The sequence below is a fragment of the Burkholderia sp. Ac-20345 genome (genome assembly GCF_017104825.1).
Classification (GTDB): Bacteria; Pseudomonadota; Gammaproteobacteria; order Burkholderiales; family Burkholderiaceae; genus Burkholderia; species Burkholderia lata_B.
This window is the reverse complement of record NZ_JAAGPO010000011.1, coordinates 53,203-107,031: the sequence shown is the minus strand read 5'-3', so window position 1 is coordinate 107,031 and position 53,829 is coordinate 53,203. Positions and strand designations below refer to the sequence as shown.

The 53,829-nt window shown below is 63.5% G+C and carries 67 protein-coding genes (2 of these 67 cut by a window edge); 13 read left to right on the top strand and 54 right to left on the bottom strand.

What is annotated here, in order from left to right; all coding sequences use genetic code 11:
- Positions 1-473 carry the beginning of an NADP(H)-dependent aldo-keto reductase gene (locus G3O06_RS07970; protein WP_205815663.1) on the bottom strand. Its footprint begins 580 nt before the window's first position, so 473 of the gene's 1,053 nt are visible here — the first part of the coding sequence; it begins with the start codon at positions 471-473; its stop codon lies beyond the left edge, outside the window.
- A gap of 147 nt (positions 474-620) precedes the next feature.
- Positions 621-1,058: a PaaI family thioesterase gene (locus G3O06_RS07965; RefSeq protein ID WP_039358790.1), complete on the bottom strand. Its 438-nt coding sequence runs from the start codon at positions 1,056-1,058 to the stop codon at positions 621-623.
- A gap of 169 nt (positions 1,059-1,227) precedes the next feature.
- On the opposite strand from G3O06_RS07965, the gene G3O06_RS07960 reads away from it, so the two are divergent.
- Both G3O06_RS07960 and G3O06_RS07955 read left to right on the top strand, forming a co-directional pair.
- Complete coding sequence (locus G3O06_RS07960) at positions 1,228-1,716, top strand: helix-turn-helix domain-containing protein (RefSeq protein ID WP_205815662.1); 489 nt, start codon at positions 1,228-1,230, stop codon at positions 1,714-1,716.
- A gap of 334 nt (positions 1,717-2,050) precedes the next feature.
- A complete protein-coding gene (locus G3O06_RS07955; protein WP_174997060.1) occupies positions 2,051-2,674 on the top strand; it encodes a phospholipase D family protein in 624 nt (207 codons plus the stop codon).
- Between the two features lie 115 nt (positions 2,675-2,789).
- Here G3O06_RS07955 and G3O06_RS07950 read toward each other — a convergent pair whose 3' ends face one another.
- Positions 2,790-3,017, bottom strand: a complete 228-nt coding sequence (locus G3O06_RS07950; RefSeq protein ID WP_205815670.1) for a hypothetical protein — start codon at positions 3,015-3,017, stop codon at positions 2,790-2,792.
- A gap of 264 nt (positions 3,018-3,281) precedes the next feature.
- Here G3O06_RS07950 and G3O06_RS07945 point away from each other — a divergent pair, with 264 nt between their 5' ends.
- Positions 3,282-4,253 carry a sensor domain-containing diguanylate cyclase gene (locus G3O06_RS07945; protein ID WP_174912423.1) on the top strand — a complete coding sequence of 324 codons (972 nt, stop codon included), beginning with the start codon at positions 3,282-3,284 and terminating at the stop codon, positions 4,251-4,253.
- A gap of 50 nt (positions 4,254-4,303) precedes the next feature.
- Here the strand turns inward: G3O06_RS07945 and G3O06_RS07940 are convergent, their stop codons facing one another.
- From G3O06_RS07940 to G3O06_RS07920, 5 genes are all read right to left on the bottom strand, one after another.
- Positions 4,304-4,777: a VOC family protein gene (locus tag G3O06_RS07940; protein WP_046545626.1), complete on the bottom strand. Its 474-nt coding sequence runs from the start codon at positions 4,775-4,777 to the stop codon at positions 4,304-4,306.
- Between the two features lie 156 nt (positions 4,778-4,933).
- Positions 4,934-5,476 carry an aspartyl-tRNA synthetase gene (locus G3O06_RS07935; RefSeq protein ID WP_205815669.1) on the bottom strand — a complete coding sequence of 181 codons (543 nt, stop codon included), beginning with the start codon at positions 5,474-5,476 and terminating at the stop codon, positions 4,934-4,936.
- Positions 5,477-5,654: 178 nt separating this feature from the next.
- Positions 5,655-5,897, bottom strand: a complete 243-nt coding sequence (locus G3O06_RS07930; RefSeq protein ID WP_174912429.1) for a hypothetical protein — start codon at positions 5,895-5,897, stop codon at positions 5,655-5,657.
- A 206-nt stretch (positions 5,898-6,103) separates the two neighbouring features.
- Complete coding sequence (locus G3O06_RS07925; protein ID WP_174912433.1) at positions 6,104-6,412, bottom strand: phosphatidylserine/phosphatidylglycerophosphate/cardiolipin synthase; 309 nt, start codon at positions 6,410-6,412, stop codon at positions 6,104-6,106.
- 45 nt (positions 6,413-6,457) lie between these two features.
- Complete coding sequence (locus G3O06_RS07920) at positions 6,458-6,841, bottom strand: VOC family protein (protein WP_205815661.1); 384 nt, start codon at positions 6,839-6,841, stop codon at positions 6,458-6,460.
- A gap of 86 nt (positions 6,842-6,927) precedes the next feature.
- Between G3O06_RS07920 and G3O06_RS07915 the strand changes: the two genes are divergently transcribed.
- Entirely contained in the window at positions 6,928-7,671 is a 744-nt protein-coding gene (locus G3O06_RS07915; RefSeq protein ID WP_174912439.1) for a DUF695 domain-containing protein, read from the top strand.
- 430 nt (positions 7,672-8,101) lie between these two features.
- Here the strand turns inward: G3O06_RS07915 and G3O06_RS07910 are convergent, their stop codons facing one another.
- Positions 8,102-8,659 (bottom strand): hypothetical protein, encoded by a 558-nt coding sequence (locus G3O06_RS07910; protein ID WP_241019583.1) that lies wholly within the window; start codon positions 8,657-8,659, stop codon positions 8,102-8,104.
- Between the two features lie 281 nt (positions 8,660-8,940).
- A complete protein-coding gene (locus G3O06_RS07905) occupies positions 8,941-9,201 on the bottom strand; it encodes a hypothetical protein (RefSeq protein ID WP_241019582.1) in 261 nt (86 codons plus the stop codon).
- A 461-nt stretch (positions 9,202-9,662) separates the two neighbouring features.
- Between G3O06_RS07905 and G3O06_RS07900 the strand changes: the two genes are divergently transcribed.
- Complete coding sequence (locus G3O06_RS07900; protein WP_174912447.1) at positions 9,663-10,127, top strand: hypothetical protein; 465 nt, start codon at positions 9,663-9,665, stop codon at positions 10,125-10,127.
- Positions 10,128-10,202: 75 nt separating this feature from the next.
- Here the strand turns inward: G3O06_RS07900 and G3O06_RS07895 are convergent, their stop codons facing one another.
- On the bottom strand, positions 10,203-10,718 hold the full coding sequence (locus G3O06_RS07895) for a GNAT family N-acetyltransferase (RefSeq protein WP_174969177.1): 516 nt from the start codon (positions 10,716-10,718) through the stop codon (positions 10,203-10,205).
- 6 nt (positions 10,719-10,724) lie between these two features.
- Positions 10,725-11,126 carry a hypothetical protein gene (locus G3O06_RS07890; RefSeq protein ID WP_205815659.1) on the bottom strand — a complete coding sequence of 134 codons (402 nt, stop codon included), beginning with the start codon at positions 11,124-11,126 and terminating at the stop codon, positions 10,725-10,727.
- 404 nt (positions 11,127-11,530) lie between these two features.
- Here G3O06_RS07890 and G3O06_RS07885 point away from each other — a divergent pair, with 404 nt between their 5' ends.
- Complete coding sequence (locus G3O06_RS07885) at positions 11,531-12,049, top strand: VUT family protein (protein WP_051889821.1); 519 nt, start codon at positions 11,531-11,533, stop codon at positions 12,047-12,049.
- A 454-nt stretch (positions 12,050-12,503) separates the two neighbouring features.
- On the opposite strand, the gene G3O06_RS07880 is transcribed toward G3O06_RS07885, so the two are convergent.
- The 3 genes from G3O06_RS07880 to G3O06_RS07870 all read right to left on the bottom strand — a co-directional run bounded on the left by G3O06_RS07880 (position 12,504) and on the right by G3O06_RS07870 (position 15,525).
- Positions 12,504-14,147 (bottom strand): DUF2334 domain-containing protein, encoded by a 1,644-nt coding sequence (locus tag G3O06_RS07880; protein ID WP_174969179.1) that lies wholly within the window; start codon positions 14,145-14,147, stop codon positions 12,504-12,506.
- A gap of 17 nt (positions 14,148-14,164) precedes the next feature.
- The gene (locus tag G3O06_RS07875; RefSeq protein WP_205815658.1) at positions 14,165-14,431 is read right to left on the bottom strand and encodes a hypothetical protein; all 267 of its coding nucleotides are present in this window, start codon (positions 14,429-14,431) and stop codon (positions 14,165-14,167) included.
- Between the two features lie 719 nt (positions 14,432-15,150).
- Positions 15,151-15,525 carry a DUF1073 domain-containing protein gene (locus G3O06_RS07870; protein WP_241019581.1) on the bottom strand — a complete coding sequence of 125 codons (375 nt, stop codon included), beginning with the start codon at positions 15,523-15,525 and terminating at the stop codon, positions 15,151-15,153.
- Positions 15,526-15,662: 137 nt separating this feature from the next.
- On the opposite strand from G3O06_RS07870, the gene G3O06_RS07865 reads away from it, so the two are divergent.
- The 6 genes from G3O06_RS07865 to G3O06_RS07840 all read left to right on the top strand — a co-directional run bounded on the left by G3O06_RS07865 (position 15,663) and on the right by G3O06_RS07840 (position 18,883).
- Positions 15,663-15,905, top strand: a complete 243-nt coding sequence (locus tag G3O06_RS07865) for a hypothetical protein (protein WP_205815657.1) — start codon at positions 15,663-15,665, stop codon at positions 15,903-15,905.
- Between the two features lie 170 nt (positions 15,906-16,075).
- The gene (locus G3O06_RS07860) at positions 16,076-16,255 is read left to right on the top strand and encodes a hypothetical protein (RefSeq protein WP_241019580.1); all 180 of its coding nucleotides are present in this window, start codon (positions 16,076-16,078) and stop codon (positions 16,253-16,255) included.
- Positions 16,256-16,663: 408 nt separating this feature from the next.
- Positions 16,664-17,200 carry a PAAR domain-containing protein gene (locus G3O06_RS07855; RefSeq protein WP_205815655.1) on the top strand — a complete coding sequence of 179 codons (537 nt, stop codon included), beginning with the start codon at positions 16,664-16,666 and terminating at the stop codon, positions 17,198-17,200.
- Positions 17,193-17,732: a PAAR domain-containing protein gene (locus G3O06_RS07850; RefSeq protein ID WP_205815654.1), complete on the top strand. Its 540-nt coding sequence runs from the start codon at positions 17,193-17,195 to the stop codon at positions 17,730-17,732. Before G3O06_RS07855 ends, G3O06_RS07850 begins: the two co-directional genes overlap by 8 nt.
- Positions 17,722-18,408, top strand: coding sequence for a M35 family metallo-endopeptidase (locus G3O06_RS07845; protein WP_205815653.1), 687 nt, complete (start codon positions 17,722-17,724; stop codon positions 18,406-18,408). Before G3O06_RS07850 ends, G3O06_RS07845 begins: the two co-directional genes overlap by 11 nt.
- Positions 18,409-18,412: 4 nt before the next feature.
- Entirely contained in the window at positions 18,413-18,883 is a 471-nt protein-coding gene (locus G3O06_RS07840) for a hypothetical protein (protein ID WP_205815652.1), read from the top strand.
- A 42-nt stretch (positions 18,884-18,925) separates the two neighbouring features.
- Here G3O06_RS07840 and G3O06_RS07835 read toward each other — a convergent pair whose 3' ends face one another.
- The 34 genes from G3O06_RS07835 to G3O06_RS48940 all read right to left on the bottom strand — a co-directional run bounded on the left by G3O06_RS07835 (position 18,926) and on the right by G3O06_RS48940 (position 51,674).
- Positions 18,926-19,552 carry a hypothetical protein gene (locus G3O06_RS07835; protein ID WP_205815651.1) on the bottom strand — a complete coding sequence of 209 codons (627 nt, stop codon included), beginning with the start codon at positions 19,550-19,552 and terminating at the stop codon, positions 18,926-18,928.
- Positions 19,549-19,836, bottom strand: coding sequence for a hypothetical protein (locus G3O06_RS07830; RefSeq protein WP_205815650.1), 288 nt, complete (start codon positions 19,834-19,836; stop codon positions 19,549-19,551). The genes G3O06_RS07835 and G3O06_RS07830 overlap by 4 nt, the downstream gene beginning before the upstream one ends.
- Positions 19,833-20,177 carry a hypothetical protein gene (locus G3O06_RS07825; RefSeq protein WP_205815649.1) on the bottom strand — a complete coding sequence of 115 codons (345 nt, stop codon included), beginning with the start codon at positions 20,175-20,177 and terminating at the stop codon, positions 19,833-19,835. Before G3O06_RS07825 ends, G3O06_RS07830 begins: the two co-directional genes overlap by 4 nt.
- Positions 20,178-20,192: 15 nt before the next feature.
- The gene (locus G3O06_RS07820; protein ID WP_241019578.1) at positions 20,193-20,753 is read right to left on the bottom strand and encodes a glycoside hydrolase family 19 protein; all 561 of its coding nucleotides are present in this window, start codon (positions 20,751-20,753) and stop codon (positions 20,193-20,195) included.
- A gap of 164 nt (positions 20,754-20,917) precedes the next feature.
- Positions 20,918-29,107: an LPD38 domain-containing protein gene (locus G3O06_RS07815; RefSeq protein WP_205815647.1), complete on the bottom strand. Its 8,190-nt coding sequence runs from the start codon at positions 29,105-29,107 to the stop codon at positions 20,918-20,920.
- A complete protein-coding gene (locus tag G3O06_RS07810) occupies positions 29,100-29,795 on the bottom strand; it encodes a glucosaminidase domain-containing protein (RefSeq protein ID WP_205815646.1) in 696 nt (231 codons plus the stop codon). The genes G3O06_RS07815 and G3O06_RS07810 overlap by 8 nt, the downstream gene beginning before the upstream one ends.
- A complete protein-coding gene (locus G3O06_RS07805) occupies positions 29,795-31,318 on the bottom strand; it encodes a hypothetical protein (RefSeq protein ID WP_205815645.1) in 1,524 nt (507 codons plus the stop codon). Before G3O06_RS07805 ends, G3O06_RS07810 begins: the two co-directional genes overlap by 1 nt.
- Before the next feature lie 12 nt (positions 31,319-31,330).
- Positions 31,331-32,380: a hypothetical protein gene (locus G3O06_RS07800; RefSeq protein WP_205815644.1), complete on the bottom strand. Its 1,050-nt coding sequence runs from the start codon at positions 32,378-32,380 to the stop codon at positions 31,331-31,333.
- A 14-nt stretch (positions 32,381-32,394) separates the two neighbouring features.
- Positions 32,395-32,856, bottom strand: coding sequence for a hypothetical protein (locus G3O06_RS07795; RefSeq protein WP_205815643.1), 462 nt, complete (start codon positions 32,854-32,856; stop codon positions 32,395-32,397).
- Between the two features lie 68 nt (positions 32,857-32,924).
- On the bottom strand, positions 32,925-33,635 hold the full coding sequence (locus tag G3O06_RS07790) for a hypothetical protein (protein ID WP_205815642.1): 711 nt from the start codon (positions 33,633-33,635) through the stop codon (positions 32,925-32,927).
- Between the two features lie 67 nt (positions 33,636-33,702).
- Positions 33,703-35,415, bottom strand: coding sequence for a hypothetical protein (locus G3O06_RS07785; RefSeq protein ID WP_205815641.1), 1,713 nt, complete (start codon positions 35,413-35,415; stop codon positions 33,703-33,705).
- Between the two features lies 1 nt (position 35,416).
- Complete coding sequence (locus G3O06_RS07780) at positions 35,417-36,040, bottom strand: hypothetical protein (RefSeq protein ID WP_205815640.1); 624 nt, start codon at positions 36,038-36,040, stop codon at positions 35,417-35,419.
- Complete coding sequence (locus G3O06_RS07775; protein WP_205815639.1) at positions 36,040-36,390, bottom strand: hypothetical protein; 351 nt, start codon at positions 36,388-36,390, stop codon at positions 36,040-36,042. The genes G3O06_RS07780 and G3O06_RS07775 overlap by 1 nt, the downstream gene beginning before the upstream one ends.
- Positions 36,391-36,493: 103 nt before the next feature.
- Entirely contained in the window at positions 36,494-37,093 is a 600-nt protein-coding gene (locus G3O06_RS07770; protein ID WP_205815638.1) for a hypothetical protein, read from the bottom strand.
- Positions 37,094-37,097: 4 nt separating this feature from the next.
- Positions 37,098-37,781, bottom strand: coding sequence for a DUF6682 family protein (locus G3O06_RS07765; protein WP_346779496.1), 684 nt, complete (start codon positions 37,779-37,781; stop codon positions 37,098-37,100).
- A 2-nt stretch (positions 37,782-37,783) separates the two neighbouring features.
- Positions 37,784-38,383, bottom strand: coding sequence for a hypothetical protein (locus G3O06_RS07760; protein ID WP_205815636.1), 600 nt, complete (start codon positions 38,381-38,383; stop codon positions 37,784-37,786).
- Between the two features lie 83 nt (positions 38,384-38,466).
- Positions 38,467-39,000, bottom strand: a complete 534-nt coding sequence (locus G3O06_RS07755; protein WP_205815635.1) for a hypothetical protein — start codon at positions 38,998-39,000, stop codon at positions 38,467-38,469.
- Between the two features lie 54 nt (positions 39,001-39,054).
- Positions 39,055-39,984: a hypothetical protein gene (locus G3O06_RS07750; protein ID WP_205815634.1), complete on the bottom strand. Its 930-nt coding sequence runs from the start codon at positions 39,982-39,984 to the stop codon at positions 39,055-39,057.
- Positions 39,985-39,993: 9 nt separating this feature from the next.
- Positions 39,994-41,175, bottom strand: coding sequence for a hypothetical protein (locus tag G3O06_RS07745; RefSeq protein WP_205815633.1), 1,182 nt, complete (start codon positions 41,173-41,175; stop codon positions 39,994-39,996).
- Between the two features lie 136 nt (positions 41,176-41,311).
- Positions 41,312-41,524 carry a hypothetical protein gene (locus G3O06_RS07740; RefSeq protein ID WP_205815632.1) on the bottom strand — a complete coding sequence of 71 codons (213 nt, stop codon included), beginning with the start codon at positions 41,522-41,524 and terminating at the stop codon, positions 41,312-41,314.
- Entirely contained in the window at positions 41,521-41,697 is a 177-nt protein-coding gene (locus G3O06_RS07735; protein WP_205815631.1) for a hypothetical protein, read from the bottom strand. The genes G3O06_RS07740 and G3O06_RS07735 overlap by 4 nt, the downstream gene beginning before the upstream one ends.
- A gap of 3 nt (positions 41,698-41,700) precedes the next feature.
- Complete coding sequence (locus G3O06_RS07730) at positions 41,701-42,378, bottom strand: hypothetical protein (protein WP_205815630.1); 678 nt, start codon at positions 42,376-42,378, stop codon at positions 41,701-41,703.
- A 3-nt stretch (positions 42,379-42,381) separates the two neighbouring features.
- Positions 42,382-43,761: a hypothetical protein gene (locus G3O06_RS07725; protein ID WP_205815629.1), complete on the bottom strand. Its 1,380-nt coding sequence runs from the start codon at positions 43,759-43,761 to the stop codon at positions 42,382-42,384.
- Positions 43,762-43,764: 3 nt separating this feature from the next.
- Complete coding sequence (locus G3O06_RS07720; RefSeq protein WP_205815628.1) at positions 43,765-44,181, bottom strand: hypothetical protein; 417 nt, start codon at positions 44,179-44,181, stop codon at positions 43,765-43,767.
- Position 44,182: 1 nt separating this feature from the next.
- Positions 44,183-44,464: a hypothetical protein gene (locus G3O06_RS07715; RefSeq protein ID WP_205815627.1), complete on the bottom strand. Its 282-nt coding sequence runs from the start codon at positions 44,462-44,464 to the stop codon at positions 44,183-44,185.
- Positions 44,465-44,491: 27 nt separating this feature from the next.
- Entirely contained in the window at positions 44,492-46,534 is a 2,043-nt protein-coding gene (locus G3O06_RS07710) for a hypothetical protein (RefSeq protein ID WP_205815626.1), read from the bottom strand.
- Entirely contained in the window at positions 46,531-47,991 is a 1,461-nt protein-coding gene (locus G3O06_RS07705) for a terminase family protein (RefSeq protein WP_205815625.1), read from the bottom strand. Before G3O06_RS07705 ends, G3O06_RS07710 begins: the two co-directional genes overlap by 4 nt.
- Positions 47,975-48,754, bottom strand: a complete 780-nt coding sequence (locus tag G3O06_RS07700; RefSeq protein WP_205815624.1) for a terminase small subunit — start codon at positions 48,752-48,754, stop codon at positions 47,975-47,977. The genes G3O06_RS07705 and G3O06_RS07700 overlap by 17 nt, the downstream gene beginning before the upstream one ends.
- Before the next feature lie 3 nt (positions 48,755-48,757).
- Positions 48,758-48,964: a hypothetical protein gene (locus tag G3O06_RS07695; protein ID WP_205815623.1), complete on the bottom strand. Its 207-nt coding sequence runs from the start codon at positions 48,962-48,964 to the stop codon at positions 48,758-48,760.
- Positions 48,965-49,019: 55 nt separating this feature from the next.
- Complete coding sequence (locus G3O06_RS07690) at positions 49,020-49,382, bottom strand: Gp49 family protein (protein ID WP_241019587.1); 363 nt, start codon at positions 49,380-49,382, stop codon at positions 49,020-49,022.
- A 2-nt stretch (positions 49,383-49,384) separates the two neighbouring features.
- Positions 49,385-49,915, bottom strand: coding sequence for a DUF2829 domain-containing protein (locus tag G3O06_RS07685; RefSeq protein ID WP_241019577.1), 531 nt, complete (start codon positions 49,913-49,915; stop codon positions 49,385-49,387).
- A gap of 151 nt (positions 49,916-50,066) precedes the next feature.
- Positions 50,067-50,282 (bottom strand): hypothetical protein, encoded by a 216-nt coding sequence (locus G3O06_RS07680; RefSeq protein ID WP_205815621.1) that lies wholly within the window; start codon positions 50,280-50,282, stop codon positions 50,067-50,069.
- Between the two features lie 92 nt (positions 50,283-50,374).
- Entirely contained in the window at positions 50,375-51,004 is a 630-nt protein-coding gene (locus G3O06_RS07675; RefSeq protein WP_205815620.1) for a DNA-binding protein, read from the bottom strand.
- Positions 51,005-51,047: 43 nt separating this feature from the next.
- A complete protein-coding gene (locus G3O06_RS48940; protein WP_241019576.1) occupies positions 51,048-51,674 on the bottom strand; it encodes an endonuclease domain-containing protein in 627 nt (208 codons plus the stop codon).
- Here G3O06_RS48940 and G3O06_RS07665 point away from each other — a divergent pair.
- The gene (locus G3O06_RS07665; protein WP_205815619.1) at positions 51,674-51,889 is read left to right on the top strand and encodes a hypothetical protein; all 216 of its coding nucleotides are present in this window, start codon (positions 51,674-51,676) and stop codon (positions 51,887-51,889) included. The two genes, G3O06_RS48940 and G3O06_RS07665, sit on opposite strands and share 1 nt — an antisense overlap.
- A gap of 11 nt (positions 51,890-51,900) precedes the next feature.
- Here G3O06_RS07665 and G3O06_RS07660 read toward each other — a convergent pair whose 3' ends face one another.
- The 5 genes in view from G3O06_RS07660 to G3O06_RS48935 are tightly spaced (each overlapping or abutting the next) and all read right to left on the bottom strand, a layout consistent with a single transcriptional unit that may run on beyond the window.
- Complete coding sequence (locus G3O06_RS07660; RefSeq protein WP_205815671.1) at positions 51,901-52,557, bottom strand: hypothetical protein; 657 nt, start codon at positions 52,555-52,557, stop codon at positions 51,901-51,903.
- Positions 52,557-52,754 (bottom strand): hypothetical protein, encoded by a 198-nt coding sequence (locus G3O06_RS07655; protein WP_205815618.1) that lies wholly within the window; start codon positions 52,752-52,754, stop codon positions 52,557-52,559. Before G3O06_RS07655 ends, G3O06_RS07660 begins: the two co-directional genes overlap by 1 nt.
- Complete coding sequence (locus G3O06_RS07650) at positions 52,751-53,074, bottom strand: hypothetical protein (RefSeq protein ID WP_205815617.1); 324 nt, start codon at positions 53,072-53,074, stop codon at positions 52,751-52,753. Before G3O06_RS07650 ends, G3O06_RS07655 begins: the two co-directional genes overlap by 4 nt.
- On the bottom strand, positions 53,071-53,271 hold the full coding sequence (locus tag G3O06_RS07645; RefSeq protein WP_205815616.1) for a hypothetical protein: 201 nt from the start codon (positions 53,269-53,271) through the stop codon (positions 53,071-53,073). Before G3O06_RS07645 ends, G3O06_RS07650 begins: the two co-directional genes overlap by 4 nt.
- Positions 53,268-53,829, bottom strand: partial view of a hypothetical protein gene (locus G3O06_RS48935; protein WP_241019575.1) — the 3' portion only. The gene runs 566 nt beyond the window's last position; 562 of the gene's 1,128 nt are visible here — the last part of the coding sequence; its start codon lies beyond the right edge, outside the window — the gene reads right to left on this strand; its stop codon occupies positions 53,268-53,270. Before G3O06_RS48935 ends, G3O06_RS07645 begins: the two co-directional genes overlap by 4 nt.

Genomic DNA, 53,829 nt, shown 5'->3' with positions numbered 1-53,829 from the left:
GTATAGGTGTCGTCGACCCACGGATAGGCCGGACGGCCGAACGTCGTCGTGCTGCGATCGGGCCAGTGCAGCTGATAGAGATCGACGTAGTCGGTCTGCAGGCGCTTGAGGCTGCCGTCGAGCGCTTCGGTCAGGTTCTTGCGGTCGAACTGGTTGCCTTCGCCGCGAATATGGCGCGGATTGTGCGGCTGCCGCGCCGGCCCCGCGATTTTCGTCGCGAGCACGATGCGCTCGCGCTGCGCGCGATGCTGCGCGAGCCAGGTACCGATGTACTGCTCGGTGCGCCCTTGCGTGTCAGGCTTCGGCGGCACCGGATACATCTCAGCGGCATCGATCAGCGTCACGCCCTGCCCGATCGCGTAGTCGATCTGATCGTGCGCATCGCGCTCCGAATTCTGCTCGCCCCACGTCATCGTGCCGAGGCCGATCAGGCTGACCTCGATGCCCGAATCGCCAAGTGTGCGGTATTCCATGCTGTTCCCGTCGCGTCGGTGGAAAGCAGGAACGCTATCACATTGAAGCGTCCGCTTCAGACGGGCGCCGTCTACGCTTACAGGCGGCCTTCGGCACCGGCAAGGAAGTTCACGCGCCGGCCTGGACGATGGCGATGCCGCCCGCCTTTACTGCGGCCGCTGGATGAAGCAGGTCGCCGACGCATGCGCGACGATCTTGTCGTCCGCCGTCTTCAGCGTGCCCTCGGCAACGCCCAGCGAACGCGACAGGTGGATCACGCGCCCTTCCGCAACCAGGTCGACGTCGCGCGGCACGGGCCGCAGCATCTTCACATGCAGATCGACCGTGCCGTAGCCCACGCCTGCATCAAGCATCGAATGCACCGCGCATCCCGTGACCGAATCGAGCACCGTCGCGGCGAACCCGCCGTGCACGCCGCCGAGCGGATTCAGGTGCCGGCCGTCCGCCCGCGCCGAAAACTTCACATAACCGAGCTCGACGTCGAGCGGACGCATCGGGATCGTCTCGGAAATCGACGCGAGCGGCGCATCGCCCGATACCGCTGCGCGCAGCAGATCGAGACCAGACAGGGAAAGCGGGTTCATCGGGTTGTCTCCGGGTTGAAAGCGCGTCGCCGCGCGAGTAAGTTCTAAATTGGAACTCATTATTGACAACGATGGCGGCCGTTGTCAACGTGGCCGGGCCCGTTACAACCGAAGACGGGTTCTATAATCGAGCCCGCTATTTCGCTGAACCGCCGCAAGAGACTCGACGATGAAATGGGATGACATCGGCACGCTGAACTGTTCGGTCGCGCGTACGCTCGCCGTGCTCGGCGACCGCTGGACCATGCTGATCCTTCGCAACGCGTTCCTCGGCTGCCGCCGCTTCGACGCGTTCCAGACCCAGCTTGGCCTCACGCGCCATGTGCTGGCCGAGCGGCTCGCGCGGCTCGTCGACGAAGGCGTGCTGGTCAAGCACGCGTATCAGGAGCGACCGCCGCGTTTCGAATACCGGCTGACGGACAAGGGCCTCGACCTCTACCCGACCCTGCTCGCGCTGACGGCGTGGGGAGACCGCTGGAAAAACGACGGCCAGGGGCCGCCGGTGCAGTTGCGCCACCGTACCTGCGGCCATCTGATGCATGCGGTCACGGTATGCTCGGCCTGCGGCGAGCCGCTCGACGCTCGCGACGTGCAGCCGGAACGTGGCCCCGGCTGGATCGCAGCCGAGGCAGCCGGAGCGCCCGCGGCCGAGGATTGAAGCATCGCGCGTACCTGAACGCGTGACGCACACGGATCGTTAGTCGCGCTTGCGCTGCAGTTGCGGGCCGCATCGTACCCGCCCGGCTGTACGCGCGCATGGCTTGCACGCCACTATCCCGCCACCACCGCACAAGCATTCGCGCGCTGCCAACGCCCGCATCCGCTGATCAACCCGATCGCGCACACGGATCCCACACTACGCAACTTTGCGTCACCACCGATGCCGCCGCCGGTCATCGCGACGACCCGTCCCATCTCACATGCACGTGACCGGGCCGCCACGTCTGCGTTACACTCACGGCCCGCTGTCTCGAAATTGTTCGCTGTCCAAGATGTTGTCGCGCAATCGCCTCGCCGCTGCCTGCCTCGCCGCTTCCCTGCTCGCCACACCGTTCGCCGCCTTCGGCAAGACGCAAAGTGAATCGCTGCTCCAGCAGGCGATTGACCTCGTGTCACGATGGCTGCCGGCTCCCACCCACGAAGCACCCGCGACGCAGGTCGTCGAATCGGCGTTTTCGCCGGACGGCGGGGCTGAAGCGCTCGTGCTGAAAGCGATCGGCGCCGCACGCAGCTCGATCCGCGTCGCCGCCTACTCGTTCACGTCGCCGCCCGTCACGCGCGCACTGCTCGCCGCCAAGCAACGCGGTGTGAATGTCGCGGTGGTCGTCGACGACAAGGGCAATCGCGCAAAGAGCAGCAAGCAGGCGTTGAACCTGCTCGTCAACGCAGGTATCCCGACGCGCACGATCGATGCCTATGCGATCCATCACGACAAGTACCTCGTGATCGACGCCGAGCACGTCGAAACGGGCTCGTTCAACTACAGCGCGTCGGCGGCCAGCCGCAATTCCGAGAACGTCGTCGTGGTGTGGAACAACCCGCAACTCGCGTCGCGCTATCTCACGCACTGGCAAAGCCGCTTCGACCAGGGCACGCCGTACCGCTCCAGCTACTGACGCACGCCGCGGGGCGGCGCTCGCCCCGGTGTTCGATCCGTCGTGTTGCAGATGATCGTCGAGCGTGGCGCGAAGCTCAATTCAGCCGAATGGCCAGTACGACGCGCCGCCGCGCTCAATGGATTTCGGGCGTCCGCCCGGTCGAGGCGCCGGTCTGCGTCGTCGGCGCACAACGATTCGCCTGTCCACCCACGCTGCTTGCCGAAGATGTCGACAAGCCACCGGCGCTGCCCGGCAGTGCGCTGCTCACACACCCCATGCCGAATACCAGCGTGTTCTGAACCATCGGATAAAGAAGATACAGCGCAAACGCGAGATAGCCCGCGTACAGAATTCGAACCATGATGCGATGGGAAGCGATGAACAATTGGACTCGCCCTGTTTACGGCACCGCGCCGGGCACCTTGAGGCATCGCGCGTCCGATTGCGCATCAGGGCGAAACGCGAGCCCATGACACCCGCTTCTCACTGCATCTGCATCGATTCGTGCCGAGCGTAAACTGCCCGTCGCCAGATTTGCAACGTGGCGATGCGGCGAACAATGCGCGATACTGTCCGACATACGATCCCATGACCGGCCTCGCAGCCGGGACAAAAGACAAGGCCCATGCAAATCGCACCGAAACCTGCCGACGAGGCGGCCCGGCTCGATACGCTTCATTCGCTCTCGATCCTCGATACGCCGCCCGAAGAGCGCTTCGATCGCCTGACGCGTCTTGCACGCAGGCTGTTCGACGTACCGATCGCACTCGTCAGCCTCGTCGACGACGATCGCCAGTGGTTCAAGAGCCATGCCGGGCTCGACGTCACGCAAACGTCGCGCGACGTGTCGTTCTGCTCACATGCATTGCTCGAGGGCAATACGATGGTGATCCAGGATGCGCTGAACGACAATCGCTTCCACGACAACCCGCTCGTCACCGGCGCGCCCGGCATCCGCTTCTACGCCGGCCGGCCGCTCGCCGCGCCGAACGGCGCGCCCATCGGCACGCTGTGCCTGATCGACACGCGGCCGCGCTCGCTCGAACCCGACGAACTCGCGCTGCTCGGCGATCTCGCCCACATGACCGAGCGCGAGATCGCCGCGCTGCATTTCGCGACCACCGACGAGCTCACCCAGCTGACGAACCGGCGCGGCTTCGAGATCCTGGCCCGCCACGTGCTGAGCCTGTGCGATCGCCTCGAACGTCACGCGGTGCTGCTGTTCTTCGACCTGAACGAATTCAAGTCGATCAACGACCGCTTCGGCCATGCCGAAGGCGACCACGCGCTCAAGGCATTCGCCGATACGCTGACGGGCGCGCTGCGCGACAGCGACGTGATCGCACGGCTTGGCGGCGACGAGTTCGTCGTGCTGCTGAGCGCCACCGATCCGGCCGACGTCGCCGAGCCGGTCGAGCGCGTGACGCAGGCGCTCGCGCAGCGCAACGCGGCCGACGCGCGCGGCTACGACATCCGGTTCAGCGTCGGGTACGTCGACTACGATCCCGCGCACCATCGCGACGTAGCCGACCTGCTCGCATCGGCCGATCAACGGATGTACGAGGACAAGCAACGCGGCAAGACGGCCGGCGCGTGAGCGCGCGGGCCGCCGCCCTGCCGTTCAACTGCGGTGATCGAGTGGCTGCGTCAGCTTCCGCACGGCGGCGCGCTGGCCATGGCCTCCGCGATCTGCTCGGGCGTCAGGTCGCGCTGGTGCGTCGCAAGCGACCAGCGATGCCCGAACGGATCCTCGACCTGTCCGTAGCGATCGCCCCAGAACATGTCGGCCGCCGGAATCGTGACCGTTGCGCCGGCCGCGACCGCCTTCGCGATCGCCGCGTCGGTGTCCGGCACGTACAGGTGCAGGCAGACCGGCGTGCCTTTCAGCGCCTTCGGCCCGAGCGCGCCGTGCTCGGGCATTTCATCCACCAGCATCAGTGTCGAATCGCCAATTACGAGGCACGCGTGCGCGAGCCGGCCGTCGGGCATCGCCAGGCGAAACTGCTCGCTCGCATTGAATGCGCGCTTGTAGAAGTCGATGGCTGCGGTTGCGCCGGCGCAGATCAGGTGCGGCGTCAGCGTGCGCATCCCTTCCGGGATCGGTTTGACGGACGTGGACATGGGTGTCGCTCCTTCGGTCGGTAGTCGTATCGGAATCGGGACGGACGCGCGATGCGCACGCCTCCGATGCTACGACGGACGACCCCGGCGGAAATCGACACGGCACCCGACATTTTTTCTCGCGTATCGGGGCGCGCGGGTTCCCCGCATCGTGCGTCATTCGCCCGTTCGGCCTGCCGCGTTGTCCGGCACACCGAACTGCCGGCGGCATGCCTCCAGCAATCCGGCCACCTCTTCGAGCGGAAGATCGGTAAACCGGGCGATCGGCAGCATCACGCCACCCGGCACCCTGGTGCGCGACGAATGCGCCGAGAACCGGTAGCCGATGTAACGATTTCCGGCGACGCTGATGACCCGGAATTCGGTGACGTCACGCCATGGCGTGACGGGTTGCTCGCGCACGGCCCCGATCAACCTGAAGCCTGTCTCGTCGACCTGCAGCGCCATCCTGCGCCGCGACGAGACGAAGAAGGCGGCACCCGCCAGCGCCAGCAATACGGCCAGCGCCGCCACCGGCCAGAGCGCCGGAACGGCCACGTAACCGCACAGGCTCGCCGCAGCCAGCACCGCACACACGATCGCCCTTCCTTTCAGGCTCCGGCTGTCGACCGCCAGCGTCACCGGCAACCGGCCGGCGATCGTTCCCGCGACGGGATCGACGTACCCGCCGGATTCGGTGGATTCGCGTTCTTCGTCCATCGCCCGATCGTTCACATCGACAGCAACCGGGTCATCGAGATCGGACACCATATCGGCGCGCCGAAACGAGCGGCTTGCCGACGGGAATGGGTCGTAATCGAGGAAGGGACGCATCGACGCGCGGCGACACGCTTTCGTCCGCGCGGAACGGGCAGCGCTCCGTCGCCATCGGTCATGTTCAGTTGCACACCTTGACGGTACCGTTGGTCGTGCATTGACCGGTGGCCCAGTGACTCTGCCCGGCCAGATGAGGCGCTAGGCCAATACCGTTGATCGGCGCGGCCGGCGACGATGCCGGAACGGCCGCGGCTGTCGACGCGGTGTCGGGCGACGGCAGCAGCGGCGGCTCGGACGAGGTCTGGCAAGCCGACAGCGCCAGACAAAGAGCGGATGCCAACGGGGCGATGAGCGGTCTGGACATGATCTCGTACGCGTTTGCGGTATTCGCTTCCGGTAACGGGCGCGCTGAAGATCACGTGACCCGTCAAACCGTTCGGCGCAACCGTCAACGCAGCGTGATGGTCGTCCAATACTACTCCTCGCGATCGACGTCGTGCGAGCGACCATTTGGCCGGACGCCGCCATCCGCGCGGCCGCACACGCTATCGCCGGCGCCTGCCGCGCCGGTCAGATTTGCGGCAGATCGCGCAACGTGCGCGACTCGTTCGTTGCATCGATGTCGAGCTCGATGCCTTCCGATGCATCGCGATACAGCACACGTTTCAGCCTGGGCCCGATCGCTGTGTCGTCCGATGCCGAGAAGATTGCACGGACATCGTTACCGGACGCGAGCGCGCGCGCCACGTCCGCCACCGGCGCCTCGCTCGGCGTCGCAGCCCACGACCGATCGGCCGGATTCACGGCCGCCCAGCGCACGTGCGTCACACGCGCGCTGAGCGGATCGATTCGCACACCATTCACCGCAAACATCGACATCGGCATCTCCTTCGAATTTTTTTGGCCCGCCGTACCGATGCGCGGTTACGGACGGTCCCAGATCTCGCAGACGTTTCCCGCCGGATCCGCCACGGAAATCGCGATCGTGCCGTCGCCGTAGTCCCACTCGTTCAGGATGCTGACACGGCACGATTCAAGTCGCGCGACGGCCTCCGAGACATGCGCCACTTCGACGGCCAGCGCGACGCCATGGCCGGCCTGACGAAACTCCGGATACGGAAACTTGCCACCGCTGCCCATATGAACGGTCAGCGTCACCCCGTCCACGACAAAGCGATGCCACGGATTCCCCGCAGACGACACGCCTTCGGAATGCACGGGCATCGCGAGCGCCGAACCGTAGAAATCCACCACCGCCCGAAAGCGATCGTCTTCGACCGGCACCAGGATGCCCGGGCTCGCGACCATGCGCACTTCTCCGGCCAACGCGATTTTCGATGATACATTGGGACGCTTTACAACCGTCAACAGACAATCGTGCACGGGAGAAACACATGACCGACGCCTGGGGAACCTTCCCTGCCAGAATGGGCGACCATCAGGCTTTCATCAGCTTCAACCACAGCTTTGCGGAAATCGCGGAAGGCGATCCGCGCACGTCGCTGCTCAGCGTGCGCGTCCCCTTTGCGCATCCGACACCGGAAGGCCTGCCGACCGGCGACGAATTCGCCGGTCTCACGCAGATCGAGGATCTGCTGGACGCCACGATCACCGCGAAAGGTGGCGTGCAGGTCGGCCGCATCACCGTCGACGGCCATCGGGATTTCCTTTTCTACGTGCCGTTCGACGAAGAGGCCGCGGCGGAGATCGTCGACACGCTGGCCGATCAGACGACCTACGCACTGCAGTACGCTCACCAGAGCGATCCGGACAAGGAAGCGTACTGGCAGACGCTTTACCCGACCGACGACGACTGGCAGATCATGCGCGACATGCGCGTACTGGATGAATTGCGGAAGAAAGGCGACGCCGGCGACGTAAGCCGACGCGTGATGCACTGGGCCTACTTCCCCGACCCGAGCGACGCGCATCAGTTTGCGGACTGGGCCGAAGCGAAAGGCTATCCGGTCGAGTCGGTTGCACCCACCGAGGACGGCAAGTCGGCCGTCCGGTTTTCGCACGAAGGCACCATGGCGCTGGCCGACATCACGCGCCATACGGTCACGATCAACCGCGAGGTACGTGCGCTCGGAGGGGAATACGACGGATGGGAAACCAGCGTCGAACAGGCTGGCTGAGCGGGTTGACCTGCCCGCGGCGCGACAGGTGATGCAACGCATTCGGCGCAAAAAATATCCCGGCGGCATACTTGCGCGCCGCCGGGACCAAGGCATCACCGGCCGAAACCGGCGATGGGCCTGAGGGTTCGCTCAGGCACGAGGAAAGCGATTCGTGCGAATCAGGCGAACGGATGCCGGGGCGCGCAACCGATGCGATTACGCCGCCCGCCGAACGCCTGTCCGGTTCCGCCGACGCAGCCTTCCGGCGTCGGACGGGCAAAAAGCCCCCGCTCCTGCGCGAGCGAGCGGGGAAACGGTTGACCGGGCCGGGGAAGAACGGTCAACCGGCCAAATTGTGAGCGCGGGCCGCGCAACGATCTGTGCGGCAACTCACCATTTGGTGACAATGCCGCGGCAACCGGTTCGCTCGTGCGCCGCTCGGATCGTGTCACGGTCCGAGCGCAACGCCCGCCACCGGCGCGAGCATCACCACGATGATGGGTGACAGCACCACGGCCCCGATCATCATCACGCCGTCGGCCGCAAGCGTGACGGGCGTCGCGAGCACGCGCGCGGCCTTGCCAGCCGTCGTGATGCGGTCGGTAACCTGGATCTTGTACGCATGCGCAAACGACGACCTCGTCTTGCCCTGCGCAAAACCATCGGCCAGATAGCGCGACCCGTCCAGCACACCCGTCATCTCCAGACCGCTGCTTCCGCGCTTCGTGAAGCCGTCCTCCAGCGCGCGGTTCCAGTCGTCGTCGGTCATACCGGTGCGACTGAGCTGGAGCGAGAAGTTGCCCGAGATCTTGCTGCCCTGCGCGACGAACCCATAGAGCGTCGCATTGATCGATTTGCGGTAAGGCGATGCCAGCACAGCGCCGAGATGCTCTGGCATATCGAAGATGTAGTGATATTTCTTGCCGAGCACGACGAATTTCCTGCCGTCCTCGCTGACGAGAAATCGGTCGACTGTCTCTTCGTATCTGCCGTCTTCGAACAGCATTGCAGTGCAGCCTGTCAGGCCGGCAGCGACAATGATCGCTGCCCTCCGTCAGCAGCGTTCTTCTTTTCACGTCTGGAATTTTATTTTGTTTTAATTCAAGCGGATTTTTTCAGGCCCGCGCGCAGTCTCCGGTAAGTCGCGGGTATTGTCAAAGCAGATTTATTCTATTTTCCCCAGGCAACATGACTCGGGCTTCATTTTTCTGCGCCGATTCTTTCGAAACCGTGCGTCGCGAACACAAGAACTTGCGTCATGACAACCCGGTTTCATCATCGTGACGGTCAATTGAAAAGCCAATCCGCAACCATCTCGATCCAGTCGAGATCGCTGGCGATGTCAATGACGGTTTCGCCGACGATTTCGGCAGTCGATGCGGTCGAAGCGCCCGTCGCCACCACCCCGACCGCAACCGCGTTCGCTTTCGCGATTTCGACCGACGCGCCCGTTTTCGGATCGGCCAGCCGCTCCAGCCAGTCGACGATATGGGCACGCGCATCCTCCTCATCGGCGAAATCATTCCGCTCGAGAAAGCGGTCGAACACGATCCACGCAAGCGTCTTGCTTCGCGAAGCCGATTCGAGATGCCAATCGACAACGCCGGTCCGACCGGACTCCCTGATTTCGAGCGTCGCGGTGAAACAGTAATCGAGGTACTCGATCTCAAGTTTCGACGACATGGTTTTCTCCGGTCAATCTGCCCTCTCTGTTCTTATGATGACCCGCGCACACCGGGCTTCGCGACACTGTGTGAATCTTCGATGAAATTCGCGCGGCGCACCATATCCGCTGGCAGTATCGCGATATTCTCGTGACCTGTCGATATCGATCGCCGACACATGACCGCCTTCGATTTACCCTCCATTCCTCTCTGCGCTTTCACTCGCGGCTCAGGTTCTGCCACGAATCGCTCCGCTTTCCCGTTCCAGGTATTGCCCCGCTTCGCCGAAGCAATCGCACTGCTAAACTCCAGTCAAGAAGACCGCTTGCAGCACCAGAGGAAACCATGGCACTCGCCCACGCACAACAGAATGGCGTAGAAGTCTGGATTGTCCAGCTTCCCGGGCACGCCCCCTATGCCTATACACATCTCAAGCGGGTATTCTCGTCCGACGATACGCGACACCGGGTCGTGACGATCGACGTGAAAAAACTGCTGGCATGTGCCGACCGGGACACGACGGACTACGTGTTGCCGTCCGTTCTGTACTGGGCCCCCGGAAAGGCCGCGGGTATTCGCGAATTCCTCGATCCTGAACAGGACAGGATTCCGGACATGCCGTACATCACGTTTCGCGAGACGAGAACGCGAACGTTGCTCGGCATCCCCGGCCTGTCGAAGGTCGGCGTGGCGTCGTTCCGCAACGGCCAGCATCGCGCGCGCTATCTCGCCTATGCAGGCGCAACGACCCTGCCCGTCGAGGTACACGAGACGGAAGCCGACCTGCTCGTGCGGTACTGCGGCGAGTAACGGCGGAGTACGTTCGGCTTTCGCCCGGCGATGGCCGCACATCGTGCGACCGTTCGCTCGAATGTCGCCAAGCTACTAGGCCCGTATCGCATAGATCCGATCGGTGACTTCCGTCTGGCCGATGCGGCTCGTTTCGATACCCGCCAGTTGCCAGCCGTTGTGCTCATAGAAGCCGATCGCGCGTTCGTTGCCCTCCAGCACTGTCAGGTGAACCTTGTCCACGCCGAGCATGCGCGCCCATGCGCGAACGGCTTCGATCATGCGCTTGCCCGTGCCGCTTCCGTGGTGCGAAGGATGGACGTGCAGGCAGTCGAGCAGCACGCCGAGCACTGGATCGACCGGGCGCTCGGCACTGACGAAGCCCACGGGTTCGCCATCCAACTCGGCGATCAGCACGAGGCCCCACTCCTTTTCATTGCGATCGAGATATTGCCGCCAACGGGTTGCGTGTTCCGCCGGCACCTCGTCGGACAAGTAGGCCGCCGGCAGGATGTGGCTGTAGGCGGTTTGCCAGCTCAGCGTGTGCAGGCGAGCGATATGGTTTGCGTCTTGCGCGGTCGCTGCACGCAGCGTGGCCCGGGTTTCCGGCATCGGTGGTCACTCCTTCTGCTTGTTCTCTCGATCGGGACGTCTCGTCGCAAAATATACCGCGCGTTGCGGCATGCAAAACTCAACGTCGCCACGCTCGAACGGTATTGTGTTGGCCTGCCCCGGGACGACGGAAAAACGGACCTTGGGGGAAATCAGACGATGCGACGCCTGTTGGAAACGATCGGATTTGCGATCGCGGGCGTTCGCATCCTTCACGTCTGACGCGATCAGCGTCGGCGCCTGCCCGTCAGGCACCGCTGCAACTCGTTGCCAGTGCAACGGGATGCAGGCAAAAAAAATCCCGACACCGTCATTGGTTATCGGGATGGAACGGCCCTGCAAAGCATGAGGGCACGAGGAAGTCGATACATTACACCAATGTAAGACTGTTGCGCGTTGTCGATTCATGCCAAATCCCTGTCTCATTCCGCCACTCAGGCGGTAAAAGGCGGCCATGAACGAAAAAAGCCTGCTCACGCGGAACGCGAGCAGGCAAGAAAACGGATCAGCATTCGAGGCACGAGGGCTGTCCAGGGAAGATAACGGCACGGAACGCACGAACCTTAGCCGGGAAAGGAAACTTCTCAACATCAGGTCGACCGGATACGGCCATACGATCTCGCGTCGAAGATGCTTTGATGGAAACCGGCGACACAGTGACAATGTCCGGTCGCTCCCAGCCTTGGCGTTCCACCAATCGTTCGCGGTACGCCCCGGCTTGCGAGTAGCGAAGCGTCAGGTCGTTTAGTCAGCCGTGTATGGCAAACTTCGGCTCCGAATCTACGCAGCACGCACTCATTAGCAGGGGAATCATGTACGTCTTGATCTATATCGCAGCAGTCGCTGTCGCGAACCTGATGGTCGCTCATTTCGGACCGGCTGCTACACCGATCATCGCGTTCCTTCTGATCGGACTCGACCTCGCGATTCGAGACCGACTCCACCTGGACTGGCGCGGCCGCGCACTTTGGTCACGGATGTTTGCGTTGATCGCGGCCGCCGGCGTCGTCAGTTACGCGCTCAATCCAGCCGCCAAGGAAATTGCCCTCGCATCTCTGGTGGCGTTCGGTTCGGCAGCCGTAGCAAGTGCAATCGTGTTTCAACTCGCACGCCGCTTTCCGATACTGGCGCGTGCAAATGGCGCGAACGTCGCGGGTGCGGCTGTCGACTCCATCATCTTTCCGCTTATTGCATTCGGGACTGTGTTTCCGACGATCGCGGCGTTGCAGTTCGTCGCCAAGGTAGCTGGCGGCGCTTTGTGGTCGTGGCTGGTTTTTCGAAACGCTCGAACGGTTCAGGCGGGGATCGCGAGCAACGTGGTCGATCGTTAAGAACGCGTTGAGTGTATGGCGACGTTGTTCGTTGCCGAGTTAGCCGGCGTTTCGTTTCGGTTCGCCGTGGCGTTTCCCGCTTCGACCAGGTCCATTCGGGAATGACAAAACAAAAACGGCACTGTCTTTTTGGACAGTGCCGTTTCCAACTACTTGTACCGCTTGGAATTCGGTGGGGTGGCTGATGGGACTCCAACCCACGACGACAGGAATCACGATCCTTGCGCAATTTTCGCGCATTTCAACGAGTCACGACGAGTCATTGAAATATGCAGCCCCGTCAGCGCCTTGCCTGTCATGGCGCCCTTCCGCCATCTTCCAGACAACCCTCCTCATCGCACGGCAACCTGGATTTCTCGACAACTGTCAGGGCAAGAACTGCCCCGACTCTGTTCGCTCAAGGTCTGCCGGACTTGACGGCTCGAGGTGGGTCCATTCCAGTTGGACATCAACACTACTTGGCGTCATACGCACCAACCCACTGGAAGCCGAGACCGGTTATCCCGTTCACGAGGCTCTGGAAATCCTGATAGCCGGGCGTGCCAAGGTCGGGCTCAAGCCAGAATGGATGGAAGAAGAAGGATGCAAAACCATCCCGGACCGTCAGCGCATACTGCGCATTCGTATAGAGATCCTGCCACGTGTATGACAGACACGAGTATGGATCGATGTTGCATATGTTGTATTCGACGTTCCCAAGGTTCTCAGGCAGAACCCGTTGCCCGTAATAGTCGGTATTGATGATATACGGGAAGAACTGGCCAACCGAAAAGTCGTGATTCGGCGCGGTCGAATTCAGGTTCGGCTGATCTGACGTGTAGTAGACGACCCGCTGGTAGGTCGTCTTGAACAGCGGCGGAACGGCCTTGATCGAAAGGGGCGAAGACTGGTAGTGCGGCGCCTCCCACGCGAAGGGAACATAGCCATTCGACGAAAATTCCAGCAGGCCCGCGCTCAGACGAGCCGATGCCCATTGTGTTGAATCTTCGTCCACGGGGCGGTTCTGCGTGGCAAGCCAGAACTCGTAGTCATTGCCGCTCACCGCGTTGTCGATATTCGGCGTCGAATTGTACTGATGCGTGTAGCCGTGCATCACGATCCTGGCGCCCCGCACCAGCGCGTAATTGAGTATCTGCTTCAGACCACTCGCCTGCGCGAGGTGTACGGTCAGCGGCACGCCGCCGTTATAGGCGCCGAGTGGGTCTTCGTACCGCGGAATGGTAGCAATGGAAAACGGAATGTGCTTTGCATACATGTAATCGGTCAGCGTCTTCATCGACGACGTGGTCGTGAACGCGTTGACGTCTTCAAGACGCACCATCGCGCGATGCAGCACCGGCTGGTTGGTTCCGAGAATGTCATGCAGCAGATCACAGATCACCAGGTACCGGTCGCGTGGCCCGATGTACGAGAACGGCATGTCGGCGAAGTACCAGAAATTGCCTGCGCGCATCACGTACGGCGCCTGCGCACCCGTCTGACTGTTCTTGATGGTGACAAGTACACTGGCCTTTGTCGCGTCGGACACCGCAGTGACGCCAATGTCGGGATCCGCACTAACCACGCCGGTGCTCGCGTTGAACGCATAGTACTTGACCATGCTCATGTTCTTGTAAAGCACCGTGTCGAAGAAGTTCGGATTCGGGTTGCTGCTCGTTGGCGTGTTGGCCAGTCCACTTAATCCGGTGAAGGTGAATCCATAGCGGGCCGTGAAGTTGTACGACGGATCCCATGCGACTTCCCACAGGTTGTCCTTGAACCAGACCACCGTCTTTGACGTCTTCACGACGTCCGCGAGAAATGCGGGCGGAATGGGGTTGTTGTAATAGTCCCCCAGATAGAAAGTCGCCTGATACGTTTCGATAGTTCCGGCCGTATAGCTGTCGATGGGCGCAAGCGTGACATTGGTGTTGAAATGGCCAAGCAGGTTGCGCAGCATGATCGCGTAAGCCAGACCGAGCTTCGAGTACGCGTCGTTCGGTGGCGCATCATAGAGCACCAGGACTTTCGCCGTGGTGGTCTGCGCGAGCACGGAGGACGGCATCTGGGCAAATGCGAACCCGAGAACCAACGCCCATGCGAGAATGAGCTTCTTCATTGTCATCTCCTTCGCGCCTAGTCGCGCCGAAAATTGCCGTTGCTCAGGCGATGCTTGCCTTCCTTGAAGTTCGGTCCCATACCGTGCTCGCGCTCGGCATGGCGTTTCCCCTCTTCCGACATCCCCGGCATAACCTCGGTCGCGACGGCCGTGCGCGGTGGAGGCGCGACGCGCGCGTGTGGGTCGGAAGCATTCGGGAGTCCGGCGCTCCAAACGGGGCCCATCAACGCAATCGCGGACGAAATCGCGGCGCACGCCGCAGCAACCTTGAGCGAGGCTTTCATTAAAAAACTCCTTTCACTGACCTCTGACTGAAAACTGGCGTGTGCGATTAGGGCGAACGCCTCGTGTGCGCCTTGAGTGTCCGGAAGACGCTGCCCGAAGAGGTATGCCTGCCTGATACAACCTCATACGAATTGCTCCACGGCATCGACGCTTGCCCGACGACGGAACCGTCCGTTGCGTCGGTCACGATCGCCCCGACGGTGAAGACCACCACCGCACCGGAAACAGCCGACAACAGATACGCATGTCGAAAGTGCAGTTGCGGCCTCGCCTGATCGCTACATCCACCACGCATGCATTAACAGTGCCAAGCGCCGTTCCACCAAAGCGGGCCGGTAATAGCCGAAACAGGAGAGCCTGGAAAGGCAAGAAAAACGTTACGTCGAAGAAACGCAGGGCGACGATGTGTCGTGGCACCGGCTCCGAGATTCATCGGTGCCTGTAGCGGAATGAGGCAATACGTTGCGACCTGGCGTTTGTTATCAGGCGGGCGAAGTGAAAAATGCTATGGATCACGAATTTTCATTTCTCGACCGAATGCCGGGACGTTTCGAACCTGAGACGGCAGGCTGCCGGACAACGACGGCCCATCCGGTCACTTCTTGCGGCTCTACCATCTATTGCGGGAAGAGATGCAGCGCGCCGGGGTAATGTAGTGCGCCTGGGAATTTCAGCGTCAGCGCGTGGACGCGGTCAACGCGCCATGGTCGCGCCCGCGCTACTGGCCGGCGACGCCACGTTCGTCAGCGATCTTTGCCAGTTCGCCCGCGCGGTCGTCAATGCTGCCGAGCACGTCGGCGAGCACACCGATGGGATCAAGCCCGGACATCTCAATGCACTTGTGGGTCATGTCCTCTGGAATCGCATCCACCGCAGCGCGCACGATCCTCGATCCGCGACAGGCAGCTTCCAGCCGGATCCTGTCGCGGCTCTGGTACGTCAGCGTGTACTGCGACGCCGACGGCTGGTTGTCGGCGCCCCACCAGCTGGCAAACGAGTCAACCGTGCGATGGGTGTGCGTTACCGCCGTCACGCGCAGCGGTCGCGCTTGTTGTTTCCGCTTCGAGATTCCGGGAAATCCTGTCGCGCTCAACCGGCAAGCCGCTCACCGACGGACAGGTCCTTCGCGCCTCCCGGCATGTCGTTGATCGCGTCGACCACGACCATGGACCTGTTCACGCGCGAGCCGTACACCGCGTTCCACGGCGCGGAGCCGCCGCAGGGTTGCACGTGACCGCGCTCAAGAAGCGATGGGTGCCGTCGATCCATATGCCGCGCCGGGCGTCGCGCATCTCGCTCGCGATCACCGGCGTGCGCGTCGAGCGCCTGCAGCACATGACGGCCGCCGACGCATATGCCGAGGGCGCAGCCGAATGGGTCGCCAAGTACGTGGCGTCGGCCGGCAACCGGAAGGTGGAGTTTCTCATCCGAGCTGGCCGCAGGTTGACCGCACGGCAGGTCGCATTCACGTGAATGCGGAAACTGCGCGGCGAAGTGATCGAGCAGATCGAGATCACGACGGCGCTGACGGAGCTGATCGCGCGCCTGCGCGCCGTGCGAAAGGACGATTGCTGTATGTGTTCTCGAACCGGTACGCGACGCACTATCCGCCGGCCGGGTTCAAGACTGAATGGTCGAAGCTGATGAGCAAGGCGCTCGAGCTGAAGAAGATCGCGCGACGCTTCACGTTCCGCGACCTGCGCGCGTATTACGCGACGCGGCATAAAACGGAACGCGGCGCACTTCCGGATTTACATGCGAATCCGGCGAAGACTGCGCGCGTCTACGATCAAACGAGGATCATAAAGCGAAAAGGCGTGTAATTCCCAATCCGGGAATTCCAAAACAAAAACGGCACTGTCTTTTGGGACAGTGCCGTTTCTAACTGCTTGAATTCTTTGGGGTGGCTGATGGGACTCGAACCCACGACGACAGGAATCACAATCCAAGGTTCTAACCGAGAAAATACCCATAAAATCATACGCCTATAAAAATTTCTTCGGAATAATTTCAGAATTCCGTGCACCGCCTGACAAGGGTTTGCGGCCGGTCGTTCCGAAAATCCTGTCTACGTCGGCGCCTGCTCCGCAATGTCGTCAGCCGGATAGCGCTGTAATCGATGCTCGCCGCCTCGACGTTCGAGGGCTTGTCAAGTTAATACTGACGATTGTTAACAGTCGGCTGATCGAGACCCAGATAGCATCGGTGCTTTGTTCACTGGGAGAGGCGTTGTGTCTCAAAGGGCATGGCTCAGAAAGGGAGATCAGTCGTCGTCAGGTGGTGTGGTGCTTGAGGGTATGGAATCCGTAAAGCATCATGGCATCCCGCGAACCTATATTGGCGCGGAAGTCTCGTGTCCCGCCTGCAACTCTATTGGTCATATCGAAGCGCAGGGACAACGCCTGTCGCAGCGCATGTCGGGCAAAGAACAAGCGCTAGAGGACGACATTTGCCGGTGCAAATGCAGCCCTCCGCCAGTCATGATCGCGTCGCAGCACACGGGGGGCCAGAGCTTCACCTCGGCAAACAGCGCAGTGATCGACACAGCCATTGCAGTCGCGCCAGCCACGGCGCCCGTCCGGTGTGACGAGCAATATTGCCTCCGTAATGCCGCCACCGGTCAGCCAATGGCGAACGCCAGATACCGAGTTCGTACCGAATCAGGACGGATCTTCAGCGGCGTTACGGATGCCACCGGGCATACGCAACGCATTGTGACGATCGGCGCCGAAGACCTTCAACTCCACATCCATCGCGATCATGTTTGAGCAACTGGTAGCTAAAGGCAGCCGCACGACGACCGGTGGTTATGTCGCCAGCGGTTCATCAGCGCACTACGACGAGCGCGGCAACACCATGGCCCGGGATGGCGACCAAGCGTCGTGCGGGAATTGCAAAGGACTATTTTCAATACGAGGCAGTGCGAACGCATGGCTGGATGATGGAAAGGCCATGGTCAAGGATTGGGATTGGGTGCTGTGCCCGTGCCGACAGAATCGCGTCCGGGCGTCGCCTGCCTCGCCTTACTACTACTCGACCGGTGGCGGTGGACAGGCGACAACGGGGACGGCAAAGCAATCGATTGTCGAAAGCGCACCGATCGCCGTGCATGACGAGCAGTACGTATTGCGTGACGCCCACAGTCGTCAGCCCCTAGCTAATGTCCAATATCGGATTCGGACTGCATCGGGGCAGGTCCTTGTCGGCATCACGGATGCCACGGGCCATACACAACGCGTTACGACGACCGATGCCGAATCGCTTCACCTTGAAATTGTGAGAGACGAAAATGCCGAATGACGATTACGAACTTGTTCACGATTCAGCCACGACGAACACGACGCCGGGCTCGAAGGTTTACGTCGACGTCAACACTACGCCCATTTGTCCGAACATGACAAACAAGGAATTTAAGGCGCTAATAATTCGCCTTCGGAATACGGCCTTGGCTTTGATCGGAGAGCGCATCGCGGACGTTGCAAGATGGGATAAGACCGCACAAGATCGAGCTCAATTCTGGTTTGGCCGAAAAGACTCAACCATACGCGAAATACTGAGCACCGGATTACCCAAACTCGCAGCCGCAATGCGAGAGCTGCAGCCCGAAAAAGTCGTCAAATGGGACGAACAGAAAGGAATGCAAATCACATGCGCGACCGCGCCGGACATAGGCATCAACGATGCAGCAGTATGTAAACCCGATTCGACGCGGCGAATCATCGCATTCTATCCGCATTTTTGCACCGTTGACGATGTCTTTGTATCAGGAAACTGCAAACTGAAGATTCTAATTCACGAATGCAGTCACTATGTTGACACGTTCAATTCCGAAGACGTCAGCTATGGTTTTGCACACGGCGTTGGCTATTGGGCGCAGACCAATCCCGATGGCGCAAGCAAAAATGCGGACAGCATCGCATGCTATATTGCTCATTTTGAGGATATGGACGAGTTCCGGCGAAAGAAAATTTGGTGAGACCGTGAAGAAAATCATACTAATCCTCGCGTTTCTTGCATGCCTCCTGAACCTTCAACATGCGAGCGCCTGCACCATCTCAGAAGATATCCTTGAGAGTGTCCCCCTGAACTATGCCGGCATTCCTAACGACTATCGGCTCAAGTTGGTAGACATGATGCTGAATGCACAACGATGGCCTGATGTCGAAATACAAGCGCAAATTATCGCGAGTGCATATGCTGGCGAAAAGAATGCGTCAGAACTCGCAAAATCAAGGGGGAAACAACTTAAGGATTTTCTCGTTCAGATTGGCATCAAGCCTCAATATATTTATACCGATACACACATTGTTCGCACGCCATATCCGCTCGATAGCACTGGGCATAGCGGATATTTGCAACTTGGCGTAAGCCTCATGCCGTTGTGTAAGGGAAGTTGTGCGTGGCTTTGCGATGATCCCCGCGTCAAGCCTACTTCGAGGGCGATCAAATAGTCGTAGAGGCCGACGACCAACCGCCGGCCTCGCTCGAGACTTCTACGCGTCAGGATCTGCGGTTACAGCACCAGGCGATACCGCGAACTTCGTGATCGTTCGTGTCTGCGCAGTCGCCTCGCTCGTCGCGCCGAACAGGAAGCTCGTGACCTTGTCGGACTCTTTGAGGAAGTACATCACGAGGCCCCCGGCCGTTGCCGCAATAACGGGGTCGCGTAGCGTACCGTCTGCAAAGCCGAGCAGCACAAGAAACACGACACCGATCGTCGCAAGTACGATCGCGCAGCCCAGCGTCGGGCGCATCCAGTCCGACGGTTGCTTCGCGGCCAGTCGGCGCGCGCTGTCCCGGTCGGCGGCAACTACCTGATACCGCGCCGTTATCTGAGCGTCCGCTGCCGTCTGCGCGACCAGTTCCGCCTGCCGCTGTTGGAGCGCGATCTGCGCGAGCGTCGCCTGATTGGTGAGCTCGGCTTCCCGTAGCTTTTCCAGCAGTGCCGGGTCAGCCTGAATCGCAGCGGCCGCAGCAGCAGGATCGTCGGCCGGTGTGCCAGTCACCGAAGAAATGATCGCACCGACAGCGCCACCGGCGATGGTGCCGAGCGGACCGAGTGCCGAGCCGAGCAGTGGCGCCGCCTTCGCGATGATGGGTGCAACGTCAGACCAGTTCATCGTGCACCTCCATTCACGACGGGCGGGCGATTGGTAACGAGCGGATGCTTGAGGAACATCAAGCCAAACACCGCAAGGCAGAATCCCCCGGTAATGACCGGCTCGCCGGGCCAGACGGTGTCGTAACCGAGCCAAATCAGTCCCGCAAGGTTCCACAGCGCACCAAATTGAATCAACGCAAGGATGACTCTCCATACGAGCGCCTGTGGCAGGGTCAGCAAATAACCGACCGCCGCGCAGAGCGCGAAGTGCTGTACCACGTAGATAAGAGCTAGCGCATTCATTCCTTCCCTCCTGTTTCGGTCGCTCCCGTTACGCGATCGACCAGCCCGTTCGCTATCCGGTCGCCCCGCCGCTGAATCACACGAATGACAATCTCGGCCACCATTGGCCCCACGAAGCCGATCGCAAAAGCAACGCCTCGTTGCGTCGCCATCCCGTCGCCGCTCAAGAAATGTTCGACGACAGCCGGTCCCGCAAACAACGCCATCAGCGCGCCGATGATGATGTGCGAAACCATCAGCCGCCGATTCTTCGGCGGCGCCACTACGATTCGCACGAGCGACCCGGCTGCGCCGCCGGCGAACACCGACAGCGGCCCCGTCAAGTATTGCGAGTAGTCCAAGCCTCCTCCCCATCATCAAGCCAGTCCGATTGCCGACTTCGCCACATCCCACCGCGCGACGCGCTTGTCCTGCCCCTCCATCGCCGGCCCGTTGATAATTCGCGTTGTGCCAGCGAAGTCGCCGGCGTCGGCCGGTCCATTACAGCCGTGCGCATTCCAGAACCAGCCCGCCGACCGAGCGGCGAGCGTGTCGTCCGTCGCGAGCAGATCCGGGTTTGCAACGAGGTCGACGCCAAGCGTCTTGCCGGCGGCTGCATAGTTGTCTCGAAACGTGACCTGCTTCAGCCCGCGCCCGCGATAACGCCAACCGTCGCCACTCGACGCATCACCGTTGCCGTAGCGGCCGCCGTAGGCCAAATTGGCGATCTGCCTCTGTCGATCGAGTGGCACGGTTTTCTCGCCCGACTGGCGCCCGAGCTGCGCACGCAACGACACCGGGACCCTCGAGAAAAGCGCCAGTGCGGCAGGGGCATAATTGAACGACTCGACCAGGCTCGAGAAGCCGCCGGACTCGTGGCCGATCTGCGCAAGGAATGCGGCCTGACGCGCGGGCGTGTTGATGCCGAACTCGATCATTGCCGCCGACACTGGCCCGTACCAGCGATCAGCGAGCGCCGAGCTCAAACCCATCGCGCGCTGGAATACGCTCTTGTCCATCTACAACCTCCCCAAAAAACAAACGGCCCGCGAGGGGCCGAAAAAAAACCGCCCGAAGGCGGCATCGCAATGCGAAGCGCCAATCAGCCGGCGTTCGCCATCACTTCTTTGTAGGCGCGGTTCGCGCGCATCTGGACGGCGCGGATGCGCCGGTTGACTTCGAGCGCACGCTGCTGACGCTGCGCCGGATCTTCATCGGCCAATGCCTCTTGGCGTTCCTTGTAGAGCGCCTTGATCTCCGCGTTCGCCGCCCTCATCAGATCGGCGCGGTGCTCCACGCCCGGGTTTGCTGCGTCGAACCCATCGAGCGTGCCCTGCTGCTCCGCATACTTCCGCTCGTTCGCAAGCCGGTCGATGTCCGTCGAGTTCTGGCGGAACTGCGTCATGTCCTGCGGCACCGGGCCAGAGCCGAACGACCGCACGAGCGGAAGGTCGCTCAGGTGTTTGTCGACGTCGGCCTTCTCTCCCATCGCGTCGATCGCTTTGATTGCGTCGAGCGCCCCGCCGCCTCCGTAGCTGCGCAGCAGGAATTGCAGCGTCTCGGGATACACGTCGACACCCGCGCTGTCGTAGAGCTGTTTCGCGAGCCCGCGGAACAGACCAGAGGTTTGCGGCCATGCCTGTTGGAAATGCAGCTTGTTCCCCGTCCACTCGTCCGGCTTGTGGATCGGATTGCCCTGCCCGGTCTGATTCAGCGCGAGCTGCAGCAGCGGTTTCGCGATGCTCGGGGCGAACTGCTGCATCGCCCATTGGGACAGGTCTTTCGACGGGTCGATGTCAGTCGGCTCGACCGGGCTGAAGTTGGAGAGCAACCCATCCTTCAGGACGTTGCTGAGAAACGTACCGGCGTCGTCGGCGCCGTCGGCATAGCGATGTGTCGCGGCTGCGAGCGTCAGTGCGATGCGCTGGAAGCCGAAGCCGACCGGGAACTTGTAGCCGCGCCCGTCCGGGTCGGACGGATCGATCATCGTCAGGAAGCGTCCGGACTGCGACAACGGCACCTTGTTCAGCCGGTCGACTCCGTCATCGTCCTGGCCGCCCATCGCTTTGAGCGCGCCGTACATGCCGTACATCAGCGCGAATTGCGCGAGCATCATTGCGGCACCGCGCGGGGTGCGCAACGCCTGAGACATCCGACGTGCATCGAACAGCGCCGGGCCCGCGAAGGTGTACAGCGCGCCGAGCTGCTGGCCGAGTTTGCCCTTCGTTTCGAAGTTCATCGTGTTCTTGGCGTACAGCGCTGCATCCCGCTCTGACACGCCAGACTCAACCAGCGCCTTGAACAGCGACACGCGCGACGTCATCTCCATGTGCTCGTTGACGCGGTCGACGAAGTCACCCACTTTCTGCGCCGCGGCTTTCGCCTTGTACTGCGCGTTCACGCCGGCCAGCTTTCCGAACTCGTTCTCGATGTTCTTCATGATGTCGTCGTTGAACAGGTCGGTGTACTGCGTCGCACCGCCCAGATCCTCGAACCGCTCGAGCCAATGGTGGTACTCGCTGCCCGGCTTCACACGCCACTGCGGCATGAAGGTCGCGTTGTTGGCGAACATCCGCCGCACAGCCCCCAACTTGTCGGCCGTCGGCGCGTCCGCCATCACGAGCGACGCCATCGACTGAACGTCGCGCAGCTTGTTCATCAGCGGGAACATCGGATTCCAGCTCGTATACACACGCGACAGCACGCGCGTTGCCTTCAACGGCAGCCCCATCAGACCGTCGATCTGCGCCCGGTTCGCGCCCTTCAACGCGTCCATCACCTTCTGATTCCCCACATGCACGATCGTCGTCCTGTCCCCCTCGCGCAGCACGACGGCGTCCGGCGACATCGTCGCGTTCGGCTTCACGCGCTGCTTGACGATCCCGTCCTTGTCGACATACTTCTCGAAGATCTCGAAGTTGGGTGCCTCGTTCACCTTCGCCGACATGAGCGCTTTCGCGCCGGGCGCGTCCTTCACGAAGCGCACGAAGTCTTTCTTGAACTGCTGCATGCCGGCGTTGCGGATCGCCGAGTCGGCGGCCGTCAATACGTTTTGCAGCGGGTTGTCGGCGAGCGTGCCGCTACGGCCCATCGCTTGCTTATCCTTCGGAGACTTGAGACTGGCGCCCCCGCCAACAGGCAGCGAGCCGCCGTCATCGACTTCGCCCGGATCGCCATACAGCGGCAGATACCAGTCGTATTTCGGGCGCCCCGTTTCCATCTCGGGCGTGAGCAGGCCTGCATCGCGCAGCGTCTGGTCGCGATAGTCGAGCATCGGTTTCAGGTGGTCGCGGTACAGCCCCTCGTAGAATTCGACGAGGCCAGGCGCCGACTTCCGGAAGTGCTGTTCGAATGCCGCGATCTCCTCGTTCGTCGCGCCGGACCCAGCCAAGTCCTTGCCGGCCGTCTTGCGCGCAATCTCGGCGTTTCGCTCGCGGCCATGCTTGACTAGGTTCCCGATCGTGCCGACGTCCTGCAGGAACTGTCGGTATCCGTGTTCCTTGTACCAAGGCAATTTTTCGAAGTCGCTTTTCCACGCGTCGCGCAGCGTGCCGAGCATCGGGTCGACACGCGACGATTCGAAGTCGTGCAGCGTCTTCTGTGTCGCGGCCTCGAACGTGCGCATCGTGTTCCGAAAATCGCGGCCCGCCGCCGTGTTCCCGCTGCGCCGAATCACCTGCTCAATCGGATTGCGATAGTCAAACAGCGCCGTGGTCGCGTCCTCGAGCCACTTCGGCTGCGGTGCGGACGCACCTTCCGACAGCAGTGTGCGCGCAGCATCCTTCGTCGGTGCAGGGTTGCGCCACATCTCGCGCATGCGCTCGACGACGGTCGGCTCGTGGCCGGCCATCGGCACCGGAGCGCGCACGGCGCCGGCGCGCGAGAACATGGGATTGCGCGGTTCGGCCTGACGCGTATTGGCGAAGGCGGTCGCCGCTTCCGGGTCCGCGATCGACGGCCGCCCCTGTTCACGCATGTACGCTTGCGCGTCGCGCAGCATCCCCGCAATCTCTGCGTCGGTCGTGTCGCCGTGCAGCAGGCCGATGCGATTCAGGAACTGCCGCACGCCGTCGACGACACGGCGCACGATGCTGTTATGCATGTTCCGCTCAGCCATCATCGCGATCATTTCGCGCGCGCGCCGGTCAGCCGACAGGCCGGGCTGCGTGCGATCCACTTCCGCGCCGATCTCGCGGAACACCTTATTCCCGAGCCGTTCGGCCGTCGACACCTTCGTCGCGAGATCGCGCATCGCCGCACGACCGACCATGTTCTCGATGCCGTAGTGGCCGATCAGCTCGTGGCGCGCCACGGCGCGCGCACGGTCCGGACTCGCGATGTTTTCGGCAATCAGCGCGACGCGGTTCGTGCGCGGATCGAAGAAGCCTTCGACGTCGTCCGCGCCCTCCCGCCGCGCCTGCTCGCGCACGTAGTCCGGCGCATCGTCGATCGTGTCGTACACATCGACGTTATGGTTGAAGGTGTCATCGGCAATCGCTCGGCGCACGTCGTCGCCAACCATACCAACGCCGTCGCCACGCGAGAGATCCGCGCCGCCCGGCTGCCGGTACATCGACTCGCTGACTTCGAAGTCGCGGTTGCGGCCCTTGTTCTCGACGAAGCCGTGCCGCCGATAGAAGTCACGCAGCCGGCCTACAGACGTCGCACCGAAGTCCGTCGACGGCGACAGCGCGATGCGAGCGCCGTGCTCGTCAGCGTAGTGGGTCAGATCGCGCATGAACGCCGAGCCGACGCCGCTCTGTCGCTCGCCGTCCGGTACGACGATGCGTGACAGCGTAATGGTCCCGTCGCGCCGCTCGCTTACGTCGACTTTCAGGCCGCGAGCTTCCCACGCGTCGCGCAGTGCACCGAGACTTTCGTGCGACCCGGCGGCCCCAGAAACAGAAAGCCCCTCACTCGGAGGGGCTTGTCTGCGTGAAAGGTCGGCATCTGGGGGCGCTGCTATACTACGTTCGCTTCCTGCACCCGTCGCCCGCCAGCTACTCGCTGTGGCGCGCGTATCGGTGGACCCGGCATCCGCTGGAACACTCGAATCAGGAGCCACGAATCCAGCTCCCATTCTGTCTTGGGCAGGCGTAGAGTCAGAATGTGTAGGGCGTCGCGTACCGGAACCGACCGGCGTCGCACCTGGATTCCCCTCATGCACTTCATATCCTGAGACGATCCAAGCGTTGCTACCCGCGCGCTTCGTCAGCAACACCTCGGTCGCCCCGTGTTGCAGCTTGAGCGACTCCACATTCCCGAGACTTTCCCGCTTCCACTCGTGACCGCGTGCAACAGTCGTCACGACATTGTCGAGCAGCCTCACAACACCAGCGTAATCGAGGCCGTCCTTCCGTTGGCGAGCCTCGACGATATGCGAGATCCCCATCGCACCCTTGGTCTTGCCTGAAGGTTTGACGCGACCGGTGTCGCCCCACACAAAATCCACCCACCCGAGGCCCGACCGAAACATTGCGCGATGCACGCTTCGGCGCTCGGTCAACGCCCGGTTCATCGCCGTCCGGCCGCGCTTGATGTTGGCGTCGACGGACTTCTGAGCCGACCGCGAAAACAACGGCTCCTGTCCGGCCGCCGCCGCGCGATCGGCATCGCGATCGCTGCCGGTCAGCCGGAAATCCTTCGCCTGCTCGTCGGCCTGCGCACGCCGATCCACGGCGCGCTGCGCATCAGCATCGGCCGCCGCGCTCGCCCGCTGTTGCTCATCACGCGCACGAAGCTCGGCCGGCGTCGGGTTCGTCAGCAGCGGGGCGTCATCCGCTCCGGTGGACTCCGCGCGCGCCCGACGCTCCGCGACCTTCGCCTGCACGCGCGCCGCGGCGGCCTGCCGTTCTTCGCCGGCGCTCGGCAATTGCGTTCGCAGCTCGTGATAGCGGTCGCGCTCGGCGGCCGTCATCCAGTCCGTTACCAGTTCGCGGTCGCCGATGCTGTAGCCGGTACGGGAGGGCAAACCCTCTGCGTCGCCGCTTCGCTCCCGCTCGCGAGCCTGCGCCTCGATGCGATCCATCTCCGCAACGACGCGCGCGCGACGTTGCTCTAGGCTTTCGGCTGGTTCGCTGCCGGGCCATGCAGCTTCGCCTGATCCGGCGGACCCGACTTCTTCAGCAGATCGATCGTCTGCGCGTCGCCCGGTGTCAGCGGCTTGCTGTACAGCACCCGATTCAGCAGGCTCACCCCCGACGGTGACGCCCAGATCTTGCGGCCTTGCGGTGTCATTCACGTTCTCCAGTACTTGCGCGCGCGTTGCGCGCTCGACGCTACCGAACATATCCTCGGTCGGCTTCGTCACCTCGTTGTGTGCGAAATCGGCCACGCGCTGCAGCGCCTCGCCGATGCGCTTTCCCGATCGCGCATTGTCTGCGAAAAGACGCACGAACGCACGAGCGTCCGGCGTCATCGCAATATCGCCCTGCCGCGCGAAGTCCTGCAACTTCACGCCCGAGCGCCGCGCATTCACTGCGAGCCGCGCGGCGTCCGTGACGAGCGGCCGCACGTCAAGGTCGCCAGCTCCATCAAGGCGCGCCATCGCGCCGGCCGCGCTCGCCATGCCGCCGAGCACTGTGCGGGCCTCCGGGTCCGTGGCCTGCGCGTACAGGCGTACCAGCTCCGGATCGCCATAGGCACGCTGGAACGTCGCCGACATCAGCCGGTCGATCGCCTGGCGCGTCGGCGACCCGTCAGGGTTGAGCAGGCCGACGCGTTCGCCGACCGGCATCGATTGCACGAACGCGCGCACGGAATCGGGCGTCGGCTCACCGGCGTCCGTGAATTCGAGTGCGTCCAGATTCACGCGCTGCGCGTCGGTCGATGCTTGTTCGACCGGCGACAGCGCCGCGGTGCCGGCCGTGTTCGACACGTCGCCAATGTCGTGCGTCACTGCCTCGCGCGGCATCACGCGCACGAGCACCGGGTTGTGCATCTTGGCAATCACATCCGGCGAGATCCCGGTCAGCGCCGCGTCGGCGCCGATGCCCGTGCGGTAGCCGCCTGCCGTGCCACGCTCATACGCCGCTTGCAGCGCCGCGACGCGGCCGTTGCCCGCGATCGCGCGCATGCGATTCGGCTCGCCCTGGGCGTAGCCGGCATTCGGCACACCATCAGCGCCGTTCGAAGGCAGCAGCGTATCGGCGTCGACGACCGCGTACTGTACAGGGATGCGCCGCCCGTCGGCCGCGACGCTGAAATCCTGTCGCCCGAGCTGGTCGGCGGGAATGGCAACGCCCGAATTGGCCTCGACTACGGGCGCGCCGTTCGCGAAGTCTCGCGAGAACGACAGCCGGCCCGCGTCAGGGTTCGCGGCGATCGCATTCATCTGGCCGATTGCACCGGCACTCGCGCGGTCACGGTTCTGGAGTACGAGCGGGCGCGCGTCGCCGGCCGACGTGCCGGCGTCCGTAGCGCCAGTGGTAGGTGCAGACGGCACGCTCGACGCATCCGCCGCACCGGCATCGCTCGCCGGCTGGCCGCCCTCGGTGGCCGGCAACGTCACGCCATCGTCAGCAGCGGCCGGCGCGTCGGCGCTGCGCGTGCGCGCATCCTGCGACGCCCGCACGTCGGGCGACAGACCGGTATCGAGCGCGGATTGCCGAGCGGCGCGCGCGTCGGCCGATTCTTGATAGGTCGGTTGGCGCGCGCCGCCCGCGGCGTCGACGAGCGTGGCACCGCTCGCGTCGGGCATATCGGGCGCCGGCAACGCGGCAAGCGTCTCAGGGGCCTCCAACTGGCGGGGCTTTGCCCGTTCCTGCACGCGAGCGAGCAGCGCCTGCGCTGCACGACCGATCGAGTTCTGCTGGCGCGCCGCGTCCTCGAGCGTACCGTTGCGCAACGCCGACGTCAGGTAGTCGGTGGCCCACTGCCGGTTGTACACCTTCGGCAATGTGCCGAGCGCTGCCGTCACGTCGTCCGGTACCGCGTTGTAGGCCGATCCCTCGACCGTGAAACCCTGCGGCGCGGCAGGCGCGTCCGGGCCGCCAAGTCGGTATGTCGGCGCGGGAAGCGCGAGAACCGGCGCGGCCGCATCTTGCGCCGACGCTACGGCGTCTGCCGATGCGTCCGCCGGCGCAGCGTCGGCGCGGCCACCGTGCGAACCGCCAAGCGCCACGCCCGTTACGCCGCCGAACAGTGCGCCGGTGGCCGCCGCCGTCCCGACCCCTTCCGACAACGACTGATTCGGCAGCGCGCCGCGCGCGGCGATGTTCGACGCCAGTTGCGTACCCGCGCCCTGTCCTGCTTGCCACCCCGCCTCGAGCGCAGTCGCTGCCGCACGCCCGACGCTGGCCGGCGCACCAGCGAGCGCACGCTCAACCGGACCGAAGCGTGCACCAACAGCATTGAGCGCCGCGGCGCCGCCGATCTCCGGAAGGTTCGACACGAATGCGGTGCCGAGCTGCTGCTTCGCATCGGCCTCGCTCACGCCCGCGTGGCGAAGCTGCGCATATTGCGGGCTCTGTGCCATCAGGTCGCCGTCCGACATGCCCGTGATCTTGTCGAACAGGTTGCCGCGTACCTGGCCGCCGCCCATCGCCCCGCCGAGCAGCGTGTTCGCGGCGAGTGCACCGCGCGCGCCCAGCCCTGCGGCGCCCGCAACCCCGCCGGTTGCTGCGATCGGCGCGATCATCCCGCCCGCTTCCGCCGCACCCTGCAACGGATTGCGCACGTAGTAGCTCAGTGCCGGCATGATCGCGCTGTCGCCGCGCGCCTGAGCGTCGGCAATCTCACGGTCGCGGCGCTTTTCCTCGTCCTGCATCACGGGCGAGTATTGCTGATGTCCTTCCTTGATGCGATCGCCCAGCCAGTGCGACACGCCGGACGACGGATCGACCAGATCGGACACCGACTTGATGCCGCCGAAGATTGCGTTGCCGGCCGAGATCATCGTGTCGTTCGCCGCTTGCAGCATCGTGCGCGTCGGAGCCTTCGGCTTGTCGACGGCGTACTGCTGATCGAAGAACGAGCGCAGCGTATTCGCATCCTCGCCATGTGCCGCGGCGATGTCCGGGATGACGTTGTTCCGATACGTGTCCCAGAGCTGCTGCCTGTTCACGGAATCGGTAGCGTCGTATCCGTTCGCCGACTTATAGTCGTTCCAGCTCGGCGCAGCCGGCCCGACCTGTTGCGGGCCAGTCTGCGCCGGCGCCGCCTGAGGCGCGATCTGATCCATACCATAAACGGCAACCGGCGGCGGATCGTACGAGCTGAGCACACCAAGCGCGCGCAAGCGCCCCGCGGTGTCCTCGGTCGCGATGTTGTAGGGGTTCAAGGTATCAGGCATTTTTCACGATGCTTTTAACGTAACTGTCCACCCACGATCCCCAATCCGGAACCGTGGTCTGCTGCGCGGTTGCGCCCTGCGGTGAGGCGGTGCGGTCGAGCGCGGTCTGCTGGTCGAGCAGTGGCTTGGATATCGATCCTGGCGCCATCGACACACGCGTCGCCGCGGCGCCGCCCATCATGTTCGGATCGATGCCGTACATCGAGGCCATGTCGTCGTCGGCTCCTGCCGCCCCGCGTGCCGCGCCATCCGAAATGCCGGACGCTGCGACCGGCGTCCCGGTGAGCGCGCCATACGTGGTCGCCATCTTCGAGACATACCGGGGATCTTCGGCATAGCCGCCCTGTTTCAGTGCCGTCGCAAAACGTCCCACGTCACCACCCGCGCCGACGGCATTCGGGTAGCGTCGCTGGATCATCGCCGCGTAGTCGTCAGCGAATGCGTTCGGTGTCGCGTAGGCGCGATATGCATCGTTGGACCCGGTTGCGTTATCGCGCGCCCGCACCCCGCCGCCGCTGAAATCCTTGATGTTGCCGAGGTTGTTCGTGCCGGGAATGACGGACTTGCCCCAACCGGTTTCGAGTCCCCACTGCGTGAGCAGCACGTTCGGCGCGACGCCGAGCTGCTCGCCGGCGCGCTGCGCGACAGCGCCGTACGTCCGCACGAATTGATCTTTCGGGCTTCCCATCAGTACCCCTTCGTGTAGCGATCGAGCAGTTGCTGAACCGCGGCGCCTTTCGCGGTGGCCGCCGCTGCCTGCTCAGCGCGCGCCCGCTGATCTTCGGCCTGCCACCTCGCGACCGAGAGCGCCTGTTTCGACCGGTCTAGTTCTCCTTGCGCCTGTCCGAGCAGCCCCACCAGTTGCTCACGCGCCTCTGCATACCCCTTCGGCGGATTGAGCGGCCCATACACTGTCCGCGGCCCTGCGTCGGCATCCATTTGCCGAAGCCCGGCCATCAGGCTATTGACGCGCGCCGTCGCGGCATCGAACGCTTTCTGATGATCAACGGCGGGCGCGGCTGCGGCGGGTTGCGCCGCGGCCGGCGTCATCGGTCGCGCCGCCGCCGGCTGTGCAACGGGCGCCGCGTTGACCACTGCTGGAGCTTGCACTGAAGGTTGCGCCGGAACTGCGGGGGCCGCGTGCGGCACCGCCGCCGCGGCCGGCAGGTATGGCGAGGATGGCATCGCGCTTGCGGCAGGCTGCATTGGGTTGGCGATAGTGCCCGTCGTGGCCCCGCCCGGCGACGCCCCGGTAATTGCGTTCATGCCAGACGTGCCAGCGCTCGGTGCGCCGGCCGCCGCGCCGCCCTCCAGTTGAACCCGGAGCGCGTTGTACTGCTGGCTCAATTGCGCTCCGGCCACCTTGTCGCCTCGCTTGAAGGCATCGTTCGCAGCTTTCCGAACACTTTCCATCTGCCCGAGAATTACCTTCTGGTTCGGGCCGCCAACGCCGGTCTGCCCCCAACGCATCTGATCGTAGCGATCGCGCTGTGCGAGCTGAGCGTTCGTGCGCGCGCTCTGCGCGGCCATGTCCTCCAGGTGCAGACCGTACTGCGCGGATGGGTCGACGTTGCCGCCGAACGCAGCGGCCGATGGCACTGCGCCGCCGCGCGAGAACGGCAGCGAACGATTGCCGGCGGCGTCCGTATAGACGATGTTGCCGCTGTCATCGAGCGTCGCGTCGATACCGTAACCGGCCGCACCGAGCCCGTCCGTCGCGAGACTGCTACCGAGATTGCCGCCCAGCGCCGCGCCGAGATTCGTTTGCTGCAAGCCCGCGATTCGGCGATAGTCGGTCGCCGCGTTCTGCAGGTACGGGTTCGCCGCAACCTGCTCGGGCGCGAGGTTGTTCGAGACGTAGTTCGCGACGTCGACGGGATTCGTGATGCCCTGCTGCGCGGCCTGAGCGCGCAACGTCTGGATCGAATCGTCGGCGGCCAGCTTGTGAAGGTTCACACCGGTCTGCTCTGCGTTCGTCGCAGCAGTGTTGGTGCCGGCCTGCACCATGTCGTCATAGCCCTGATTGAGCGTGTCGAACTTGATCGAATTGCCGAGCGCGTTCGCGTCTGACGCAAGCATTCGTTCGGGCACCTGATAGCCCTTCATGAAGGCATCGGTCATTTTGTCGTAGGCGTCCACGCCTGACATGAGATCGCTGTTGCGGGTCCTGCTGAAGTCGCCCGCAGCGTCCGCGATTCCGTAATATCCCATAGCCGTCTACCTTTATGCGTACGTGGCCGTCGGCCCGAGTGAGTTCGCATCCCACATGGACGAAGCGGAACCGGTGCCCGAGCCGAAGCCATAGCCGAGGCCGCCGGAGCCCATCATTCCCGCGCCGCCGAAACCAGCGCCGAAGCTTGTAACGCTCGAGAATCCGCCGAACCCGCCGATGCTTGAACCGCTACGCGCGCCCTGCGTCGAGCTGACCGGCGACGGTCCCATGTATGCGGAAAGGCCGGCTCCCATCACACCGCCAAGCCCGGACAGGATCGCGCCGTAAAACTGGTTGCGCGCGGCCAGCTCAAGGTCGGAGCCACGTTGCAGAAGCGACGCGGCCGTGCCGATGCCTTGGATAGCTTCGGCAGGCATCCCGCGCCCGATGTTGAACAACTGGAGCTTGCGGTTGAAGTAGATTTGCTGGCGGTCGAACTGGCGGTTCTCAAGGTAGCGCCGCACGCGCTCCTTCGCCTCGCCGCTCGCGCGCGCCTGATCGATCACGAGTTGCCGATCAGTCGCGATGGTCGCGCCGATGCAGTATCGATTGCGGCGGCGTTGCGCCTGCTGCTGCGCGTTCGAGAACTGTGCGCGGATCTCGACTACGGCGCGGTTAGCCTCGTCCTCGATCGGCTCGGTGTATTCCGGGCGCGCGCACTCGGCATCGATCGTCGCATCCTCGCACGGCGCGAAATGCGCCTTGAACCGCGCGTATTCCTCTTCGGCGATCGTGAGCTGCCTGTTCGCCAGATCGTATTGCTTGTTTGCCGCGTCCTTCGCCGCTTCGAGCGCGTTGTTCGCGAGCAAAACTTGTGCAGCAGCATAGGCAGCTTGAGCGACGGCCCATGCCGTCAGCCACTCGTTCTGCCACTTCGTCCACGCGTCAACGTCCTTCTGATGCTGTGCGCGATTCGCGTCATCGTTCGCTAACGCCTTCGCCGCCCACGTGTCCGCGTTCGCCTGCTGATTCAACCAGACCTGGTTGAGCGCGCCGTAGTAGCCCGACTGCAGCGGATCGGCCATGCCCCCCCAGTTGGTAATTTCAACCGCGTCAGCCATGTCTCACCCTCGCGTCAAAGAACCTTGCGCAGCACCGTCGATGCTCTCGCATAGCCACGTGAAGACGCGGCCGCCGCAAAGCGCTCGCCTGCATCGCCAAGTTCCGCGAGACATTCGAGGCGTTCCGCTTTCTGAGCAGTCGCCCAGGCTTCGAACGCCTCGAGCAGCGCCGCTTGGTTCTCTGCGTTTCGTGCCGACGGACGCAACCACGCGAACACCTCGCGCGCGGTGCGCACGCCGAGAAAAATGTCGGTCTCGATAACGGCCGCCATAAAGCCGCCGACCACGCCGTCAACAGTGAGCGCAGCAAAAAATCGATGGTCGGTTCCGGACGCGACCGCCGAAATACCCTGAGCGACCAACATCGGGTTGCTCTTCCCGCCGCCGGCCTCGGCCACAGCATCCGGAAGCAGTTCGAGAACCGATTGCAAATGCGCGAATGACAGATCACGTTGCGCGAAAACCTTTGTGGTCATACTGCTCCTGAAATAAAAAACCCCGCCGAAGCGGGGTTGAGTTTTTAATAACGTGCAACTACACGTGATTAACGATAATCCGGTGGTGCGAGTAGCGGGAACAGCGCTGCAGCCAAGATGAAAAAAGCACCCAAACTAGCGGACGCCCACAACACCATAGACCGCGCTCGCGAGTATTTGATCGACTCGCCCCGCGCGAACGATGCGCCCAACACAATCATGGCCGGAATAGCCCCGATCACGCCTCCAAGCATTTTGTAGAAAACGCCAGCGCCAAGGAGCGCGGTAGCCCAGAGAACACCATTAATCAGCATTCCGTTCCATCCCGTCGCAAGTCCCAATTTCTTCATATTGGAAGCTACAAGGCATGCCGACGCAATCGAAACGGAAAGCAGAACAGCAAGATACGGTGCCCAAGTAACGGGTGAACCGGAAGTATTCGCACTCACTGGCTCGAGACGACCTGATGGCTGAATAGGTCTGTCCGCGCTGTACTTTTCATCAAAGAATGACTGCAGCGTACCTACGTCCTCGCCCTTATCCGCCGCGATACCGAGGATCACGTCGTTTCTATAAAAGCTCCACTCTCGCAGTTTCGCCGAGTAGTCGAGCGCATCGTAGTTCGTCAAGGTCTTATATTCGGGCCACGACGGGAGCGCAATGGCTTGCGAAGCCTGCAGAGCCGCGCCCGCGTCTGCCGGTTTGTATGTCTGACCTGATGCAACGCTCGCATATGCGATCGCCAGAACAGCGGCCAACGCAGCCAACAATCTACGCATTCTGAACCCCTCCGAGAAATAATCCTGTCGATCAGCCGACGATAATCGAGCGACGAGCGCTGAACCGTCAAGGATTGTCAGATGTCAGCGACTGCAGGAACGCATCCGCGCCGGCCGAGGTCGAGCCGGTACCCGAACCGCCCGCGAGCTCGCGCATACTCGTCGCGAACTTGATCTCCCGCACGGTTTCGACACCGAACACCTCGACCGCAAAATCGAGCTTGCGCTGATTCGGCGGCAGCCGGAACGGCTTCGAGTGCTTCACTGGTCGGTCGAATACCGCGCGCCCGTCGGTCACGAACCGGAACTGAACACCGAAGGGCGCGACCCGCGGCGCCGGATAGTTCGACAACGTGACCTTCGCCGCGGCGAAATTCATCTGCCCGGGCGCGGCGGTCGTCTTGCTGCGCCAGCGATACGGCATGAAGTCAGCGCCGGCGTCCCATTCGTGAATCACGTTACCGAACGCGAGATACAGCTTCCCGTCGCGCGCCGTGTGCAGCGCGTTCGGCGTGAGCGTCAACGGCATCAGGTCGTTGTCGGGAATCCCGTCGTTGTCGGTTCCGTCCCGGAGATCGAACAGGAAGGCCCGATTGCACGTCACGCCGATGTACTGGCCTTCGACCGTCGCGCCGATCATCGTATGGGGCAGCAGTGCCTGCCAGTCGTCGAGCGCCCACCACGGCGCGGTCGCGAGGTTCATGCGCTGGCCGGCCAGCGAAACCAAGCCGGCGAGACTGGCATACACGACGCCGCCCGGAACCTGCGCCGCGCTCTTGCGCGACGCGACCGGCGCGGCCTTCGGAAACCGGAACACCTTGCGACAGCACGAGCCATCAACGCAATCCTCTGCGATCGCATAGGGATGCCCGTCCGTCATCGCGTACAGCACACCCTCCTGCCACTTCAGCGCCCGCACGTTATCGTCGAGCGCCAGCATGTAGTCCATCGGCCACGCCTGCGGCTGGTACGGCTCGCAGAACCAAACTTGATTCCCGACCGATCCGGCGAGCACGCCGTCCGGCAACTGCGTGATGTTCGCAAGACCGTCCGGCGGCGGCGAGTACTGCATCGACACCAACGCCTCGCCGAGCTGATCGGTCCGCGCCGCGTCGACGTAGCTCTGCGCGGCCGCCGGCAGATCCGCGACGACGAGCCACGCGGTCGGCGTCGCTGCCCCCGGCTTCGTGCCATCGTTGAACCCTTCAGCCAGGCGATACAGCCGAATCCCGGAGATGTCCCACCCGACGGGCGGCGCTGGAATATCGATCCGTGCGGCCGCGCCTTCGTGCATGTCCAGCAGCTCATCGCTAGGCAGCGACGGCGCGCCCTCCTGCCCGAAGCTGTCAAGGTACGTATACAGATAGATGCGGCTCGACGTCGTAAATTCGGGCTTCGTCGCGTCAAGAGCCGTCGCCGTCGGCGCAGTATCAGGAAGTGGCAACCCCACGCGCCGCCAGTCCATAACGCAGCCATCGGCGGGCAGCTCAGCCGCGACCGGGTACTCGAATGCACCGGTTACATACACCCGCTCGCACGTCGGCAACCACTCGGCAACGTCGACACACTGGTCGTCCCACGCGAGCCAGCAGCAGTCGAAACGGTGCATCGTCCGCACGACGAGCCCCGCGTCATGAACCGGCAGCGGCCGGCGGAACGGTTCAAGCACGCCGTGCCAGAGCTTGCAGTCCGCGGCGTCGGCCGCCATGTTCTCTTTCAGCAGCGTGGGCTCGTATCGTGGTACCACGCCACCAAAGCGGGCAATCTTGACGGCCGGCATATCAGCTCGACGCTCCGCAACCCGTGCAGCAACCGCCGCCGCTATAGACAATGTTCGTGCCGGACTTGATGGACACAATCTGTCCATCCTTCACGGTCACCGTCGCATTGACGAATTCGCCGTCGGCTATGGGGTTCGGTACCGGCTCGGCGCTCACACATCCGCCCTCGTCTTGCGTGAATGTCTGATTGCCGGAGCGCCATTGCGTATTACCGCACGCTGGCACGTCAATCGTCACGCTGCAATCCTTCTTCGTCACGGTGACACGATCCGACCCGGGAACCACTTCGCACACTGCGGGCTGTACTCCGCCGAGCCCCTGCTGAATAAAGTCGGCGAGGTTCTGTGCCGTCCAGACAAACGACACGCACGTACCGATCGGCGCGCCGCGCGCGACCGTTCCCTCCTCGCTACGCTTGATCGCGACCGCGCCGTCGACGATTCCCGTCGCCATCACGATCTCGTGCTGGTGCGCGTCGCCGACCCATAACCGCGTGTAGTCGCCGGCCGTCGCGAGCGCGGCGGCAACGCGTGCCACGTCGGCCGCCGCCAACGGCAGAATGAGGTCATCGGGAAGCAGGCGCGCGTTCAAGCGCGCATTGAACCCCACCATCGGTTTGAACATCAGCAACCCCTCGGTACGTCATAAGCAGGAACATAGATAACGGGAACCGGATCGCAACCGCAGCCGACGTCGCAGCCGCCGCGACATCCCGGCTGCGTCGCGTCGATCGGCCCGCACTCCGTGCGCTCGATATTCTCGAAGCCGGTCACGGCGCACTCGTCACCAAGCTGCGCCAGCAGCTCGCCGCAGGGTACGCCGGCCGCCTCGATTCGCACCGAGTACAGGCCGGGGGCCAGGCATCGGATGCGTCGGTCCCACTCGAACACAACACGCAGATCGTCGTCACGTTCGGCTGCGCGGAAGCGCAACGGAGCGTCGCAGGTGCCCGCGCGGCGGATCTCGAGCGACACGCACGACGGCTCGACCGAGCACGCATGCGCCGACTGAATCGAAAACGCGGTCTTGGCAACCGACCGGTCGAGTCGAATAACGGAAGGCCGTCGCATCGCCACCTCACACAATGCGCGGCGCTGTCGCCGTGAGCACGGCGCTCGTATCGCTGCGCAATGCACGCACGCGGGCGCGCACGATCTTCTCGTCGAAGCTACGCCCGCGCTGCGCCGCGAGCTGGAACGACGTGAACTGGTAGTTCGGTAGCTGATAGATGCGCGCGAGCGCGCCGTCCTCAATCGCCGACTGCCAGTCGTCGTAGAGCAGCGAATCGACATCGCACGCGTCCTGTGTCGGTGAAGCCGACAGCCGGATCTCAATAGCGCCCGGTCGATCGTGATGCGGCACGTGAGACAGCCGCAGCATGCCGTCGGCGACAGTGAACCGCACGCCCCTGTGCATGAATACGATGCTGTTGCGCTGCCCGCGGTACGGCGTGCAGTCGACGGCCACCTCGTTGATCCGGACGACTTGCTCGCGCTCGTCGCCCCAGATCGGATACTCGGTAACGCGCGCCTGCAAATCCACGATCACGCGTCGACGCAGAATGCTGCTGCGCGTTGCGAAATCGATGCAAGCCTGCCGCACGTACGCCTGAGCCATCGCTTCCGGAAGCCCTTGCGCCCCCGCCATCACAAACGGCATGAACTGGTCGAGCGGCACGAATTCAACGGGGTTTTCCATTGCTCGTCACCTGTTTGGTATAGCGGTCATAGATCTGCTGCGCGGCGGCCATCATGTTGTTGAACGTCGTGTGATGTTCGGTCGAGCGCATCGCATCGGTAGCGCTCTCGGTGTCTTTCCCGTACGCCCGGTACAGCATCCATTCGATGACCGCGTTGTGATAGATCGGCGGTACCGACAGCGCACCATCAACTTCCGCGCGGTCCGGCACGCTCGCATATACGACAACGGCCTGAACCTTCTTGCCCGGCGGGACTGGCGGATCAACGTAGAACGACGTCTGATCGTCCGAATCGAACGAGAACGATCGAACAACGTAATCGCCCGTCGATCGCCGGCAAGCCAGCGACTCGAACCAGTTCGCCGCGATGCGCGTAGCGGCCACATCCGTCGCCGACGGCTGGCCGATCGTCCGGCCGTATCGATCGACCGTGCCGGCAACGCGGTAGAACGCGAGTGCATCCGCCGGCAGCGTCTGGCGCGCGCCGGCTACCAGGTCGATCGTGTGCGGTTTCGAGAACTCAGACACGCGCCACTGCGTGATCTGAATCGCTGCATCGTTCGCGTATTCGACGAGATCCGACTCGGTCCAGTGGGTGAACTCGAACCCTTCCTCGTCGTCGTTGAGCAGCGCCGCCACCTCGCGCACAACATCGCGAACGATCATGCTCACGGCGTGACCTTACGCGCGCGCTTCGCGCCGGCGTCGCCGGCCGAGGTCTGCGCGTCGTCCTGCTCCGCGTCGCCCGACGTACCGCCGTTCGTGCCGGTATCCGCGGGCGGGTCGCCGGCGTCGCTCGTGCCACCGTCGCTACCGGACGTACCCGGCCCGTTCGCGCCTTGAGTGCCCTGCGCATCCTGCAACTGGTGCGTCAGCACTGCGACCTGCGCCTCCAGCGCGGCGCTTCGCTCGCGCTCGTCCGACAGTTCCGATTCCAGTTCAGCGACACGCCCGTCGAGTTCTGCCGAGCGCGCGAGCGCGGCGTCGAGCTCGGCCTGCAGCGGCGTCAGCGTGAATGCGACGCCGGCGCCGATCGGCGCCGTATTGGCGCCGCGGTCCTCGCCGAGTCCGGACAGCAACTTCTGGTCGTGGCCGGCGGCGGCATCGGTAATGATCGTGCCGGTTTGCTGCTGCGGATTGCCGATCGGCGTGAACTGCCGGGTATCGGTGTCGTAGTGCCCGGGCACGAGGCCCGGTTGAAAAGCGAGCGCGGCGTGAGCCGGGTAGACCTTGCCGTGTGCGTCACGATAGGCGAACTGCTTGGGCATCGTATTCTCCTGCATCAAAAACAAAGGGCCGCACGACGCTCGTGCGGCCCGTCTCAACGTCTGGCGTACCTGTCGGCCGCCGGTCAGTTACCGACCTTCGGCACGATCAGCAGCGGCGTCACCCAGAACCGCAAATCGGTCGGCACCTGCGCCGGCCACGAGGTGATGAGTAGGTCGAGAATCTCGTTGTCCTTCAGCCACACCGGCGAGCCGAGCAGCTCGCAATGGGAGTCGACCGTTGCAGCGGTGAACGTGTCGATCGTTGCACCCCCGAAGTGGGTTTTGATCGTGAACGCGGCGCCCGGCGCAACGTTCTCGACGCCCCATGCATAGCCCAGCAGCAGCGAGCCGGCAGGAATTGCGCACGCGCCGATGGTGTCACCGGACTGCAGCGGAGTGTTCGCCGCGTTGATGCGCTCGAGGTACTGCTGCAGGCCGGCCTGCCGACGCGTGTCGCGCAGGCTGAAGTCGAACAGGCGTGTGTTAGAGAACACGCAAGGCGTCTTGTGTGCCGCCTGCTGAAGGTGATCCGTCGCCGGCAGCGGTGCGGCGGGGTACATCTCCTGATTCGGGTTACGGACGACATTGCCGCCGTGATGGAGTGCGTGATACGTCATGGATAGCTCCGTATTCGATCGGCCGCGCGCGATCGCCTCGCGCGCGGCGTCGTGTTAGAACGTCGCGTAGAGCGCGGCGAGCGCGTCGCGCAGGAACGGTTTGTGACCGTAGACCCACAGACCGCGATAAAACTTGCCGAAGCTGTGCTCCATCGTGATGATCTCGTGGTCCTCGAGCTGCTGCGCGAAACCGGTCGCCTTCTTGTTGCCGGCGACGATCCAGTACGCGGTCTTGCCCGTCGCGATGTCCTGCACCTTCGGCACCTGATCGGTGAAGTACATGTCGAAGCCCATGATCTGCAGCGGGAACTTCCCGTTGAGAATCGGGGACTGCGACATACCCGTCAGGTATGCAGCCTTCAGGTCCGACGACATCAGGGCATTGCGCGAGACGTTCGGCATAACGACGAACATCTCGCCGTCCTCCCAGCGGCACGCTTCGCGCAGCACGACGTCGAGGCGCGTGAGCACTTCGATTACGTTCGCGCCCGTGATCGGCACCGGGTTGCCAATCTCGCCGAGATCCTGGCTTTCCGACTCGCGACCGGCGTTCATGCCCTTGTTCGTCGGTGCCGTTTCCAGCGCCATGCGCATGAGCACTTCCGGATCGAGCAGGCGCTTCATGTTGTAGTCGGCGCGCTTCAGGAACGATTCGACCCACTTGTCGATGAACGTGATCTGCTTCTCATCGATCCGGTCGAGCTTGACGTTGTAGTACTTCGCGCGGTCAACAACCATCGTGACCGACTCGCTTTCGAGTTCCTGCGGCTGCAGCGTGCCGTTCTTCTGGTACTCGTTGATCTCGACTTCCGGCTCGATGAAGTACGTGATCTGGTCGCCGCCCTTGTTGAGGTCGCCCGTGTAGTCGGTGTTCGTGATGTCGCCGACCACGAACGAGCAGTAACCGCGCGCGATGAGGCGGTCGCCAAACTGCGGGGTGATGAGAACGTCCGCGTACTGCGAATAGCCAGCGGAGGATTTCATGCCTTACTCCTAATCTTTCGACACGAGACCCCGGCTCCGGGCCTCCTGAAATTCTTTGTCGAACTGCATAAACTCAGCCTTGGTAATGCGCCCAGTGCGCATGCTGTCGACACGCGCGCGATAGTCGCTTTCCTTGAATTTGGCACTGGGCCTGCCAGTGCCGTTTGATGCAGTTCGGTCCGGTGTTGCGAATTGCGCAAGCCCGCCGGCGTCCGCGGATGACGATGCAGCAGCCGCACCGCCGGCAGCCGCCGCTGCGGTAGTGCCGGTGTCGGTCGGCTGCTGTTGGCTACCCTGCTCGGTTTTGAAGGTGTCGAAGATCGACACGACGCCGGCCAGGTCGCGCTCGTTGTGCGCGTTCACCAACGCGTCCTGAATCCTCAAACGCGTGAGCGGGATGTTGCGCTGCAGGTACTCCTTCCACGCGGGACTCTGCGTGATGGCTTCCATCTCGGGCACGCGCGATCGCACGTCCCGCACGAACAGGTTCTCGTTCAACTGCCCCACCGCGTCGCTGCTCGTGCCATTCGCCGTCTGCAACTCGGCGATCTGCTTGAGCAACGGCGCCGTCGCGCGCGCGATCAGCTTCTCAGCGACCGGCGCGAAGTCGCCGTACATGGCTTGTTCCTCGTCGGACAGTTCGGGCAAAGCCGGCTCGCTCGCCGCCCCACCTTGACCGCCCGTCGGCGTGCCACGTGCGCCGGCCTCGCCGCCGCCCTGAACTTGCGTGAGCTGCTGTCGCGTATTCGACAGTTCCTGCCGTGTTTCCATCAGCAGGTCAGTGAGCTGCGACGCGCCGCGCGCACCTTCCTCTGCCGTGGCGAGCAGACCTTTCAGGCGCGTGACTTCCGCTTTGTAGCGGCCCTCCATGCGCCTGAAGTTGTCGTCGCCGCCTGAGCCGGCGCCGCCCTCCGCACCACCTTCCCCGGTCGGGTTGAGGAGTTGAGACGACGCGGCGCCGCCGTCCTGCCCGGTCGAGCCATCAGGCTGCGTGCCCGTCGTGGCTGCGGCCGTAGGAGTGGCGGCATGCGGATCGGTATGTGCGGCGCCCTGCGCGCCTGACGTCGTGCCTTGCTGTTGCGTGGCCGGGGTGGAGGTGGCTTGCGTGCCAGCCGTGCCGGTTGCCGCGTTGGCGATCGGAGCGCCGTCGGTCGCGCTGTACTTGTCCCGCAGATGTCGGGGGAGTCCCATAGCAAAAATCTCCGTGAGCCGCCGTGAAAGCGGATGTCACAACAAAAAGCCCGCGAGGGCCGAGCCAGGTCGCGGGCGAAAAAAAACCGACGGACATCGCTGCCAGCCGGTGGATTGGTGCGGGCGTGTGCTCGCGCTACTTCTTGGCGGTAAGGGCGTCGATGACGCCGGACAGCGCGCGGACTTCACCCTGCAACCGACGCACGGCCAGTTCGTCATCGGCGCACGCGCAAGCAGCGAGCGCACGAACGTGGTTCTCGCCCAGCCATTCGAGCAAGATCTCCCACGCTTGCGCGCGACTCTGTAGCTGCTCGATCGCGAGCAACTGCTGTGCGTTCGGCCGCTTCAAACCAGACCCGCGCCGCCGCAGTTACAGGTTTTCGCAGGCACGGCAATACCGCCGCCGCCTGCATTGCGCGCCGGCGGCGTGCGCGGTTCGTCGGGGCGCTCGAAGCGATTCGGCACGGACTTCTGCACTACCTTCGGTTTCGGAATAGATGTTGAGGTCTTGGTAGCTTTCATGGATCACCCGATCTTGACGACGCCGACATAGCCCTGCGGCCGCACCGTGTGCGTGTTGGTTTTCGCGAAACCGAAACAAGCCTTGTTGTCCTTCACGCCGACGCGCCGCACATCCGACATCGACAACGTGAAGTCTTCCGGCTGATTGTCCAAGCGCTTGAAATACAGCGCGTTGTACTGGTAGACGCCCGGGAACCCGAAGCTCTGGTCGAACATGAACGACGCCTGCCACGTTTCGTTCTGCACCATCTGGCCGTCGATTGTCGAAATCACGTGCGCGCCCGAGAACGCAAGATATTGGCCCTGCGGCAGAACGACGTAGCCGTTTCCGTCGATCGTCACCGGCAGCGAGCCGTCACCGCCGATCGACATGTCGATCCGATACCACGAGCCCATATCAACCCCGAGTCCGCCATTTTGCTGCGAGCTATGCCCGACTTCCCATCGGTAATACGGCAACGTTGCCCCGGCTGCGTACAGGCCGCCATCACTGCCGCGCGAAAGCACATTGAGCGCATCCGCCGAGATGGATTCGGTGGCAAACAAGCCACCATCCGAACCGACTGCAAGTCGGTTGCCGGCATCTGCGGACAGAGCGACCGTGCCGCCTGGCAGCTTGTCATCGGCGCCAAGGGGGGAATGCTGACTCCCGTTGAGAACGATCGGTGTTTTCGTCGCCATGCTTTAGCTCCAGTAGGGAAGTTTGCGGCCGCCGCCGATGTCGAGCCAACCGGCTGGCGCACCGAGCAATGCGGTTCGATCGCCGAGAATCGCCGTCGGTAGGTCATTGCCCTGAGACGTACCCGGGGCCTGCGCTGCGCCCGGTGCGAACGACAGCCCGTCTGCGTCGAGCGCGAGCCCGCCGTCGGCCTTCAGCTTGACGGCGAGCGGCGCGCCGGCCGTCCCATTGCCGCTCAGGCCAGCCGCCTGCGCGACAACAATCGGCAGCAGATCGCTGAGATTGACGGTGTATTGCGTCGCGCCGTCTGACAGCGTGAAAGTAATCGTGTGCGTCGCCGGGTCGTAGTTGACGATCTTCAGGAACTTGTCCGCCGGGACGCTTCCCACCGCCGCCGTGATCGCCGAGTTCATCTCGTCGCACGTCGGAATCGCATCGCCCTGCACATGGACCGAGCCGTTGCACTTCGTGAACACGGACGCGATCTTGACCGGATCGAATGCAATGCTTTCCACGGTGTCGGTGATACAGCACGCGAGCGCGCTACAGAGCGACGATGCGAGCGTTGCTGTGACTGCGTCGTCCTGCGCGATCGCGCTCACCACCTTCGAGACGTTGATCGATGGGTTCGGGTACGTGCCAGTCAGGTCGCCGCCCGCGGCGCCACTCGGCGGAAGCGAATCGGGAAATGCCTGCGCCAGCAATTGCGCGGCCTGCGAATCAGCGAGGATCCGCTGAATAGCGCGCACACCGTCGATGGTCGGATTCGGGTACGAGCCGTCGAGATCGCCACCGGCAACACCCGACGGCGGCAACGACGACGGGATCGCCGGAATCAACGAGTCCAGCAGCGTGACCAATAGCGTTCTCGCGCTCGAGTCGTCCATGATCCGGCTGATCGCCTTCAGGCCGTCGATCGTCGGATTCGGATAGTTACCCGCGAGATCGCCGCCGGCCGCGCCGCTCGGCGGGAGACTCGTCGGGGATTCGCCGCAGCAGCCGCCCATGTTCATTGCTCCAAGTAAAAATTCGTGGGACATCGACGCGGCAAACGCAATCACATAGGCTGCGCCCAGCGCCCCGTCGAGGATGAAGCGATAGCGGCCGGGCACCGCGATCGCGATCTGGTTGCACTTCCGGGTCATGACGACCTGACAGCCGGACATCATGTAGGGCGTGAAGTACTTGCCCTCGCCCGGCCCGTCGACCATTTCGACCCGCACGCTTTCGCCCGTGCCGAGGGCGTGCGCGCGAACGATCACCGGCTCGTCGTCGACCTGAATCGTCGGCGATACCGCGTCGAGCGTGTCGGGGCCGAAAAGCACCTGCGTATCCATGAACGCGGTGCGCTTCGTGCGGCTCGCGCCGCCACCATTCAGGGACATGGATTAGCCTCCGTTGCAGCGCAGATAGGCGATGAGCCAGTCGTGCGACATCTGCGCCGGATGTGCACGAACCAGCACGAGGCCAAGCGAAGGGGCGCCCCCGTCGGATCGCTGCAGCACGAAGCGATAGCGGCCGGGAATACCGATCGGCAATACCGTGCGCGTGTGCGTCAACGTCGACTGACCGTCGAACGGACAGAACGGCGCGAACATCGAGCCGGCGCCGTCGCCGTCGACCATTTCGACGCGCACTTCGTCGCCATCGGCCAAGTTGTACGCCTTCACGACGAGCGGATCGTGTTCGACCTGCACGATGTGCGAAACATTGCTGTCGCTCTGCGGCCCGAAAATCAGGCTCGCCGAATCGTTGTCGGCGCTCGCGCGATTGGCGCTGCGCCCGGAAAGGGATTGGTGCGCCATGTCAGTTCACTCCCGGACGCAGGCATTGCGCGATCGCCTGGTTGAGATTGCGCTGCATGTCCCACGCTGCCTCATCCTTCATCGGCACAAGCAGGATCGGGTTGTGCCAGTACAGCGAGCGCCGGCCGTGCTGGCCGACACCAGCTTCGTTGTAAGTGAACGTGCGCGGACCGAATGCCACCACGGCGCGACCGTCGGCAGTAAGGTTCTTCACCATCCCATCGCCGAAGAAGAGGTCGTACACGTAGTCGCCCGGTTCAACGTCGTAGCCGTCGAGTTTCATTGATGCCCTCAATAGCAAAAGAGCCCGTTACGGGCTCGGTAATTGACTGCCTTGCATGGCCTGAACGGCCGCGCCCTGCCGGCCATCGAGTGGCGGCGGCGGCGTTCCCGGCTGCATGGTTGGTTGCGCGCCGGGCGCGCCTGCGGCGCCCGGCTGCCCTGCCGATTGCGGTGGGCCGCCGAGCACATTCGAGATCTGCTGGTCGAGCTCGTTGTTCGGCATCCACTGCGACAGGTTGAAACCCTGCTCGTCGAGCCACTGGCGCAGCAGTTCCGACAACGCTTCCTTCGGAATGAGGCCGGCGGATGCGTATGGGGTGATCGTCTGCAACGTCTCGATGCTGCGGGCCTGTGCCTGTTCTTTCTGGAGGATGCCCTCGGCCCCCTTCGCGACGACCTTCGCGTCGGCCTTGATGGTCGGGTCCGGGTCATACAGCATGTTGAACGCCCAGAACTGCCCGATCATCGGCTCGATGCCGTCGCGGTCCATGTTGATGATGACGTTCTTGATGCCCTTCAACGCGCCGCCATACAGCAGCGACAGGCCGCCCATCGTGCGCGCGCCGCCGCCGACACCCGTGTTGCCGTAGGTGTATGCAGGGATGCCCGAGAAATCATCGGCGAGCTGCATTTGCCGGTCGAAGATCCGCTGCAGTTCGCCGGCAATGAACGGGGCAATCACGTATCGCACGGCCGGCCCGTTGCCGCTGTTGCTCGCCTTCGTGAAATAGACTTTCCACGGATGGATGCTGTCCGGGTTGTCCTCGGATTCCTCCAGGCGGTCGACGTCAACTTCGACCATCGGGCCGGCGGCGTGCGCCATGTTCTTGATGATGCTGCGCGCCGCGGCATTGGCGGCGCGCTGGATGTCGCGAATCAGTTGCGGGATGCCTTCGCCCCAGAACTGGCCCGGCAGCTTGTTAAAACTCGTCACGTGATACGGACGCCGGCCGAGCGGGTCGGGGTTCAGCAGCGCGCGGATCGCGTAGTCACCGACGAGCCAGACGTTGCACTCGTACTGCGCCTCGAGATCGTCGACGTCGACGCCCCATTCCTTCAGCTTGCTACCCTGCACGCGCCCCCAGAAATCGAGCACGTCGATGGTTTCGCTCGTGTGCCAGAGGGAGCCCTGCCGCTTCTCGTCGCGCGCCCGCGGCCCGTCGCTCGACAACCAGTCGCGAAACCCATGCTCAAACTCGTCGATCACCATCCGAATCGCGTCCTCGTCGAAGTTCGGCAAGCCGATACACTCGTACAGCTTGGACTTCGTCATCCTCATCCGCTCGATGAGGTTGTTCGCGTCCTGCGGGTCCGTCGCCTCGGGCGACGGATACAGGTCGAGTGGCGAAACGCGCTCGTCGACGAGCACAGGCTGCGACGCGACGACGAGCTCATTACCGTTCCACTTGAGCGAGCGTCGGTTACGAACAATCGGCCCCTTCAGCACGCCGCCGGGATACGTCACGATGTCGGACTGCCATTGCTCGAACACGGCCTTCCAACCGAATTCGGTCATCTGGTCGTTGATCTTGTCGGACATGCGCTTGCACGCATCGGACGCAACGCGCTGCATCTCCGCGAGCGCTACCTGCTTGAGCTGCTTGGCGCGCTCCTGATCGAGCACCATGTTCGGATACCCGCGCGCCACGATCTCGCGCATGACCAACTGCTCGACCTGTTGCATCAGCGAGTCAGGCAGATCCGGAATCGGTGTCGGGCTGATCGTCCACGGTTGATCCGCCGCATTCACCAGCACGTCCTTCAGCCACGACTCGGCCGCGCGACACTTCAGGCCCGTGATGTTCATGAAGACGTCGACGCCGCCGAGCTTCGGGATGTCGTCCGGATCGTATTCACCGTTGCGCTGCCGCGTGCACTGCAGCATCTTCTCCTCGATGCCGCTCGAGATCCGGTGCGTACGGTTGACGTTGAAGCACTCGCGCACGTGCGCGGCAAGGTCGCTAACCGGCGACTGCTCCTGCTGCTCGCGCGTCTCCTGAAACCGCGCGCCCGGCGGCGGCTGCGCGACGTCCGGCTGCGTTTTCATACCGATAAGGGAAACGGCGCTCATACAATCAGAAACTCCTGCTGGTTAGATCGCGATCGGCGGGCGGTCGCCGCCGGCCACTTCGCCGCGATGTCCTTGATGCCCGACAGGTCGTCGAGAAAGTCGTCGTGTCTGCCTGCCGGGAACGGCAGGTATTCCTCGTTCACAAACTGCGCAGTCAGGTCGCGCAGCTCGCCGTCGGCGCCGGTCTTCCACATCGTCGGCGGGAACCACCAGCGCTGCGCCTCGAAGTCAGGTGCCAGGCGCTCGATGCGTGCTTCCTTCGGTCCCGATTCCGACAGCGGCTGCACCTTGAAGCGGTAGTTCTCGCGTCCCTGCGCTTCCTCCAGATACTCGATGTCTTGCTCGTGCCCGGTCTTTTTGTAGCCCGTCTCGATGGGCTTCCACTTCCGGTGCATCTCGATCACGGACGCGGCCCGCTGATTCAGCTTGAGCCGGTCGTACACCGCATCGAGCAGGTAGTAGTTCCGGTCCACGTGAAGGCCGACAACCACGATTGCCGTGTAGTCGCTGGTCTTCTTCTGCGTGCGCGCGGGGTCGACCAGCAGATAGCGGTTCATCATCCACACGGCGCGCATTACATCCTTCGACTCGTAGTAGCGCAGCCAGTCTTTCAGGAACGTGCCGCCGCCCTTCGTCGGCGGATTCTGCTGATACAGCGACAACCATTCGCGCGAGCCGACCGCGACGCGCTTTTGGTCGAGCGACTTCGCCGAGAAGCGCTCGGGTACCAGAGCCTCGCCCGGCGCGCGGCCGAGCTCGTCATCGTCCTCGGCGATCGCCGGCAGGTTCACGATCCGCCAGTTCTCCTGCGGGTGCTCGCGGATGAGCCAGCCTGCCAGGTCATCGTCATGCCAGCGCGTATGCATGATGATGAGGATCGAATCCTCGGCGAGCCGCGGATAGACCACCGACCGATACCAGTTCTTGACGTGCTCGCGGAACGTGTCCGAATCCGCCTCGGCCCGCGACTTGAACGGGTCATCGATGATGAACACCTTTGCCGGGAACCCGGTACCGCCGCCGCGGATCGTCACGCCGAGATACTTCCCGCTCTCGGTCGTCTGGAAATTCGCCTTCGCCGAACTGCTCGGGTTGAGGGCGAACTTCGGAAAGATGGCCCGGTGCATCGGCGAAGCGACAGAACTGCGCACCGCGCCGCCGTTCAGCTCGACGAGATCGTCACCATAGCTCGCCGCGATGATCGGCCAGTCCGGATGCCGGCCCATGATCCACGCCGGCGCCTTGCGCGACACGATCTCGCTCTTGCCGTGCTGCGGCGGCGCGAAGATCATGATGCGGCCGTGCCCGGCCGCGACTGCTTCCTCGATGACCTTCGCCAGATACCGGTGAAAGCGGTTCGCCCGATACCGCGGGTCGGTCATCAGCGAGTAGACAATCAGGCTGTCCCGCGCACTGGCGAGCATCCCGGCTATCTGCTCGTTACTCGTCGAACTCATACCCGGATGCAAGCAACATTTCCTTCGCCACGCGTTCGCGCAGCTCGGGCGTCATGTCGCCCGAAATGTCGGCGAACCCGACCGCACCCTTGTGGTTGTGGTCATGCACTTCCTTGAACATGCCGAGGTGCTGCCCGACCTTGATCGCCGCGTCGACGCGCGAATGCGTCTTGACCTCCATCCCGTCGCGGGTGATCTTCACGCCGGCGTACGCGATGCGCGCAGCGCGCGACAGATACCGCGTGTCCGGCACGTACACATCGCTGACGCCCTCGCCGAAGCACTCGGGGCAATCCGGATGCGGCAGCTTCAGCTTGTGATAACCAGTGCCGCCCTGCTCGTCGAACACGGCGGCCGGCAGTTCCTTCCCCTCGGCGGCGGCCTCGCGCTCTGCCTTCCGTTGATCCTTCTCCCACGCGTGCAAGTCCCGCTCGCGCTCGCCTGCCGTGCGCTGGTATCCGAAGTCGGTGCCGTAGCAGTAGCGGCAGCACAAGCGGCGATGTTGGATCAGCTCGTTCGCGTCAGCCTGGGCGACGTCCCACAGCAGGTTGACGATGTCGTCCTGCTCGATCTCCAACCGCTTGCGCAGCGCGGCCTCGCGCTCCTCGATGTACGCCTGCACTTCCGGATCCCGTAGCAGGCGGCTCGCAGCCGTCTCGGCGGAATTGCCGGTCGCCTTGTAGCCGGCGCGCTGATAGGCCGCCGACGCGTTCCGATCCTTCAGATACTCGTCGGCGAACCGTTGGCGCTTGGCAGAAAGCATGGCTTACAGGACGTGCGCGACGGCCGCACCAACAACGAGGCCGAACACGAGCGCCGCGACGATACGCGCGCCGATGCAGCAGCGGCAGTCGGTGCCGTAGGTGAGCGCAGCAAACGCGGCGCCGATGCGGCTGTCCTCGCGATCGCAGGGATTGATCTTCATCAGCGCTTCCTCGGCGGCGGGGGCGGCAACCGCTTCTTGCAAGGGCATCCCATACGTGACCTCCTGTGTCGTGAAAAATGACGTCGGCATCGACAGTTGCGCATTACGACGCCGATGCTTCGGCCGTGTCGGCGAGCGGGACGCTCGAAAGCACCTTCTTCAGGCAGTAGCCTTCCAGCTCCCACAGCTTCTTTCGGGCTTGCGCCAGCGCGTCGTCGGTCGACACCCGCACGCCTATCTCAGCATTGAACAAGGCCGGGTCGACGCAGGCGGAATGCCCGATCGCCACCGTGAATCCGTTCGGCAGCACGGCGAGCGCGATGGTGGAGCACGTGCCTTCGATGCGTTGCGCGTGCACCGTGAGCGATTCCACCAGTGCGTCGATCTGTTCCATGCGCACACGGCGGCCGGTCTGGCCGGTAGCCTGAATGGCCTGTTCGATCGATTGGTCTTGAGCTTTGGTCATGGTCACTCCAGGACGGTCCAGTCTTCGGCCAGCATGTCCGTCTGGCTGGCGAGCCAGCCCATCAGGATCTCGCCGGTCGCCGTTTTCATCGTGATGCACGGCAGCACGTCGGCCGTGCCACCGTTCGCCGCGGCATAGTCGCGGTTCGGGCCGGCCCAGAATTTCTCTGCCGGCAGCGCGGCCGAGCCCGGCGAGTAGGCAAGCCACATGCCCTTACCGTTCCAGCCCGCGCGTGCGACGCGCTTGCCTTGCTTCAGCAGCTCGAGCGCGTGGCCGAACGGCAGTCCCGCAACGGAGCGATACGCACGCTCAAACACATCCTTCGGCGACCAGCTCACGTAACCAGCGAAATGCGGGGTGTTGGCGGGGCCGCCGTCGACGTACTCGACGAGATAGCCCTCGTCGGCGCCGTTCTCGTCGGTAGGCAACGCCCATCCGCGAAACGCGTTGTATTCGGCGCGGGTCATGCGGTGGGCGTTGATGATCTTCAGGCCCACGAATCGGGGCATGTCAGTGGTCTGGGCTTCGGGCATCGCGGCTCCGGGGTGGAAATGAAAAACGCCCGCGCAGGGCAACCTGACGCGGGCGTGGAAATGAAAAAACCCGCACTAGGCGGGTTTCGGGCGCACCTGTGGCGGTGCAATGGGGCCTATTTTCAGCACGAAATGCTGAAAGGTCAAGCGATCAAATGTTCTCCTTGCCGGAACCTGCCATGACCCCCGCCGCGAGTTGCGCCGCAACCTCCGCGATATATTGCGGCTCAACAGATTGGCGACGGTGCAATTGCTCGTGGATTCGCTCGAACGTCAACACTGCGGCGACAGCAGCCGTGTCGATAGCATAAAGCGAACCCGGACTATTCAGAGTCATGTCGAAACGGTCTTCGATACTGATACTCATCGTGTACCCCGGAAGATAGTTGTAAGAGAGTCAATGAGTATATCGATTTGGCCCCATCTTGATTTTCACCGTTTGCGCTACTTTTCCCCTGCCTACGCGTCGCCAACCTGACCGATCAATCCGGCGTCGTGCAGCAAGTCGTCGACGCGCTCATACGCGCGGTCAAACTCCCCCTTCTCGCCTCGCGTACCGATTAGCGCAGCCTCGATCATCGCCGCGTGCTTAGCAACCGTGTTGCGATCGACGCCGTACTGCTTCCCGAGCGCGGTGTATTCCGATTGCTGCCCGGTCAGCACGTTGCGCACGAGCGCGCGGCGCAGCCGTTCGTTGCTCAGGCAACCGGAGAACAGCACGGCCGTGTATCGCGCGAGCCAATCGAGCATCGCAGCCCACTCCTTGTTCGGACGGTGCTTCGAGCAGCATGCCGCGCCGCACGCGCACGGCAGATCCGGCGGCGCGTAGCGACCGATCAGCACGGCCTGCTGCGCCGGCGAAAGCTTATCGACCTCCGCGCGCACCATGCCCGCCTGTCCGGCGCCGTCGATGCCGCCGAGCCCGCGCCCTGAGCCCGGCGGCGAGTACATCACCGCCATGGCGGACTTTCCGTATTGCTGCGTGCTGTACGTGAACGCGTAGCGCAGCGCGTGCTCGGTGCTCTTGAACAGCGGCTCAATCGCCGCGCGCGGCGCGGTCGTCGTATCGTCGTGGTCGAAAATGGTCATGCAGCCCTCGTCATCAATTCCCGTAAATCCTCACCTTTCCCCGCTACCGTCCGAACGCGCGCAGCACGGTCGCGATCGCCGCGCCGCTGCGTACGTGTTCGCCCGGAAAGCGCAGCAGACGCCAGCCGGCGAGCGTCGCCGCGTTATATTTCTCGCAATCGCGCGCGTAGCCGTCGCCGCGCGTGTGGCGGCCGCCGGCGTGCGTGCCTCCCTCCACCTCGACCGCGATCATGGCGTCCGGCCAGGCAAAGTCGAAGCGCCAGCGGCGCGACGCGTCGAACTGGAACTCGCGCGCGGGCGCCGGCAACTGCGCTGCACGTGCGTGTATCGCGAACATTTCCTCGATCGCGCTCGGCGCCCGCGGTACCGCTGCGCGCTTGCCGGCTCCAACCATGCGCGCGAGCGTAGATTCGAGCGGCACCGGCGCCGACGAATGCATCGTCCGCGCTGCGCCCTCAATCTGAGCAAGGATCATAGGCATCACCGATGTTTTACCGACGCTCGATGCATGCACCATGGAGATCGGCGCCGGCTTGCACCCGATCTCGTCACGGATCCGCGCGGTGCCGATGTAGCCAGAATTGCGTTTGCGCATGGTCATTGGTACGCCCTCAACTTCTTCACGTCGGTGCCGATATACGTGGCATGACCAAATTTTTCGACAGAGCAATGGCCGACGAGATCGGCTACGGGAACGCGACGGCGATCGCAGCTATCGCGGCAGACACGCACATCGACATCGCCCGCATGAACGCCATGCGGAAGGCAAAAGGCCGGCCGACGATCGAGGAAGAGGAAGAGTCCGACCGAGCGTGGTTCCGGGAGCGGATGGCGGCAGGCAAACGGTTCGACCCTGACGTCGAGGCGTGGGCGCGAGGCGAGTAGCGAAGCCACTGTCATCGGCTTTCCCCTACGCGGGCGGCGTCGATGACGGCGTCCAGGCGCTCGCCGTTTGGACAGTCGGCACCGAGACGGACAAGGGAGTGATGACCAGCCACCACGAACAACGATGATTCGTTCCAGTACTGGGCCCGCAGCCACCGATACCGCTCCGCGCAGAGCTTGTCGTCGTCCGTCGGCCCCGCTGCCCGAGCGGAGAGTGCGGCCCGCCAACCGATGCGCGCCGATTCTTTGTCGCCGACATAGACCTTGCGGGCAGGATCGCCGTGCCATGCTTCGAACGCGTCCGCGCACGCCTCATTGGCAGATGCGGCCCGGGCTTCCTCCAAGGCTGCGCGGACGGCTTCGCACGCGCACTCCATCGCGATCCGCTCGCCTTGCGCATACTCGGCAGGCAAGCCGGTATCCCAGTTCCGCTGATATTCGGCGAGCGCGTCCAGAGCAATTTCGAACGCTGCCTGCTCAGGCGCCGGAAGCGCGTCGAACCGCGCTGCGAGGATGGCGCGAGCAAATGCACGCCGAAGGGCGACTCGCGTGTCGATGCCTTTCGTGACTGCTTCGTTGTGGATGCGGATGCCCGGAAGCGCGCTCCAAACGGCGTCGATGCGATCGTCCGTCAGCGCATCAGCGCAGTTCGTCTGTTGTTTGCTCATCACGACACCTTCCGTTCACCGGTTTCGAACGCCTCGCGGCCATCGAACGCGCTATGCACAATCACGTCCGGATCCTCGTCATCCGCAGTCGGGTTGCACGAGCAACCGTTCGGCGCGTGCTCGCGCAGATCGCCGCGCGGAATGACGTGCCGCTTACCGTTGAGGCGCACAACGCGCCAGCCTGCCATGTTGCTCATGCGAAATCCTCGCGTCGGTCGGTGGAATCCCACCATGGGTTTTCGATCGGTGCATGTCGCGGCACCGGGGTAGACGCACGCCACGCGGGCCGGGCGATCGCTGCTGCGCGGCTCTGCACTGCGGGCGGTGCGGATGCGGTTTGTTCAGGTTCGCGGGAAACCTGAACGTCACCTGAACAAACCTGAACAATTCCGCCTTCGGGAAACGCCTTGCCGAGCGCGTCATACGCAACGCGGTAGACGTTCGTCGGCTTCGTCGGTTGGCCCGTCTCGTACTCGGCGACAAGCCGCCGCGCCCATGCCTTCGGGTCGATACTCATCGTTCACCGTCCTCCGGGTCGGCCAAGCCGGCCATGATTCGCGCTTGGTATCGCGGATAGCCTTCCTCGACGAGGTCGAGATATCGTTGCCAGTCGCGATCGATGCCCGGGTAGTGGCAGCCAGCGCACCAGCTCGACCCGAACACCTCGGTTTCCTTGCGGCAGCGCCGGCATCGCGTGACGATTCGGTCGCTCATGCCGCAAGCCCTCCCGGCGCCCTTCTGGCGGCGTCCAGTTTCGCGACACACTGGTCGCGTGCGAGGCCGTGCGTGCTCACACCGAGGCGCCGGCCCTCCGCCTCGAGCTCAACATCGGTCATCGATCGCAGCGGCTTCACGACGGCGCGCGGTGGCGCCGTCGCCTTCGCGACGAACGCATCGAGGAAACCAGCGTTCACGGCCGTTCGGTCGTGCTTCTGCGTACGCTCGGTGACTGCGAGGTCGTAGGCTCTGCGCAGCTGTGCGGCCGTCAGGCTCCACATCGCCACCGTCGTGTCCGAGACATCAAAGCGCGGGGTCTTGCCGCGTTCGAATTCCCACTGCGTCAGCAAAGCCACGATCTCGTCGGGGGGGAGCGCAGTCGGCAATGCCGCTGTCGCGCGGCCTGCGCCACCGCCATGCCCTTCGTTTGACTCACCCAATGGGGTCGTAGCAACACCACCCTTCAGACGCTCCTGAGCACCGCTTTCGCTCTGCGCAACATCCGACGGCGGCGGCGAGTTATCCACACCCCCACCACGTATCAAGTTCCCTACG

What these genes read in the sequence shown, in the direction of transcription:
- G3O06_RS07965 (WP_039358790.1), bottom strand. Translation starts at nt 1,058, where the DNA reads ATGAACCCGCTTTCCCTGTCTGGTCTCGATCTGCTGCGCGCAGCGGTA.
- G3O06_RS07960 (WP_205815662.1), top strand. Translation starts at nt 1,228, where the DNA reads ATGAAATGGGATGACATCGGCACGCTGAACTGTTCGGTCGCGCGTACG.
- G3O06_RS07955 (WP_174997060.1), top strand. Translation starts at nt 2,051, where the DNA reads ATGTTGTCGCGCAATCGCCTCGCCGCTGCCTGCCTCGCCGCTTCCCTG.
- G3O06_RS07950 (WP_205815670.1), bottom strand. Translation starts at nt 3,017, where the DNA reads ATGGTTCGAATTCTGTACGCGGGCTATCTCGCGTTTGCGCTGTATCTT.
- G3O06_RS07945 (WP_174912423.1), top strand. Translation starts at nt 3,282, where the DNA reads ATGCAAATCGCACCGAAACCTGCCGACGAGGCGGCCCGGCTCGATACG.
- G3O06_RS07940 (WP_046545626.1), bottom strand. Translation starts at nt 4,777, where the DNA reads ATGTCCACGTCCGTCAAACCGATCCCGGAAGGGATGCGCACGCTGACG.
- G3O06_RS07935 (WP_205815669.1), bottom strand. Translation starts at nt 5,476, where the DNA reads ATGGACGAAGAACGCGAATCCACCGAATCCGGCGGGTACGTCGATCCC.
- G3O06_RS07930 (WP_174912429.1), bottom strand. Translation starts at nt 5,897, where the DNA reads ATGTCCAGACCGCTCATCGCCCCGTTGGCATCCGCTCTTTGTCTGGCG.
- G3O06_RS07925 (WP_174912433.1), bottom strand. Translation starts at nt 6,412, where the DNA reads ATGTCGATGTTTGCGGTGAATGGTGTGCGAATCGATCCGCTCAGCGCG.
- G3O06_RS07920 (WP_205815661.1), bottom strand. Translation starts at nt 6,841, where the DNA reads ATGGTCGCGAGCCCGGGCATCCTGGTGCCGGTCGAAGACGATCGCTTT.
- G3O06_RS07915 (WP_174912439.1), top strand. Translation starts at nt 6,928, where the DNA reads ATGACCGACGCCTGGGGAACCTTCCCTGCCAGAATGGGCGACCATCAG.
- G3O06_RS07910 (WP_241019583.1), bottom strand. Translation starts at nt 8,659, where the DNA reads ATGCTGTTCGAAGACGGCAGATACGAAGAGACAGTCGACCGATTTCTC.
- G3O06_RS07900 (WP_174912447.1), top strand. Translation starts at nt 9,663, where the DNA reads ATGGCACTCGCCCACGCACAACAGAATGGCGTAGAAGTCTGGATTGTC.
- G3O06_RS07895 (WP_174969177.1), bottom strand. Translation starts at nt 10,718, where the DNA reads ATGCCGGAAACCCGGGCCACGCTGCGTGCAGCGACCGCGCAAGACGCA.
- G3O06_RS07890 (WP_205815659.1), bottom strand. Translation starts at nt 11,126, where the DNA reads ATGAATCGACAACGCGCAACAGTCTTACATTGGTGTAATGTATCGACT.
- G3O06_RS07885 (WP_051889821.1), top strand. Translation starts at nt 11,531, where the DNA reads ATGTACGTCTTGATCTATATCGCAGCAGTCGCTGTCGCGAACCTGATG.
- G3O06_RS07880 (WP_174969179.1), bottom strand. Translation starts at nt 14,147, where the DNA reads ATGAAGAAGCTCATTCTCGCATGGGCGTTGGTTCTCGGGTTCGCATTT.
- G3O06_RS07875 (WP_205815658.1), bottom strand. Translation starts at nt 14,431, where the DNA reads ATGAAAGCCTCGCTCAAGGTTGCTGCGGCGTGCGCCGCGATTTCGTCC.
- G3O06_RS07860 (WP_241019580.1), top strand. Translation starts at nt 16,076, where the DNA reads ATGAGCAAGGCGCTCGAGCTGAAGAAGATCGCGCGACGCTTCACGTTC.
- G3O06_RS07850 (WP_205815654.1), top strand. Translation starts at nt 17,193, where the DNA reads ATGTTTGAGCAACTGGTAGCTAAAGGCAGCCGCACGACGACCGGTGGT.
- G3O06_RS07845 (WP_205815653.1), top strand. Translation starts at nt 17,722, where the DNA reads ATGCCGAATGACGATTACGAACTTGTTCACGATTCAGCCACGACGAAC.
- G3O06_RS07835 (WP_205815651.1), bottom strand. Translation starts at nt 19,552, where the DNA reads ATGAACTGGTCTGACGTTGCACCCATCATCGCGAAGGCGGCGCCACTG.
- G3O06_RS07830 (WP_205815650.1), bottom strand. Translation starts at nt 19,836, where the DNA reads ATGAATGCGCTAGCTCTTATCTACGTGGTACAGCACTTCGCGCTCTGC.
- G3O06_RS07820 (WP_241019578.1), bottom strand. Translation starts at nt 20,753, where the DNA reads ATGATCGAGTTCGGCATCAACACGCCCGCGCGTCAGGCCGCATTCCTT.
- G3O06_RS07815 (WP_205815647.1), bottom strand. Translation starts at nt 29,107, where the DNA reads ATGCCTGATACCTTGAACCCCTACAACATCGCGACCGAGGACACCGCG.
- G3O06_RS07810 (WP_205815646.1), bottom strand. Translation starts at nt 29,795, where the DNA reads ATGGGAAGCCCGAAAGATCAATTCGTGCGGACGTACGGCGCTGTCGCG.
- G3O06_RS07805 (WP_205815645.1), bottom strand. Translation starts at nt 31,318, where the DNA reads ATGGGATATTACGGAATCGCGGACGCTGCGGGCGACTTCAGCAGGACC.
- G3O06_RS07800 (WP_205815644.1), bottom strand. Translation starts at nt 32,380, where the DNA reads ATGGCTGACGCGGTTGAAATTACCAACTGGGGGGGCATGGCCGATCCG.
- G3O06_RS07795 (WP_205815643.1), bottom strand. Translation starts at nt 32,856, where the DNA reads ATGACCACAAAGGTTTTCGCGCAACGTGATCTGTCATTCGCGCATTTG.
- G3O06_RS07790 (WP_205815642.1), bottom strand. Translation starts at nt 33,635, where the DNA reads ATGCGTAGATTGTTGGCTGCGTTGGCCGCTGTTCTGGCGATCGCATAT.
- G3O06_RS07785 (WP_205815641.1), bottom strand. Translation starts at nt 35,415, where the DNA reads ATGCCGGCCGTCAAGATTGCCCGCTTTGGTGGCGTGGTACCACGATAC.
- G3O06_RS07780 (WP_205815640.1), bottom strand. Translation starts at nt 36,040, where the DNA reads ATGTTCAAACCGATGGTGGGGTTCAATGCGCGCTTGAACGCGCGCCTG.
- G3O06_RS07765 (WP_346779496.1), bottom strand. Translation starts at nt 37,781, where the DNA reads ATGATCGTTCGCGATGTTGTGCGCGAGGTGGCGGCGCTGCTCAACGAC.
- G3O06_RS07760 (WP_205815636.1), bottom strand. Translation starts at nt 38,383, where the DNA reads ATGCCCAAGCAGTTCGCCTATCGTGACGCACACGGCAAGGTCTACCCG.
- G3O06_RS07755 (WP_205815635.1), bottom strand. Translation starts at nt 39,000, where the DNA reads ATGACGTATCACGCACTCCATCACGGCGGCAATGTCGTCCGTAACCCG.
- G3O06_RS07750 (WP_205815634.1), bottom strand. Translation starts at nt 39,984, where the DNA reads ATGAAATCCTCCGCTGGCTATTCGCAGTACGCGGACGTTCTCATCACC.
- G3O06_RS07745 (WP_205815633.1), bottom strand. Translation starts at nt 41,175, where the DNA reads ATGGGACTCCCCCGACATCTGCGGGACAAGTACAGCGCGACCGACGGC.
- G3O06_RS07735 (WP_205815631.1), bottom strand. Translation starts at nt 41,697, where the DNA reads ATGAAAGCTACCAAGACCTCAACATCTATTCCGAAACCGAAGGTAGTG.
- G3O06_RS07730 (WP_205815630.1), bottom strand. Translation starts at nt 42,378, where the DNA reads ATGGCGACGAAAACACCGATCGTTCTCAACGGGAGTCAGCATTCCCCC.
- G3O06_RS07725 (WP_205815629.1), bottom strand. Translation starts at nt 43,761, where the DNA reads ATGTCCCTGAATGGTGGCGGCGCGAGCCGCACGAAGCGCACCGCGTTC.
- G3O06_RS07720 (WP_205815628.1), bottom strand. Translation starts at nt 44,181, where the DNA reads ATGGCGCACCAATCCCTTTCCGGGCGCAGCGCCAATCGCGCGAGCGCC.
- G3O06_RS07715 (WP_205815627.1), bottom strand. Translation starts at nt 44,464, where the DNA reads ATGAAACTCGACGGCTACGACGTTGAACCGGGCGACTACGTGTACGAC.
- G3O06_RS07710 (WP_205815626.1), bottom strand. Translation starts at nt 46,534, where the DNA reads ATGAGCGCCGTTTCCCTTATCGGTATGAAAACGCAGCCGGACGTCGCG.
- G3O06_RS07705 (WP_205815625.1), bottom strand. Translation starts at nt 47,991, where the DNA reads ATGAGTTCGACGAGTAACGAGCAGATAGCCGGGATGCTCGCCAGTGCG.
- G3O06_RS07700 (WP_205815624.1), bottom strand. Translation starts at nt 48,754, where the DNA reads ATGCTTTCTGCCAAGCGCCAACGGTTCGCCGACGAGTATCTGAAGGAT.
- G3O06_RS07695 (WP_205815623.1), bottom strand. Translation starts at nt 48,964, where the DNA reads ATGCCCTTGCAAGAAGCGGTTGCCGCCCCCGCCGCCGAGGAAGCGCTG.
- G3O06_RS07690 (WP_241019587.1), bottom strand. Translation starts at nt 49,382, where the DNA reads ATGACCAAAGCTCAAGACCAATCGATCGAACAGGCCATTCAGGCTACC.
- G3O06_RS07685 (WP_241019577.1), bottom strand. Translation starts at nt 49,915, where the DNA reads ATGCCCGAAGCCCAGACCACTGACATGCCCCGATTCGTGGGCCTGAAG.
- G3O06_RS07680 (WP_205815621.1), bottom strand. Translation starts at nt 50,282, where the DNA reads ATGAGTATCAGTATCGAAGACCGTTTCGACATGACTCTGAATAGTCCG.
- G3O06_RS07675 (WP_205815620.1), bottom strand. Translation starts at nt 51,004, where the DNA reads ATGACCATTTTCGACCACGACGATACGACGACCGCGCCGCGCGCGGCG.
- G3O06_RS07665 (WP_205815619.1), top strand. Translation starts at nt 51,674, where the DNA reads ATGGCCGACGAGATCGGCTACGGGAACGCGACGGCGATCGCAGCTATC.
- G3O06_RS07660 (WP_205815671.1), bottom strand. Translation starts at nt 52,557, where the DNA reads ATGAGCAAACAACAGACGAACTGCGCTGATGCGCTGACGGACGATCGC.
- G3O06_RS07655 (WP_205815618.1), bottom strand. Translation starts at nt 52,754, where the DNA reads ATGAGCAACATGGCAGGCTGGCGCGTTGTGCGCCTCAACGGTAAGCGG.
- G3O06_RS07650 (WP_205815617.1), bottom strand. Translation starts at nt 53,074, where the DNA reads ATGAGTATCGACCCGAAGGCATGGGCGCGGCGGCTTGTCGCCGAGTAC.
- G3O06_RS07645 (WP_205815616.1), bottom strand. Translation starts at nt 53,271, where the DNA reads ATGAGCGACCGAATCGTCACGCGATGCCGGCGCTGCCGCAAGGAAACC.